The 57287-nt window shown below is 64.2% G+C and carries 49 protein-coding genes (1 of these 49 running past the window's edge); 33 read left to right on the plus strand and 16 right to left on the minus strand.

From position 1 onward, the window contains the following. A partial coding sequence (locus BXA07_RS21370; RefSeq protein ID WP_139335690.1) for a carbohydrate porin occupies positions 1-290 on the minus strand: 290 nt, incomplete at its 3' end. A 309-nt stretch (positions 291-599) separates the two neighbouring features. Here BXA07_RS21370 and BXA07_RS21375 point away from each other — a divergent pair. The 8 genes from BXA07_RS21375 to BXA07_RS21410 all read left to right on the plus strand — a co-directional run bounded on the left by BXA07_RS21375 (position 600) and on the right by BXA07_RS21410 (position 10292). Next, complete coding sequence (locus BXA07_RS21375) at positions 600-1910, plus strand: ABC transporter substrate-binding protein (protein WP_076570691.1); 1311 nt, start codon at positions 600-602, stop codon at positions 1908-1910. A 102-nt stretch (positions 1911-2012) separates the two neighbouring features. Continuing rightward, complete coding sequence (locus BXA07_RS21380; protein ID WP_076570693.1) at positions 2013-2873, plus strand: carbohydrate ABC transporter permease; 861 nt, start codon at positions 2013-2015, stop codon at positions 2871-2873. A gap of 10 nt (positions 2874-2883) precedes the next feature. Beyond that, the gene (locus BXA07_RS21385) at positions 2884-3702 is read left to right on the plus strand and encodes a carbohydrate ABC transporter permease (protein WP_070219870.1); all 819 of its coding nucleotides are present in this window, start codon (positions 2884-2886) and stop codon (positions 3700-3702) included. Between the two features lie 18 nt (positions 3703-3720). Continuing rightward, positions 3721-4770 carry an ABC transporter ATP-binding protein gene (locus BXA07_RS21390; protein WP_076570943.1) on the plus strand — a complete coding sequence of 350 codons (1050 nt, stop codon included), beginning with the start codon at positions 3721-3723 and terminating at the stop codon, positions 4768-4770. Further along, entirely contained in the window at positions 4770-6251 is a 1482-nt protein-coding gene (locus tag BXA07_RS21395) for a mannitol dehydrogenase family protein (protein WP_076570695.1), read from the plus strand. The genes BXA07_RS21390 and BXA07_RS21395 overlap by 1 nt, the downstream gene beginning before the upstream one ends. A gap of 15 nt (positions 6252-6266) precedes the next feature. Next, the gene (locus tag BXA07_RS21400) at positions 6267-7184 is read left to right on the plus strand and encodes a helix-turn-helix domain-containing protein (protein WP_076570697.1); all 918 of its coding nucleotides are present in this window, start codon (positions 6267-6269) and stop codon (positions 7182-7184) included. Between the two features lie 55 nt (positions 7185-7239). After that, entirely contained in the window at positions 7240-8166 is a 927-nt protein-coding gene (locus BXA07_RS21405; RefSeq protein ID WP_076570699.1) for a helix-turn-helix domain-containing protein, read from the plus strand. 71 nt (positions 8167-8237) lie between these two features. Beyond that, the gene (locus BXA07_RS21410; RefSeq protein WP_076570701.1) at positions 8238-10292 is read left to right on the plus strand and encodes an esterase-like activity of phytase family protein; all 2055 of its coding nucleotides are present in this window, start codon (positions 8238-8240) and stop codon (positions 10290-10292) included. Positions 10293-10374: 82 nt separating this feature from the next. On the opposite strand, the gene BXA07_RS21415 is transcribed toward BXA07_RS21410, so the two are convergent. Both BXA07_RS21415 and BXA07_RS21420 read right to left on the minus strand, forming a co-directional pair. Beyond that, on the minus strand, positions 10375-12423 hold the full coding sequence (locus BXA07_RS21415) for a S9 family peptidase (RefSeq protein WP_170909711.1): 2049 nt from the start codon (positions 12421-12423) through the stop codon (positions 10375-10377). A 160-nt stretch (positions 12424-12583) separates the two neighbouring features. Beyond that, positions 12584-13291, minus strand: coding sequence for a glutathione S-transferase family protein (locus BXA07_RS21420; protein ID WP_076570704.1), 708 nt, complete (start codon positions 13289-13291; stop codon positions 12584-12586). Between the two features lie 112 nt (positions 13292-13403). Between BXA07_RS21420 and BXA07_RS21425 the strand changes: the two genes are divergently transcribed. From BXA07_RS21425 to BXA07_RS21440, 4 genes are all read left to right on the plus strand, one after another. Then, positions 13404-13769, plus strand: coding sequence for a winged helix-turn-helix transcriptional regulator (locus BXA07_RS21425; protein ID WP_070219853.1), 366 nt, complete (start codon positions 13404-13406; stop codon positions 13767-13769). Positions 13770-13831: 62 nt separating this feature from the next. Then, positions 13832-14422, plus strand: a complete 591-nt coding sequence (locus BXA07_RS21430; RefSeq protein WP_076570707.1) for a hypothetical protein — start codon at positions 13832-13834, stop codon at positions 14420-14422. Positions 14423-14861: 439 nt separating this feature from the next. After that, a complete protein-coding gene (locus BXA07_RS21435) occupies positions 14862-16127 on the plus strand; it encodes an HD-GYP domain-containing protein (protein ID WP_076570709.1) in 1266 nt (421 codons plus the stop codon). A gap of 145 nt (positions 16128-16272) precedes the next feature. Continuing rightward, entirely contained in the window at positions 16273-17913 is a 1641-nt protein-coding gene (locus BXA07_RS21440; RefSeq protein WP_083708447.1) for a methyl-accepting chemotaxis protein, read from the plus strand. On the opposite strand, the gene BXA07_RS21445 is transcribed toward BXA07_RS21440, so the two are convergent. The 3 genes from BXA07_RS21445 to BXA07_RS21455 form a co-directional block, all read right to left on the minus strand. Continuing rightward, positions 17885-18733, minus strand: a complete 849-nt coding sequence (locus BXA07_RS21445) for a DUF2071 domain-containing protein (protein WP_076570713.1) — start codon at positions 18731-18733, stop codon at positions 17885-17887. The two genes, BXA07_RS21440 and BXA07_RS21445, sit on opposite strands and share 29 nt — an antisense overlap. Before the next feature lie 172 nt (positions 18734-18905). Next, positions 18906-19688, minus strand: a complete 783-nt coding sequence (locus BXA07_RS21450; RefSeq protein ID WP_076570715.1) for a 3-hydroxybutyrate dehydrogenase — start codon at positions 19686-19688, stop codon at positions 18906-18908. Between the two features lie 93 nt (positions 19689-19781). Beyond that, complete coding sequence (locus tag BXA07_RS21455) at positions 19782-20849, minus strand: AraC family transcriptional regulator (protein ID WP_076570717.1); 1068 nt, start codon at positions 20847-20849, stop codon at positions 19782-19784. 126 nt (positions 20850-20975) lie between these two features. Here BXA07_RS21455 and BXA07_RS21460 point away from each other — a divergent pair, with 126 nt between their 5' ends. The 5 genes from BXA07_RS21460 to BXA07_RS21480 all read left to right on the plus strand — a co-directional run bounded on the left by BXA07_RS21460 (position 20976) and on the right by BXA07_RS21480 (position 28593). Then, complete coding sequence (locus BXA07_RS21460; protein WP_076570719.1) at positions 20976-22586, plus strand: FAD-binding oxidoreductase; 1611 nt, start codon at positions 20976-20978, stop codon at positions 22584-22586. Beyond that, positions 22583-24151 carry a glycerol-3-phosphate dehydrogenase/oxidase gene (locus BXA07_RS21465; protein WP_076570721.1) on the plus strand — a complete coding sequence of 523 codons (1569 nt, stop codon included), beginning with the start codon at positions 22583-22585 and terminating at the stop codon, positions 24149-24151. The genes BXA07_RS21460 and BXA07_RS21465 overlap by 4 nt, the downstream gene beginning before the upstream one ends. Then, positions 24087-24503 (plus strand): hypothetical protein, encoded by a 417-nt coding sequence (locus BXA07_RS21470; RefSeq protein WP_076570723.1) that lies wholly within the window; start codon positions 24087-24089, stop codon positions 24501-24503. The genes BXA07_RS21465 and BXA07_RS21470 overlap by 65 nt, the downstream gene beginning before the upstream one ends. A gap of 3 nt (positions 24504-24506) precedes the next feature. Next, entirely contained in the window at positions 24507-26084 is a 1578-nt protein-coding gene (locus BXA07_RS21475; RefSeq protein WP_076570725.1) for an FGGY-family carbohydrate kinase, read from the plus strand. Positions 26085-26331: 247 nt separating this feature from the next. Beyond that, a complete protein-coding gene (locus BXA07_RS21480; protein WP_076570727.1) occupies positions 26332-28593 on the plus strand; it encodes a TonB-dependent hemoglobin/transferrin/lactoferrin family receptor in 2262 nt (753 codons plus the stop codon). 184 nt (positions 28594-28777) lie between these two features. Here BXA07_RS21480 and BXA07_RS21485 read toward each other — a convergent pair whose 3' ends face one another. The 3 genes from BXA07_RS21485 to BXA07_RS21495 form a co-directional block, all read right to left on the minus strand. Beyond that, positions 28778-30136, minus strand: coding sequence for a diguanylate cyclase (locus BXA07_RS21485; protein WP_076570729.1), 1359 nt, complete (start codon positions 30134-30136; stop codon positions 28778-28780). A gap of 400 nt (positions 30137-30536) precedes the next feature. Then, the gene (locus BXA07_RS21490) at positions 30537-31730 is read right to left on the minus strand and encodes an aminotransferase-like domain-containing protein (protein ID WP_076570731.1); all 1194 of its coding nucleotides are present in this window, start codon (positions 31728-31730) and stop codon (positions 30537-30539) included. Between the two features lie 176 nt (positions 31731-31906). Further along, a complete protein-coding gene (locus tag BXA07_RS21495) occupies positions 31907-32824 on the minus strand; it encodes a DMT family transporter (RefSeq protein ID WP_076570733.1) in 918 nt (305 codons plus the stop codon). A 127-nt stretch (positions 32825-32951) separates the two neighbouring features. Here BXA07_RS21495 and BXA07_RS21500 point away from each other — a divergent pair, with 127 nt between their 5' ends. After that, positions 32952-34391, plus strand: coding sequence for an aminotransferase-like domain-containing protein (locus BXA07_RS21500; RefSeq protein ID WP_076570736.1), 1440 nt, complete (start codon positions 32952-32954; stop codon positions 34389-34391). Positions 34392-34427: 36 nt separating this feature from the next. Here BXA07_RS21500 and BXA07_RS21505 read toward each other — a convergent pair whose 3' ends face one another. Next, entirely contained in the window at positions 34428-35264 is an 837-nt protein-coding gene (locus tag BXA07_RS21505; RefSeq protein ID WP_139335692.1) for a PEP-CTERM sorting domain-containing protein, read from the minus strand. Between the two features lie 263 nt (positions 35265-35527). Here BXA07_RS21505 and htpG point away from each other — a divergent pair, with 263 nt between their 5' ends. Together htpG and BXA07_RS30355 are read left to right on the plus strand one after the other, a co-directional pair. Then, a complete protein-coding gene (gene htpG, locus BXA07_RS21510) occupies positions 35528-37447 on the plus strand; it encodes a molecular chaperone HtpG (protein ID WP_076570740.1) in 1920 nt (639 codons plus the stop codon). Positions 37448-37519: 72 nt separating this feature from the next. After that, positions 37520-37885 carry a hypothetical protein gene (locus tag BXA07_RS30355; RefSeq protein WP_076570742.1) on the plus strand — a complete coding sequence of 122 codons (366 nt, stop codon included), beginning with the start codon at positions 37520-37522 and terminating at the stop codon, positions 37883-37885. Here BXA07_RS30355 and BXA07_RS21520 read toward each other — a convergent pair. After that, positions 37862-38593 carry an alpha/beta fold hydrolase gene (locus BXA07_RS21520; protein ID WP_076570744.1) on the minus strand — a complete coding sequence of 244 codons (732 nt, stop codon included), beginning with the start codon at positions 38591-38593 and terminating at the stop codon, positions 37862-37864. The two genes, BXA07_RS30355 and BXA07_RS21520, sit on opposite strands and share 24 nt — an antisense overlap. Before the next feature lie 135 nt (positions 38594-38728). On the opposite strand from BXA07_RS21520, the gene BXA07_RS21525 reads away from it, so the two are divergent. After that, entirely contained in the window at positions 38729-39766 is a 1038-nt protein-coding gene (locus BXA07_RS21525) for a hypothetical protein (RefSeq protein WP_076570746.1), read from the plus strand. A gap of 1 nt (position 39767) precedes the next feature. Here the strand turns inward: BXA07_RS21525 and BXA07_RS21530 are convergent, their stop codons facing one another. The 5 genes from BXA07_RS21530 to kynU form a co-directional block, all read right to left on the minus strand. Then, the gene (locus BXA07_RS21530; RefSeq protein ID WP_076570748.1) at positions 39768-40790 is read right to left on the minus strand and encodes a leucine-rich repeat domain-containing protein; all 1023 of its coding nucleotides are present in this window, start codon (positions 40788-40790) and stop codon (positions 39768-39770) included. Between the two features lie 2 nt (positions 40791-40792). Next, entirely contained in the window at positions 40793-42859 is a 2067-nt protein-coding gene (locus BXA07_RS21535) for a toxin-antitoxin system YwqK family antitoxin (RefSeq protein ID WP_076570945.1), read from the minus strand. 108 nt (positions 42860-42967) lie between these two features. Then, positions 42968-43513, minus strand: a complete 546-nt coding sequence (locus BXA07_RS21540; RefSeq protein ID WP_076570750.1) for an RBBP9/YdeN family alpha/beta hydrolase — start codon at positions 43511-43513, stop codon at positions 42968-42970. Positions 43514-43527: 14 nt separating this feature from the next. Then, positions 43528-44400: a tryptophan 2,3-dioxygenase gene (gene kynA / locus BXA07_RS21545; protein WP_244556363.1), complete on the minus strand. Its 873-nt coding sequence runs from the start codon at positions 44398-44400 to the stop codon at positions 43528-43530. Between the two features lie 26 nt (positions 44401-44426). Beyond that, on the minus strand, positions 44427-45677 hold the full coding sequence (gene kynU / locus BXA07_RS21550; RefSeq protein ID WP_076570754.1) for a kynureninase: 1251 nt from the start codon (positions 45675-45677) through the stop codon (positions 44427-44429). A 606-nt stretch (positions 45678-46283) separates the two neighbouring features. Here kynU and flhD point away from each other — a divergent pair. The 12 genes from flhD to cheD form a co-directional block, all read left to right on the plus strand. Further along, entirely contained in the window at positions 46284-46601 is a 318-nt protein-coding gene (gene flhD / locus BXA07_RS21555; protein ID WP_076570756.1) for a flagellar transcriptional regulator FlhD, read from the plus strand. Positions 46602-46708: 107 nt separating this feature from the next. After that, positions 46709-47269 carry a flagellar transcriptional regulator FlhC gene (flhC, locus tag BXA07_RS21560; protein ID WP_076570757.1) on the plus strand — a complete coding sequence of 187 codons (561 nt, stop codon included), beginning with the start codon at positions 46709-46711 and terminating at the stop codon, positions 47267-47269. Positions 47270-47337: 68 nt separating this feature from the next. Further along, positions 47338-48144 (plus strand): class I SAM-dependent methyltransferase, encoded by an 807-nt coding sequence (locus tag BXA07_RS21565; protein WP_244556352.1) that lies wholly within the window; start codon positions 47338-47340, stop codon positions 48142-48144. Between the two features lie 219 nt (positions 48145-48363). Further along, positions 48364-49224 carry a flagellar motor stator protein MotA gene (gene motA / locus BXA07_RS21570; protein ID WP_076570761.1) on the plus strand — a complete coding sequence of 287 codons (861 nt, stop codon included), beginning with the start codon at positions 48364-48366 and terminating at the stop codon, positions 49222-49224. A gap of 58 nt (positions 49225-49282) precedes the next feature. After that, entirely contained in the window at positions 49283-50260 is a 978-nt protein-coding gene (gene motB, locus BXA07_RS21575; protein WP_076570762.1) for a flagellar motor protein MotB, read from the plus strand. Between the two features lie 47 nt (positions 50261-50307). Continuing rightward, positions 50308-50856, plus strand: a complete 549-nt coding sequence (locus tag BXA07_RS21580) for a chemotaxis protein (RefSeq protein ID WP_076570764.1) — start codon at positions 50308-50310, stop codon at positions 50854-50856. Between the two features lie 83 nt (positions 50857-50939). After that, entirely contained in the window at positions 50940-51305 is a 366-nt protein-coding gene (locus BXA07_RS21585; protein WP_034758362.1) for a response regulator, read from the plus strand. Between the two features lie 43 nt (positions 51306-51348). Beyond that, positions 51349-53568: a chemotaxis protein CheA gene (gene cheA, locus BXA07_RS21590; RefSeq protein ID WP_076570765.1), complete on the plus strand. Its 2220-nt coding sequence runs from the start codon at positions 51349-51351 to the stop codon at positions 53566-53568. Between the two features lie 17 nt (positions 53569-53585). Further along, entirely contained in the window at positions 53586-54092 is a 507-nt protein-coding gene (locus BXA07_RS21595) for a chemotaxis protein CheW (RefSeq protein ID WP_076570767.1), read from the plus strand. A gap of 175 nt (positions 54093-54267) precedes the next feature. Then, complete coding sequence (locus BXA07_RS21600) at positions 54268-55983, plus strand: methyl-accepting chemotaxis protein (RefSeq protein WP_076570768.1); 1716 nt, start codon at positions 54268-54270, stop codon at positions 55981-55983. Positions 55984-56054: 71 nt separating this feature from the next. After that, positions 56055-56927, plus strand: coding sequence for a CheR family methyltransferase (locus BXA07_RS21605; protein ID WP_034778025.1), 873 nt, complete (start codon positions 56055-56057; stop codon positions 56925-56927). Between the two features lie 9 nt (positions 56928-56936). Further along, on the plus strand, positions 56937-57287 hold the 5' portion of the coding sequence (cheD, locus tag BXA07_RS21610; RefSeq protein ID WP_076570770.1) for a chemoreceptor glutamine deamidase CheD. The gene runs 258 nt beyond the window's last position; the window shows 351 of its 609 coding nt (coding positions 1-351); its start codon is at positions 56937-56939; its stop codon lies beyond the right edge, outside the window.

A 57287-nucleotide genomic window follows, 5' to 3' on the forward strand; every position in this document is an offset into this window, starting at 1 on the left:
ACCCAGATGGTGGCCAGGTAGTTCACGCCGCCGGACTGGGCGACGGACTTGGTGTAGCCGAATTCCGTGTAGGCGTCGCACTCATTGCCCAGACGATATTTCATGGTATTGCCGCCCAGGCCGAAGCAGCCTTGCGAGCCGCCGTCGCCCGAGGTATTGCTGCCGGCGCCGGCGCGCAGGTAGCCATGGAAGCCTTCGGCGTCACTTGGGTACATGGGGTCGGCAAGGGCGGCGGCGCTGGCGATGGCCAGGAGCAGGGCAGGCAAGGTTTTCAATGCGGTGCGATTCATGCGGTCTCCAGAAGAATGTAGGTGGTAGCGCTGGCGTCCCGGAAGGACGGCCACCGCACACGGTCTAATGCCGAAAACCAAGTCTAGCAGCGCTTTTTTAACCAGCCTGATACAAAATGGGCAAGTAGCGATACTTTCTTTCAAAGTGTTGTTTTTACTCAATGTCGATACTCTCGTGCATAGCGGGGCTGCAAAAGAGTATCGAATTGCGGTTTTGGAGTATCAGAAAGTATCAAAGTCCGGTGCTACATTGTGGTCGTGGTGCCAACAAGCGGCATCGCCAACGACAAAAAACACTGGAGACACACAATGAAACGTACCGCCATTGCCGCGCTGTGCGCCGGCGCCTTCTGCTTCGCCTCGTCCGCCTGGGCCGCAACCGACCTCGTCATCGCCACCGTCAACAACGGCCACATGATCGAAATGCAAAAGCTCAGCAAGTTCTTCGAGCAGGCCAATCCCGACATCAAGCTCAAGTGGGTGACCCTGGAAGAGGGCGTCTTGCGCCAGCGCATGACGACCGATATCGCCACCAAGGGCGGCCAGTTCGACGTGATGACCATCGGCCTGTATGAAACCCCCATCTGGGGCAAGAAAAACTGGTTGATCCCCATCAAGCCGGATGCCAAGTACGACATCGACGACTTGCTGCCCGCCATCCGCGAAGGCCTGTCCGGCGACGGCAAGCTGTACGCGTCACCGTTCTACGGCGAAAGCTCGATGATCATGTACCGCAGCGACCTGGTCAAAAAAGCCGGCATGACCATCGAAGACCGCCCCACGTGGAACCAGTTGCGCGACGTGGCCGCCAAGCTGCACGACCCGGCCAACGGCGTGTACGGCATCTGCCTGCGGGGCAAGCCGGGCTGGGGCGACAACATGGCCCTCATCACCACCATGGCCAATTCCTATGGCGGCCAGCTGTTCGACATGCAGTGGAAGCCGCAATTCACGAGCAAGCCGTGGAAGGACGCGGTCACCATGTACGTCGACCTGATGAAGAAATACGGCCCGCCGGGCGCGGCCGCCAACAGTTTCAATGAAAACCTGGCGCTGTTCAACCAGGGCAAGTGCGGCATCTGGATCGATGCGACGATTGCCGCCTCTTTTATTACCGATCCGAAACAGAGCAAGGTGGCCGACAAGGTGGCGTTCGCCCAGTCGCCCGTCGGCGTGACGGAGCGGGGCGCCAACTGGCTGTGGATCTGGTCGCTGGCCATCCCGTCGAGCTCGAAACACCCGAATGAGGCGCAGCGCTTCATCAACTGGGCCACGTCGCCCGATTACGTGAAACTGGTGGCCAAGGAAACGAGCTGGGCCAACGTGCCGACGGGCACGCGCAAGTCGACCTACGCGAGTCCCGAGTTCCAGAAAGTGGCGAAATTTGCCGCCGCCGAAGGCAAGGCCCTGGCCACCACGCGCGCCGTGCAAAGCACCTTGCCGCCATCGCCATATGTTGGCGTGCAATTCGCCTCGATTCCCGAATTCCAGGTGATCGGCGTGGCGGCCGGCCAGCAGATGGCGGCAGCGCTGCTGGGCAAGGTGACGGTGGAGCAGGCGCTGGAGTTGTCGCAGCAGACGGCGGAGAGGGAAATGCGTAAAGGTGGTTATTACAAATAAGACGTCTCCGGTCTTGCTGTGCCATTTGCTTTGTAAACAAGTGATGTGATTGGCCTTGCTGTTCAGCGGGGCCGTCACTCCCTCACGTCCCAAGAGTATCCTATGAAACGCTTTATCCCCCGGACTTTGCTGACGCCGGCCGTGCTTGCCGTCTCCGTCATTTCCGTGATTCCGCTGCTGATCACCCTGTATTACGCGTTCGTGCGTTATTCCATGCTCGATCCCAGCGGCCATCCTTTCCATGGCCTGGCCAATTTCCACTTTTTCTTTAGCGATGCCTCGTTCCTGCCGGCCTTGCAGAACACGTTTACCCTGCTGTTTTCCGTCATGCTGGTCACGGTGGTGCTGGGTACGGCGCTGGGCTTGCTGATCAATGAAGCGTTTCCGGGGCGCGCCATCGTGCGCGTGCTCTTGATTTCGCCGTTTCTCGTCATGCCGGCCGTCAACGCCCTGATGTGGAAGAACATGCTGCTCAACCCGATCTACGGCCTGTTTGCGCAGATCAGCCTCTTCTTTGGCGCCACGCCCGTCGACTGGCTGTCGGCCCACCCCCTGTTTTCCATCATCATGATGGTCTCCTGGCAATGGCTGCCGTTTGCCTGCCTGATCTTCATGACGGCCCTGCAATCGATGGACCGCGAACAGCTGGAAGCGGCGCGCATGGATGGCGCCACCTATCTGCAGCAGTTGCGCTACCTCTACATTCCCCACCTGGGCCGCGCCGTCTCGGTGGTGCTGATGATCGAGATGATCTTCCTGCTATCGATCTTTGCGGAAATCTTTACCACCACGGGCGGCGGTCCCGGCTTCGACACGACCACCATCACCTTCATGATCTATCAGCAGGCACTGCTGTCCTATGACGTGGGAGCGGCCTCTGCCGGCGCCCTGTTCGCCGTGCTCATCGCCAACATCGCCGCCTTCTTCCTGATGCGCGTCATCGGCAAGAACCTGTCGAAATAAGGAGACCTTGATGCATAGCAAACTCAATCTGTATGGCCGCACGGCCGCCGCCTGGCTGTGCGCGCTGCTGCTGTTCTTTCCCATCTTCTGGCTGGGCCTGATGGCCTTCAAGACGGAAGGACAAGCCATTTCCACGCCGCCCCTGCTGTTCTTTACGCCGACCCTGGACAGCTTCCGCGAAGTGCTGGCGCGCGACAATTACTTCGGCTACGCGTGGAACTCGCTGTTTACCAGCGTGGTGTCGACGGCCATCGGCCTCTTGATCGCCATCCCGGCCGCCTATTCGATGGCCTTCTTTCCCACGGGCGGCACCATCGGCCTGCTGAAATTTATGCTCAGCTCGCGCTACATGCCCGGCGTGGGCGCGCTGATGCCCATCTATATCTGCTACCAGTACTTCGGCCTGCTCGATACGCGCATCGGCCTGACCATCATGTTCATGCTGATGAATTTGCCCATCATGATTTGGCTGCTATATACGAGCATGAAGGAGCTGCCGCGCGAAATTTTAGAGGCGTCGCGCATGGATGGCGCCACCGTGTGGGACGAATTCCGCCACGTCGTGCTGCCCCTGTCCGTGGGCGGCATCGCTTCCACGGCGCTGGTCTGCATGGTCTGGTCGTGGAATGAATCGTTCTGGTCGCTGAACCTGGGCGCCTCGAACGCGGGCACGCTGGCCTGGCTCATCGCCTCGTATTCGAGCCCGGAAGGCCTGTTCTGGGCCAAATTGTCGGCCGCTTCGCTGATGGCCATTGCGCCCATCATGGCGCTGGGCTGGTTCTGCCAGAAACAATTGGTCCAGGGCATGACCTTCGGCGCTGTTAAGTAAACACTATTGGATGACATCATGGCTTACCTTCAACTGAGCAATATCGAGAAATTCTTTGGCGAGCACCGCGCCATCAAGGGCATCGACCTGGACATTCAACAGGGCGAGTTCGTCGTCTTCGTGGGGCCGTCCGGTTGCGGAAAATCAACCCTGCTGCGCCTGATCGCGGGCCTGGAGCCGATCGACGGCGGCAAGCTGTCGCTGGACGGGCGCGACATCACGAATCTGCCGTCATCGAAGCGCGACCTGGCGATGGTGTTCCAGTCGTACGCGTTGTATCCGCACATGACGGTGTTCCAGAACATGTCGTTCGCGCTGAAACTGGCGGGCGTCGATCCGGCCGTCATCCGCGAAAAGGTCGACAAGGCGGCCGCCATCCTCGACCTGGGGAAATACCTGGAACGCACGCCGAAGGAATTGTCGGGCGGCCAGCGCCAGCGGGTGGCCATCGGCCGCGCCATCGTGCGCGACCCGAAAGTGTTTTTGTTCGACGAGCCGCTGTCCAACCTCGACGCGGCCCTGCGCGTGCAGACGCGCATCGAGATCGCCAAGCTGCACCGCGAACTGGGCGCCACCACCATCTATGTCACGCATGACCAGGTCGAAGCGATGACCCTGGCCGACAGGGTGGTGGTGCTGCGCGACGGGCAGATCGAGCAGCATGGCTCGCCCCTGGAACTGTATGACCATCCCGCCAACCGCTTTGTGGCGCAATTCATCGGCACGCCCAGCATGAACGTGGTGCCTGCCGATGCGGCACCGCAGCTGCTGGCGCAGGCAGGCAGCGCGGCGCAGGCCGACGGTTTTGTCGGCATCCGCCCCGAACACGTGCACCTGGGTGCGGCGCAGCCGGGCAGCGTGCCCGTCACCGTCGAACTGGTGGAGTCGCTGGGCGTGGAAACCCTGACCTATGTGCGCCTGCCGAACAATGTGCAGGTGGTGTCGCGCGACGCGCAGCGCAGCAGCCTGCAGCCGGGCCAGCAGACGCAGCTGACGTTCGAGCCGGGCTTCGTCCATTATTTCGACCGCGCCGGCAAGACCTGTGCGGCGGCGAAAGGAGCGCTGTAATGGATGCCATCGCATTGAAGCAATCGAACCTGGCCAAGCTGCCAGGGAACGTGGCCGTGCCCGCGTACGCGCGCGAGTCGCTCGTGCCCGGCATCGTGCATATCGGCGTGGGCGGCTTCTTCCGCGCCCACCAGGCCGTGTATCTTGACGATTTGCTGGCCTTGCCGGGCCAGGAACACGCGCAGTGGGGCTATTGCGGCGTGGGCTTGCTCGCGCATGACGCGGCCATGCGCGACGCCATGCGGGCGCAGGACGGTTTATATACGGTCGTCGAGCGCAGCGCGGCCGGCGACTCGGCGCGCATCATCGGCTGCATCGGCGAATACCTGTATGCGCCCGACGAGCCGCAAGCCGTGCTGGAAAAGCTGGCCGACCCCGGCACGCGCATCGTCGCGCTGACCATCACGGAGGGCGGCTATTACGTCAACCAGGGCACGGGCGAGTTTGACGCCGGTCATGCCGACATTGCCTACGAACTGGCGCACCCGCAGGCGCCGCGCTGCTCGTTCGGCTACCTGGCCGCCGCGCTGGCCCTGCGCCGCCAGCGCGGCCTGGCGCCGTTTACCATCATGTCCTGCGATAACCTGCAAAACAATGGCGACGTGACGCGCAAGATGCTGCTGGCCTTTGTCGCCCTGCGCGACGGCGAACTGGCGCGCTGGCTGGCCACGCGGGGCAGCTTCCCCAACAGCATGGTCGACCGCATCACGCCCGCCACCACCGATGAACACCGGGTGCTCGTGCGCGAGCGCTTCGGCGTCGTCGACGCCTGGCCCGTCGTGTGCGAGCCGTTCCGCCAGTGGGTCATCGAGGATGAATTCCCGCAGGGCCGCCCGGCCTGGGAAAAAGTGGGCGCGCAGATGACGCATGACGTGCTGCCGTATGAAAAAATGAAGCTGCGCTTGCTCAATGCCAGCCACCAGGCCCTGTGCTACATTGGCATGCAGCTCGGCTACACGTTTGCGCACGAAGCGATGGGCGATGCGGGCATCCGCGCACTCGTGCGGCGCATGATGGATGACGAGGTGACGCCCCTGCTCGATAGCGTGGAAGGCATCGATCTGGCGCAATACAAGGACACCCTGATCGAACGCTTCTCGAATCCCGCCGTGCGCGACCAGCTGGCGCGCATCGGCACGGAAGGTTCGGCGCGCATCCCGAAATTCGTGCTGCCGTCCGTGCGCGAAGCGCTGGCCCGGGGCGGCGCCATTGCGCTGCTGGCGTTTACCGTGGCGTGCTGGTTCCGCTACCTGGAAGGCCACGACGAGCAGGGGCGCGAGATGCCCTTGAACGATCCGTACGCGGCGCGCCTGCGCGCGCTGGCGCTGCAGGGCGGCTCGGACGCCGCACCGCTGCTGTCGCTGCGCGAGCTGTTCGGCGAATTAAGCGACACAGAAGCGTTCACGCAGGCGGTGGGGCAGTCGCTGGCCAGCCTGTACGGACTGGGCGCGCGCGCGGCGCTGGAACAGATCGTCGCCTGACGGGGAGGGAGCGCCATGCCACGCAAGGCCGGATATCCGCAGGTGGAGCAGGAACTGGAGCAGCAGCGCGACGCCACGCCCGGCTTCGAGCCGAAAGGCAGTTTCGGCTTTATCCGCTACCTGGAGCACGGCTTTCCGAATGCGCTGGTGCGCTGGCATTATCACGACGAGTACGAGCTGCACCTGATCGTCGAGAGCAGCGGCAAGGTCTTTGTCGGCGACTACATCGGCCAGTTCACGCCCGGCCACCTGGTGCTGACGGGGCCCCGCGTGCCGCACAACTGGGTCTCGCTCGACACGCCGGCCGAAGGCGTGGCCCTGCGCGACATGGTGATCCAGTTCGGCCATGCGCCGCTGGCGTCGATGGCGGCCGCCATTCCCGAATTGAAGGGCATCTTCCCGCTGCTGCAGCGCGCCCTGCATGGCGTGGAATTCTTTGGCGTCAGCGAGCAGTCGCTGCGGCGCTTCCGGCGCATCCGCGACACGAGCGGCCTGCCGCGCTTCATCGAATTTCTCACCTTGCTGGGAGAACTGGCGCAGACCAGCGATTACCAGCTGCTGTCGACGGTGCCCATGCAGTCGAGCGACGACGACGTGGCACTGGCGCGCATCAGTTCGGCCATCAACTTCATCGTGCACAATTACAGCAGCCAGTTCTCGCTGAAACAGCTGGCCGAGCAGGTGGACATGCCCGAGCGGACGTTTTCGCGCTTCTTTCGCAGCGCCACGGGCAACAGCTTCACGGATTTCGTCAACCGCCTGCGCATCAACAAGGCGTGCCAGCTGCTGATGGAGACGGAGCGCTATGTCAGCAACATCTGCTACGAGGCGGGTTTTAACAATGTGGCCAATTTCAACCGGCGCTTCCTGGAATTGAAGGGCATGACGCCGAAGGAGTTTCGCCAGCAGGCGCTGGGCCGTTTTGGCGAGTGAGGCTTTTTGAGGTACATTCGATGGCACGGGCAGGGACAGCCTGGGAGAGACGAGCATGGAACACCTGTGGCACAAGGACAGCGAGCGCAAGGCGCCCGAGCTGGAACGCGAAAGCTACGACGGCATCATCAATTACCTGGAACATGGTTATCCCAGCTCGCGCGTGCGCTGGCACTGCCATGAAGAGTATGAGCTGCACCTGATCGTCGCCACCAGCGGGCGCTTGTTCGTGGGCGACTATATCGGCGAATTCTCGCCCGGCCACCTGGTGCTGACGGGTCCGCGCCTGCCGCACAACTGGATTTCCAACGTGATGCCGGATGGCGGCGTGGCCCTGCGCGACATGATCGTGCAGTTCGCCCATGCGCCGCTGGCGGGCGCCGCGCGCGTGATTCCCGAACTGCGCGAGCTGCTGCCCCTGCTTGAGCGCTCCAGCTATGGCGTGGAGTTTTTCGACATGGGCCACGAGGCCGAACAGCACCTGGCGCGCATCCGCGCCACGCATGGGGCCGAGCGCTTCGCCGAATTCGTGCAATTGATGAGCAAGCTGGCGCGCACGGCCAACTACCGTCTGCTGTCGAGCGCTTCCCTGCGTTCCTACGACGATGACGCCACCCTGGCCAAGGTCAATGCCGTCCTCAACTACATCACGGACAATTACCGCGAGCCGATTTCGGCGGAAATGCTGGCCGAGCAGGTGGGCATGTCGCTGAGTAAATTCTCGCGCTTCTTCCGCAAGGCGACGGGCAACAGCTTCACCGATTTCGTCAGCCGGCTGCGCATCAACAAGGCGTGCCAGCTGCTGATGGACACCGACCAATACGTGTCGAACGTCTGCTATGACGTGGGTTTCCAGAACGTGGCCAATTTCAACCGCCGCTTCCTGCAGGTGAAGGGCGTCACGCCCAAGCAATTCCGGCGCCAGGCCGATGGCCGCTTCGGCGGCATCGGCGGGCCTGTTGCGGATACGCCACTGGCGTGACGGCTGTCATGGGCTTGTCACGTTGAACAGTTACTCTCCACGGCTTCAATCCCACCTTAGCCGAGGAATGCATGAACACTGCTGTAACGTCGACCCCGAAACTGACCCTGCTGGCCATCGCCGCCGGCCTGGCCCTGGCCGCCTGTGGCGGCAGCGATAATCCACCGGCAGAGCCTTCCAAGCCCGTGGCGCAGACGGGCGTGTTCCTCGACGGCGCGGTGGAAGGACTCGATTACGTGGCCGGCAGCGCCGCCAAGGCCAGCACCAACGCCAAGGGCGAATTCATTTGCAACCCGGGCGAGACGGTAGCCTTCAGCGTGGGCGGCCTGGCCCTGGGTTCGGCCCCATGCGGCGCCGTCGTCACGCCGCTGGCGCTGGCCGCCAGCACGAATGTGGCGGACGACAAGGTCGTCAACCGCCTGCTGGCGCTGCAACTGCTCGATGACGACAGCGATCCGTCGAACGGCATCAAGCTGACGGCCGAAGTAAAGGCTGCGCTGGCGGGCAAGACACTGGACTTTGCCACCGCCCCGGCCGTCTTCAACACGGCCCTGGCCGCGCACCTGGCGTCGGTAGGCGGCAAATTCGCCGGCCGCACGGTCGATGCCGAGCGCCGCGCCCTCGTGCGCGAGCATTTCGAGGACACCCTGGCCTCCAAAGCGGGCGCACCCGTCAACGAAGCGCTGACGCAGGCCAATCCGGCGGGCGAAGTGAAAGTCACCGTGACGCGCTACCAGATCCAGGCAGCCGACAAATTCTACGTGCCGTACGAAGGCGCCAACGCGAAGATCAAGGGCGAATTCCCGAACGGCTTCCTGCCATCGTACGGTTCCGGCCTGGCCTACAAGGGCAAGAATGCGGCGGGCGACCTGGAATTCTATGGCTTGACGGACCGCGGCCCGAACGGCGACGGCCCGCTGGTGCCCGACCCGTCGGGCAAGGGCACCATCGGCAGCAAGATCTTCCCGTCGCCCAGTTTTACCCCGTCGTTTGGCGTGATCACGGTCGGCAAGAACGGCGCCGTGCTGGGTTCGTCGACGCCGATCAAGGTGTCGGCCACCGTCAACAGCTCGGGCTTGCCCGTGCCCGTGGGCGCGGTCGGCAATTCGGCCGAGATTCCTGTCATGGATGCGATGAAGTTCGACGCCGCCGGCAAGGCCGTCTTCAACGCGGGCGGCCTCGATTCGGAAGCCATCGTCGTCGATGCCAAGCGCAATGCGCTGTGGGTGTCCGACGAATACGGTCCCTTCATCGTCCGGATCGATGCGGCCACCGGTATCATCCAGGCCAAGTACGAGCCGGGCAAGGGCTTGCCGGCGCTGTTCGCCAAGCGCCGCGCGAACCGCGGCATGGAAGGCATGACCTTAGACACGAGCAACGACAAGCTGTACGCCTTCCTGCAAAGCCCTCTGTCCGATGGCACGGCACCATATTCTGTGACGAAGAAGAATGAACAGGTCGAGCGCTTCGCCCGCTTCACGCGCTGGATCGAATTCGACCCGGTGACGGGCACCAGCGGCAAGATGTATGCGTATCCGCTGAATGCGGCCGACTACCAGGATGGCCGCACGGGCAACGCCAAGCTGGGCGACATGGTGGCGCTGGGCGGCGGCAAGTTCCTCGTCATCGAGCAGGGCGCCGCGCCATCGGGCAAGGTGTTCAACAAGCTGATGCTGGTCGAACTGAAGGGCGCCACGGACATTGCGGCCGCCGCCTACAACGCGACGACCTCCGACCTGGAAAAGAGCAGCATGGGCGGCGCCCCCGTCAATGGCGCCGACTGGGCCGCCGTCACGCCCCTGAAGAAAACGCTGCTGCTGGACTTGAACGCCATCGGCTGGGCGGCGGAAAAGGCCGAAGGCCTGACCCTGATCGACGAGTCCACCATCGCGCTGGCCAACGACAATGACTTCGGCCTGAAAACCAAGGTCTTCGACGCGAACGGCGTGGAAGTGGCGGACGCCGACGTGACCAAGTGCACGGTGGACGCCAACGGCACCATCGTCACGAGCAGCGCGGCCGGCTGCAACGCCGCCAACACCATCCGCGTGGCGCGCGGCGACGACCGCGAGCGTCCTAGCCGTCTGTGGATCGTGAAGTTCGCCAAGGCGCTCGCTGCGTATTGATCGCGTATTGATATTGCGAAGTTGATGGATGAAAAAAAGCCGCACAGTGCAAACTGTGCGGCTTTTTGACTGCGGGCCAGGCTTATTTTTTGGTATAGGTGTTCAACCAGTCGAGCACCGTGTGATGCCACAGCAGCGAGTTCGCCGGCTTGAGCACCCAGTGGTTCTCGTCCGGGAAGACCAGCAGCTTGCTCGGGATGCCGCGGCGCTGCAGCGCCGTGAAGGTACCCAGGCCTTGCGCGGTGGGGATGCGGAAGTCCAGGTCGCCCTGCACCACCAGCATCGGCGTCTTCCAGTTCTTCACGAAGTTGACGGGGTTGAACTGCTCGTACTTGGCCGGCGCATCGTAGTAGGTGCCGCCGTTTTCCCACTCGGTGAACCACAGTTCTTCCGTCGCGTAAGCCATGCCGCGGTTGTCGAACACGCCGTCGTGGTTGACCAGGCACTTGAAGCCGTCCGGCCAGTTACCGGCGATCCAGTTCATCATGTAGCCGCCGTAGGAAGCGCCCAGCGCGCAACTGCGCTCGCGGTCCAGCCACGGGAATTTCCTGGTGGCCGCTTCCAGGCCCTTTTGCAGGTCGAGCAGCGGCTTGCCGCCCCAGTCGCCGCTGATCGAGTCCGTGAACTTCTGGCCATAGCCGGTGGAGCCGTGGAAGTCGATGAAGACGGTGGCGTAGCCGGCGCCCGCATACACTTGCGGATTCCAGCGGTAGCTCCAGCTGTTGCCGAAGCTGCCCTGCGGGCCGCCATGCACGAGGAAGGCCACCGGATATTTTTCGCCGGCCTTGGCATTCCATGGCTTCATGACGTGGCCGTAGACGGTTTCGCCATCCGCGCCCGCGAACGAGAACTGTTCATATTCGCCAAAGCGCACGTTGGCCAGCGCTGCCGCATTCTGCTTCGTCAGCTGGAGCATCGGCGCGTTTTCCGACTTGGCGTCGAGCTTGCGCGTGTACAGCTGCGCGCCCGAGGCCAGGTTGGCCTGCGCCAGCACGATGGTATTGCCGCGCACGTCGAATTCGCCCACGGCGCCCTTGCCCGTCAGCGCGTTGACCTTGCCGCTGGCCGCGTCGATGTGGAACAGACGGTGCTGGCCCACGTCATCGGCGGCGACGAGGAAGGCCTTGCCGTCCGGCGTCCAGCGGAAATCGGCCACGGAACGGTCCCAGTCATCGGCGACGGTGCGCTTCTTGCCCGTGGCAACGTCCATCAGCACCAAATGAAAACGGTCCGCCTCGAAGCCCGGCCTGGTCATGGCGACGTAGGCCAGGGTGCGGCCATCGGGCGAATAGGTGGCCTTCGCGTCCCAGGCGGGATTGTCGGCCGTGAGGTTGCGCGGCGCCTGGCCGCCGGCGGCCGGTATCGTGTAGACGTCGAAGTTGGTCGACCACGATTCCGTGCGGCCGGCCACGCGCACGGAGAAGGCCACCGTCTTGCCGTCCGGGCTGAAGTTGTATTCGCCGTTGTCGCCGAAGGGCTTCGATGGCGCGTCGCCATCGAGGGTGCCGCTCAGGCTGACGGGGGCGGCGCTGACCTTGCCGGTCGCGTCGATGGGCGCCGAGTACAGCGCATTGCGGCGGCCGTCGGCCCAGGTATCCCAGTGGCGCACGAACATCTGGTCGTAGACCATGCCGGTCGCCTTGTTCTTCGCTTTTTCATCGAGGCGCTTTTTTGTACAGGCGAGGTCGGCGCAATCGAGGTAGACGGCCATGCTGAAGGCCAGGCGGTCGCCCTGCGGCGACAGGCGGTAGGTGTCCACGTCCAGCGGCAGGTCGGTGACCTTGGCCGCTTCGCCGCCGTTCAGGGGCAGCTGCCACACTTGCGAGGAGCCGGAGCGGCTTGAGAGGAAGTAGATGGCGTCGCCGTTCGGCGACCATTGCGGGTCGCCGGCGCTGGCGTCGCCGCGCGTGAGCTGGCGTGGCGCGGCATTCGGCGCGCGCAGGTCGATCAGCCACAGCTGCGTGTTGCCGCGGTTCTTGTCCAGGTTGGTGCTGCGCACCGTGTAGACGACGCGCGTGGCGTCCGGCGACAGCACGGGGTGACCCACGCGTTCCATGGCCACCATGTCTTCCACGGTGAAGCCGCGCGGCGCGGCCGGCGCCGGTTCCGCAGCAGCGGCGGTGGTGGCCATGGCGGCACTGAATGCTCCCAAGAGCAGCAGACGTAAACTCATTCAAACTCCCGATTCTGATGACGACGTTGTCGATATGGTATTGACGTGGCCGGCTGTACCGCCGGCAGCCCGACATCATAGCAATAAAGACGCGCCCGCTGCGGGAGTTGACCGGCGGTTAGCCGGCCGGACTTGCCAGTTGGTCGAGTGCCACGTGGCCCCGGAAACCGCCCCGACTGGCGGCCGGCAAGCCCGCCTCGATGGCGTGGGCAAAGCGGATGCCGGGGTCCTGTTCCAGCGCCGCCAGCACTCGCGCCACCTGCGGATAGTCGCTTAGCCGCGCCAGCTGCAGCGGTTCGGCCCAGCGCGCCGTGGCGGCCAGGTAGGCGTCGGCAATCGTCGGCGCCGCATCGGAGGCGAGCCAGGCGCGGACGGCGAGCAGGCGTTCCAGGTGCGCCAGGCTTTTGTTCACCTTGTCGACGGCCATTTCGCGCCAGACGGCCGCGCGCGCATCGCCTTCTGCCGCGCGCGACGCCTGGAAGGCGGGCATGAAGGCGGCGTGGAAGGTCGTGTGCAGAAACGAGAGCGCGCTGTTCAGGCGGTCGCAGGCGGGCGTGCCCTGCGCAAAGCCCAGGCCGCTGGCCGGTGCGCGGGCGGCCAGGTGCAGCAGGATCGCCATGCTTTCCAGCAGCGGCGTGCCCTCGTGCGTGAGCAGGGCCGGCGTCTGGCCCAGGGGATTGATGGCGAGAAAGGCCGGATGCTGCTTGCTGGCCGGGTCGCGCGCTTCGACGCGGGCCAGGCGATACGGCAAGCCGCTCCATTCGAGGGCGGCGATGGCGGCAAACGAGCAGCCGAATGGCACGCTGTAGATCAGGGTGGTTTCCATGCTGGAATTCCTTTGAGCTGAGGGAAGGGCAGTCTAGCTGCTACAGTTACTATTTGGAAGAAGGCAGAATAATGTGGTATAGCTATATTTTTTATACCAGATAGGGATCGCCATGAAGGACAATGTCTCCGGCTGCGCCGTGGAAGAAGCCATGCGCTTGCTGGGTGGGCGCTGGAGAGCGGTGCTGCTCAGCTATCTGATGGCGGGGCCGAAGCGCTTCAGCGAAATCCGCCGCGCCGTGCCGAATATCTCGCAGCGCATGCTGACCCTGGATTTGCGTGCGCTGGAAGAGGCGGGCTTGCTGACGCGCACGATCTATGCGGAAGTGCCCGTCAAGGTGGAATATCAACTGACGGACGAGGGCTTGCGCTTGCGCGAGCTGGTCGAGATGCTGCGCGCCATCGGCCTGCGCCTGCGCGGACAGGCGGACGGGGGCGGTGCCTTTCTCGCGCCCGATGCCGTGGATAGTTCTCTATAGAAACAGCTGTTTTTTATGCAAAGTGCTAGACTGCCGGCCTTTGACCACTACTTTTGACACCCATGCGCCTGACTACTCTCGCCCTGACCGCCGCCGCCCTGTTCGCCGCCTTGCCAGCCCAGGCCGCTACCATGCCCACGCTCGAACACATCCAGGCCGCCGTACAGGCGGGCGTGGCCAAGTCCCAGGCGAAGATGCAATCGAGCATCCCGATTCCCGTGAAGGCCACCAGCCTGCAGGGTTGCCAGGAGTCGCAGGAAGTGCCGGGCGAGGTGGTGTGCCTGGTCGGCATGAGCGCCGCCATGCGCGACGGTTTTATGGTCTTGCCGCTACGTAACGATAACGGCACCTGGGTCGGCGTCGAGCGCAAGGACGCCCGATTCGCGGGACCGTCGCCGGCCGAGGCGCAAGCGATGATACGCGCCTGGGCCAGGGAAGAAGTGGCGCGCAATCCGGAGGCGGCCAAGGACGTGCAGATGCAGGAAGCGCAAAGCACCATGCAGGTCAAGGCCGTCAACGAGTGCGACGTCAAGCGCAAGACGGGCTACCTCGTGTGCAACACGGAATTGAGCGTGCCGAGCCGTCCTGAAGCCATCAAGACGGAACTGACCTTCATGCTGGAAAACGCCGGCTGGCGCTACGTGCCGCGCTAGGACGTCGGCGGCCAGGCCGCCTCTGTACCGGCGGCGCTCCGGCCGCCGCGTCCCGCGCATCGGCCAGCTTGATGCCTGGCAGCAGGCTGACGCCGCTCTCCCCAGGGCGCCAGCGCCACTCCTATCCCACACTGTATGCCCGTGTGCTTGCCCATGCAGCGGCCGGCGGCCGTGGCGCATCCAAAATACCACGAGCGATTGGCCAGGCGAGGGAACGCGATGCAGGCGCACGCCCGCCGCGAAGTCAACTGAGGCGAATCGTTATATTTGCCGCCCTACAGTATTGCATTAATGAAAATGATAGTATTGGTGATTATTGTTGTATATGTTGTGGTTTTGCCATATAAATTAATATATTTGGTTTAATCGTTTATTTTTGGCGTATGATGTTGTTAATTCGCAAGTAAATGCTGCGATGTTGAATGTCTGGAGATACGCCGTGCTGAAAAAAATAGCGAGTAGCGAACTGGTATTGGGAATGTATGTCGAGAGGCTGGGCCGTTCCTGGCTCGATACGCCATTCTGGAAGCGTTCCTTTTTGCTCGAGTCGCAAGCAGACCTGGAACGCATCCGTGCGGCGCGCCTCAGTGAAGTATGGATCGACGTGGCGCGCGGGCTGGCGCCGGTGGAAGCGGCGCCGCCAGCCGCACCGCAGGCGGCCGACGTGCCACCAGCCGCAGTGCCGCCCGTCGCGCCCACGCCCGCGCCGGCGGCCGATGCCGGCCCCGCGCAGAATGCGGCTGCGCCCATGTCGCGCGACGAGGAACTGGCGCATGCGCGGCGCCTGATCGAACGCTCGCGCCAGGCCGTGCAGACGATGTTCGACGAGGCGCGCATGGGCAAGGCCCTGTCCGTGGGGCAGGCCTACGAACTGGTCGACGATATCGCCGCATCGGTGTTGCGCGGCGGCAGTGTGCTGCTGGGCCTGGCGCGCCTGAAAACGGCCGACAACTACACGTATATGCATTCGGTGGCCGTGTGCGCGCTGATGACGGCGCTGGCCACGGAAGTGGGCCTGTCGCACGAGCAGGTGCGCTCGGCCGGACTGGCGGGCTTGCTGCACGACATAGGCAAGATGGCCGTGCCGTCCGCCATCCTCAACAAGCCGGGCAGCCTGAGCGAGGCGGAATTCGGCTCCGTGCGCGCCCATCCGGCTGCCGGCCACCGCATGCTGCAGGAAGTGGGCGAGCTCGATCCCGTGGCGCTCGACGTGTGCCTGCACCACCATGAAAAACTCGACGGCAGCGGCTATCCGAAAGGCTTGCGCGGCGAGGAAGTGAGCCTGTATGCGCGCATGGGGGCCATCTGCGACGTGTACGACGCGATCACTTCGAACCGGCCGTACAAGCAGGGATGGTGTCCGGCCGATTCGCTGCGCCGCATGGCCGCCTGGCGCGGTGCGCATCTGGACGCGCAGCTGTTCGCCGCCTTCGTCAAATGCCTGGGCATCTATCCGCTGGGCACCCTGGTGCGCCTGCAGTCGGAACGCCTGGCCGTGGTGGTGGGCCAGACGCCGGGCAAGCCGCTGACCCAGCCCACCGTGCGCGTGTTTTTTTCCATCCGCGCCGGCACCTGCATTGTGCCATCGGTCATCGACCTGGCCGCGCCGGGTTGCCAGGAGCGCATTGTTTCTACGGAGAGCGCGGAACGGTGGCGCTTGCAGGACGTGGACCGTTACTGGGCCGGTGAACCTGCCGTGGCTTAGCGGCCGGCAAGGCTGGAAAAAAGTTCATTTTATTAATAGCAAAATATTAAAATAGTGGTGCCAGTGCCGTGCCCGCTTTCCTGACTGGCGACCGTGCCTTGTCCGCATACCCGTTACCGTACGGGCTACCTCTGAGGATGTGACCATGCGACTTAATCTTCCCGTCAGCGATACCGAGATCACACTGAGCGATAGCGAGACCATCGTCTCGACTACCGACTTGCAAGGCAATATCACGTATGCGAATCCGTATTTCATCGCCGTCAGCGGCTACAGCGCGGAAGAATTGATCGGCGCACCGCAAAACATCCTGCGTCACCCGGACATGCCGGTGGAAGCGTTCGCCGATTTCTGGGCCACCATCCGCTCGGGACGTTCGTGGAGCGGCATGGTGAAAAACCGCTGCAAGAGCGGCGACTACTACTGGGTGCTGGCGAACGTGACGCCGGTGGTGGAAGACGGCGTGGCCGTCGGCTACATGTCCGTGCGCACCAAGCCCACGCGCCAGCAGGTGGCGCAGGCGTCGGCCCTGTACGCGCGCATCAAGGCGGGCCAGGCCGACGGCATCGCCCTGAGCCAGGGCGCCGCCGTGCGCACGGGCTGGCTGGCGCGGCTGCTCAGCGTGCGCGACATGGCCATCGGCCGGCGCATCGCCTGGAACCTGGGCGCGCTGGTCGTGCTCTTGCTGCTGCAGCTGGCCTGGGATGCGGGCCTGCTGCCGGCTGCGGCACACGGCTGGCTGACGGGCCTGTCCGTGGCGGCCCTGTGCCTGACCCTGTATTTCTGGCATGCCTTGCACAAGGTCGTGCTGCAGCCGCTGCAGCGGGCGCGCCAGGCGTGCGACGTGATGGCGGGCGGCGACCTGACGGGCGAGCTCGACACGACGCGGCGCGACGAGATGGGGCAGCTGCTGCGCTCCTTGCGCCAGTTGCGCGTGAATCTGCATTCCATCGTCGGCGACGTGCGCGGCAATTTCCTGCGCATCAGCATGGCCAGCCAGGAAATCGCCGCCGGCAACATGGACCTGTCCGGCCGCACGGAGGCGCAGGCCTCGGCCCTGGAGCAGACGGCGTCGAGCATGGAGCAGCTGGCGGCCACGGTGCAGCAAAACAGCGGCAATGCCGTGCAGGCCAGCGACATGGCCGGCAAGGTGCATGGCCTGGCCGGGCGCGGCGGCGAGATCGTCGGCCAGATGGTGACGATGATGGCGGACATTAACGCCTCATCGAAGAAGATCGGCGACATTACGGGCATTATCGAGGGTATCGCCTTCCAGACGAATATCCTGGCCCTGAATGCGGCCGTGGAAGCGGCGCGCGCCGGCGACCAGGGCCGCGGCTTTGCCGTCGTGGCAGGCGAAGTGCGCAGCCTGGCCCACCGCAGCGCGGCGGCGGCCACGGAAATCAAGCAGCTGATCACGGCCTCGCTGGCGCAGGTCCAGGAAGGCGCGAAGCTGGCGCAGCAGGCGGGCGCCAGCAGCGCCGAAATGCTGGGCGCGGTGCAGGGCGTGCACGGCATCATGGAAGAAATCGCCTCGGCCTCGCGCGAGCAAAGCCACGGCATCGGCCAGGTCAACATGGCCGTCACGCAGATGGATGAAGTGACGCAGCAGAACGCGGCCCTGGTGGAAGAGTCGGCGGCCGCTTCCGCGTCGCTGCAAGACCAGGCCCTGCAGCTGGAGCAAGCCATGGCCCTGTTCAAGCTGGAGCGGCGGCGCGGCGGTCCCGCCACGCCCTTGCGCGCGCCGGAGCGCCGCGCTACAGCAGGCGCTCTGACAGCGCCTTGAACGGTACCTTGGGCACGAGGAAGGCCAACGGAGCGGACAGGGGCGGCAACTGCGCCAGCAAGCCGCAGTCGGCGCGCACGGCTGTCAGCGCTTGCACTTGATCCAGATCAACGGGCAAGTCGATTTCACCGAAGACCAGCTTGCCATTGCGCGGCACGGATGCGATGGCCGCATCCTGGCAGGCCAGGAAGGCGACGGCGTCGCGCCAGTTGTCGAACAGTTGCTGCCATTCGGCATCGAGGCCATGCTCCGCTGTGATGTCCGCCTGCACGTCCAGCGCCGGGGCGCTGCCGGCGCCGCTGGCAATGCTGCAGCGGGCCTGCGTGGCGCCGACTTCCAGCGTCATGCCGGCCGCCAGGTGCGTCGGCAGGATGTCGCTGAACAGGCGCGTGCCCAGCGCATGCGGCAGGCTGTCCATGATATTTTTGAGGAAGTACACGCAGGGCACGTCCGGCGCGCCCGCTGGGGTGTGGTCCAGGTACAGCCGCCAGTTGCTTTGCAGCGGAGACGGCATCAGCCGGCGCAAGGGCCCCGGCAGGGCGGGGCCGAAATGGCCGTGGCGGTAGGTCAGTACGGTAAATGGCGTCTTGCCGTCGCGCTGCCACAGGGCTACGCCCGGCGGCAATAATGTCTGCGCCGCAGCGGCATCGACCAGCCAGCTCACGTAGACGACATCGCGCACGTCGCTGTGCAGGGTCAGGAAGGGCAGGCGCGACATGACGGCCTGGCGCAGCTTGGCGAAATGCGCGCAATTGGCGAGCGCGGCAAACAGGCGCCCCGGCCCGCCCGCGCGCGGGTGGCGGTAAGTATTGTCTTGCAATCGGGAACTTTCTGGAAAGGCGCAGGAAGATTAATACGCTGACGCTGCAACGCCCGTCCACATCATCGCGAGCGGCAGCGATGTGTGGCCGAGACGCGCAGCTGTGCTGGAGCACAGCGAGCATCGCAGGCCGCACAGGGCGCCGCGCAGCCGATGTGGGCGGGCGTCACTATTATTGCATGTGCCAGCCGTGGCTGACGACGATGGATTGTCCGCTCAGGGCGTTCGACGGGAACGCTGCCAGGAAGATGGCCGTTTGCGCCACGTCCTGCGTGGTGGTGAATTCGCCGTCGATGGTGTCTTTCAGCATGACTTTCTTGATCACGTCCTCTTCGCTGATGTGCAGCTGGGCCGCCTGTTCGGGGATTTGCTTGTCGACCAGCGGCGTGCGCACGAAGCCGGGGCAGATGACGTTGGCGCGGATGCCATCCTTTGCGCCTTCCTTGGCCACCACCTTGGCCAGGCCCAGCAAACCATGCTTGGCGGCAACGTAGGCGCTCTTGAACGGCGAGCCTTCATGCGAGTGCACGGAGCCCATGTAGATGATGGCGCCGCCGCGGCCCGCCTTGATCATTTCGCGCATGCAGGCGCGCGTGGTGAGGAAGGCGCCGTCCATGTGAATGGCCAGCATCTTTTTCCACTGCTCGAAGGGGTAGTCGACGACGGGGCTGATGATCTGGATGCCCGCGTTGCTGATCAGAATGTCGATGCCGCCAAAGTGGGCCGCGGCGTCCGCCACGCCCTTGTCGACCTGCTCTTCGCTGGAGACATCCATGGCGACGGCAAACGCCTGGCCGCCTGCCTGCTTGATTTCCTCGGCCGTCTTGCTGGCCGCTTCCAGGGCCAGGTCGGCGATGACGACCTTGGCGCCCTGTTTGGCGTATTCGATGGCCATTTCCTTGCCGATACCACTGGCGGCGCCGGTAATCAGTGCGACTTTGTCTTGGAGTTGCATATTAATCCTTTGCATTGCGGGTTGGAGTGATGGTGGGAGCCTGACATGCCAGTATAGCCAGAAAACGGGCAGGGCATGGCGCGCGCACGCCAGTCAGGTGGCCTGTCCGGCCTGCAGTTCCTGCAGGCGCCAGGCGCCGGGATTGGTGCCGGACCAGGTGCGGAACGCATGGTTGAATGCGCTTTGTTCCTGGTAGCCGAGCAGGAAGGCGATGTCGACCAGCGACAGGCCAGGCTGGCGCAGGTAGTCGCGCGCCATGCCGTACCTGGCCTGGTCCAGCAGGGCCTGGTAGCTCGTGCCCGCGTCGGCCAGCTTGCGCTGCAGGGTGCGCGGCGTGACGGCCAGCGCGGCGGCCACGTCGGCCAGCCTGGCCGGACCGTGGCGCAAGCCCGCCACGATGGTCGCCTGCACCTGCGCGCCGATGCCGCTGCCCGCTTCGGCCTGGCGCTGCGCCAGCAATTGTTCCGCGTGCTGGCACAGCACGGGATGCAGGCTGACGTCGGCGTTCGGCACGGGCCAGTCCAGCAATTGCGCGTCGAAGGTGGCCGTGTTGGCGGGGGCATTGAAGGCGGGCAGGCTGCCCAGCACGCGCACGTACTCGTCGCGGTGCGCCGCGTGGCGCAGCAGCTGGCCGCCGCCGTCGTGGACGAAGGCCAGCCGGGCCGGCGGCAGCGGCATGCCGGCCAGCCAGTCGCCGCACACCCGAATGCCGGCAAAGACGCTGTCGACCAGGTGCCGGCTGGCGTCCGGGTAGTTGCTGGCCCAGCGGAAATGCGCGACGGCGCCATCGCGCTGCAGGGTCGAGCGGCCCAGGTCGTGCGCCAGCCGTTCGTAGCGTGCCGTCTGTTCCAGCGCCTGGCCCACGTTGCTGCAACTGAGCAAGATCAAGCCATACGCGCTGTACGTGCCCATGCGCACGCGCTGGCCCACGTGCAGGCCGAAATGCGCGTCGCCCGCCAGGCTCGCCCCTGCATCGAGCAGGCGCACGTAGTCGCGCGCCGCCAGGCTGGCCGATGGGGCGTCGAGGCCGTGCGGCGGTACGCCGGCCGCCCGCGCCAGGGTGGCGGCAGCGATGCCATGCGCGGCGGCCGCTTCCAGCAGCGGCTGCAGATAGGCGCCGGCGACCCGGCCTTCCGCGTGATGGCTGTCAGTGCCTGGCATGATGGAACAATGCGATTGTCATGAAAAACCAATACCCTTCGTTTCTGGCGGCATATGCTGTTGAACAGGCAAGAACAGTATAGCAAGCCGCCGTGGCGCGCAACTGGCCCAACACAGGGGATATCGATGCAACGCTGGAATGGCTGGGGTGACGAAAGCATCGTGTATGCGCTGGGCGTGGAGGCGCTCGCCTTCCTGGGCGAACGGCTGGGGCCGGGCACCGCCATCGCTGACGCCAGCTTCGAGGAGGCCTGCGCACAGGTGCCTGCCTCGCGCCTGGCGCCGCATCCGCTCATCGATACTACGCCGGCTGCGCGCGTGCGCCATGCGCTCGGTCAAAGCCTGCCCGACTGGTTCAAGCTGCGTCATGGCCGCATCGGTGCCGTGCCTGACGGCGTGGCCTTTCCCGACAGCACCCTGCAGGTGCGCCAGTTGCTCGATTACGCGCGCCAGGCCTGCGTGGCCGTCATCGCGCATGGCGGCGGCACGAGCGTGGCCGGACACCTGACGGTGGCGCCGGGGCCGCGCCCCGTGCTGTCGATCAACCTCACGCATCTGTGCGCGCTGGGCCACCTGGACCGCGAGGCGCAACTGGCCACGTTCGGCGCGGGGGTGTACGGTCCCGACCTGGAAGCGCAGCTGCGCGCGCAGGGCTATACGCTGGGCCACTATCCGCAGTCGTTCGAATATTCCACCTTGGGAGGCTGGATCGCCACGCGCTCGTCGGGCCAGCAATCCTTGCGCTATGGCCGCATCGAGCAGCTGTTCGCCGGTGGCGTGCTGGAAACGCCGGCCGGCACCCTGACGATTCCCACCTTTCCCGCCTCGGCGGCCGGCATCGACCTGCGCGAAATGGTGCTCGGTTCGGAAGGGCGTATCGGCATCGTGACGCAGGCCACCGTGCGCATTTCTCCGCTGCCGCCGTTCGAAGCGTTCCACGCCGTGTTTTTTGCCGGCTGGGGCGAGGCGCAGGCCGCCGTGCGCGCGCTGGCGCAGGCAAAACTGCCGCTGTCGCTGCTGCGCCTGTCGAACGGGGCGGAAACGCAAACCATGCTGACCCTGGCCGGACACAAGAAACTGGTGGGACTATTGGAACGCTATCTGTCCCTGCGCGGCTGCGGGGAAGGCAAGTGCATGCTGATGGTGGGCGTCAGCGGTGACGAGAAACCGGCGCGCGCGGCCCTGCGCGGCGCCCTGGCGCTGGCGCGGCGGCACAAGGGCGTGCACGTGGGGCGCCCCATGGGCGACAAATGGAAGCAGGGACGCTTTCGCAATGTCTACCTGCGCAACGGCGCCTGGGAACACGGCTATGTCATCGACACGGTGGAAACGGCCGTCGACTGGCCCCGCGTGGCGCCCATGATGGCGGCGCTGGAGCAGGCTGGCCGCACCGCGCTGGCCGCGCACGGCGAACAGGTGCACGCCTACACGCATTTGTCGCACCTGTACCCGCAGGGCGCCAGCGTCTACACCACCTATGTGTACCGGCTGGCACCCACGTTCGAGGACAACATGGCGCGCTGGCGCAGTCTGAAAGACGCGGCCGGCGCCGCCATCGTCGCCAACGGCGGCACCATCAGCCACCAGCATGGCGTCGGCACGGACCACGCGCCGTGGCTGATGGCCGAAAAGGGAGAACTGGGCATCGACGCCATGCGTGCGCTGCTGCGCCAGTTCGATCCGCAGGGCATGATGAACCCCGGCAAACTGCTGCCCGACGCCGGCGGCCCGTCATGAACAGGGCAGAGCTGCCTGGCCTCCTGGCGCGCGAGTGGGACGTGCTGATCGTCGGCGGCGGCATCACGGGCGCCGGCATCCTGCTCGAAGCATCGCGGCGCGGCTTGCGGGCGCTGCTGGTGGAGCAGCGCGATTTCGCCTGGGGCACGTCGAGCCGTTCGTCGAAGCTGGTGCACGGCGGCTTGCGCTACCTCAAGCAGGGACAGTTTGCGCTGACGCGCGAGTCGGTGCATGAACGGCAAGCCTTGCTGAGGGATGCGGCGGGGCTGGTCGAGCCGCAGGGCTTTGCCTTTGGCGACTACGCGGGCAGGAAGCCGGGGCGGCGCCAGTTCATGCTGGGCCTGGCCATCTACGACGTGATGGCGGGCCGGCGCGCGCGCCGCTATCTGGCAGCGGACGATTTTGCCATGCTGGCGCCGCACGTCCGGCGCGACGGCCTGCAGGGCGGCATGCTGTACCAGGACGCCAAGACGGACGACGCGCGCCTGGTGCTGCGCGTGCTGCAGGAGGCGCGCCGCCATGGCGGCGTGGCCGTCAACTACCTGGGCGTGGCATCGCTGCTGCGTGAAAATGACCAGGTCGCCGGCGCCACCTTGAACGATGCGGTCGATGGCGCGGCATTCACCGTGCGCGCGCGCCTGGTGATCAGCGCCACGGGCGCCTGGGCCGACGGCTTGCGCGGCCAGGTGGGAGAACGGCCGAAACTGCGGCCCCTGCGCGGCAGCCATCTGCTGCTGCCCGCCTGGCGCTTGCCGCTGGCGCAAGCCGTCAGCCTGATGCACCCGCGCGATGGCCGCCCCGTGTTTGCGTATCCCTGGGAAGGCGTGACCCTGGTCGGCACCACCGATGTCGACCACGGCGCCAGCCTGGACCTGGAACCGGCGATCACGCGCGGCGAGCTCGATTACCTGCTGGCCGCGCTGCACTGGCAGTTCCCGCAGCTGGCGCTGGGCGAAGACGACGTGCTGGCCACGTTTGCCGGCGTGCGTCCCGTCATCGACAGCGGCCAGCTTGACCCGTCGAAGGAAGCGCGCGAACATGCGCTGTGGCTGGAAAACGGCTTGCTGACGGTGGCAGGCGGCAAGCTGACGACCTTTCGCGTGATCGCCCTCGATGCCTTGCGCCGCGCCGCGCCGCTGCTGCCGGGCTGGCAGGCGGATTTGCGCCCCTTGCCTATCTTTGACGCAACGCCGGCCCTGTCGGGCAAGGCCTTGCTGCTCGACGGCGAACAGCGCGCGCGCCTGGTGGGCCAGCATGGCGCGGCCGCGCAGGCGCTGTGCGAGGCGGCGCACGAGGGCGAACTGGCGCCGGTGCCCGGCACGCAGACCCTGTGGGCGCAGCTGCGCTGGGGCGCGCGCGTGGAAGCCGTGCAGCACCTGGACGACCTGCTGCTGCGGCGCACGCGCCTCGGTTTGCAGCTGGCCGGCGGCGCGCTTGCTATCATGCCGCGCCTGCGCGCCATCTGCCAGCATGAACTGGGGTGGAGCGATGCGCGCTGGGATGCGGAGCAGCAGCGCTACCTGGCCCTGTGGCGCCGCCATTACAGCGTGCCGCAGGGCGATTGAAAAAAGTATAAAAAATAAACAAGAGGAGAGCATCATCGACACGACCCTGTTTGGCCTGCCCCTGGCGCTGGGCGGCGCCCGCATCACCTACGACAGCCTGTCGCCGCTGGACCTGCGCCAGCCGCTGGCCACCCTCGTCGACGAGCTGGGCGAAGACCTGCTGCAAATCACGTGCGCGAACGGCGCTATCGTCGACGTGGGCTGGTATCCGGCATGGAGCGAGGAGGGGAGATTGCGCGTGGTGGCCGTGCGGGATCAGGACTGGGAAGCGCCCGTCTTCAGCGCCCAGCCGGAACTGACGCCGCCAGCGCTGCTGCAGGCGCTGCGCGCCGCGCTGGCCAGCGTGGCATAAGCCATGGCCTGCGCAGCGGGCAATGGCCCGTATATCCTCGCCATCGACAATGGCACGCAAAGCGTGCGCGCGCTGCTGTTCGACCGCGAGGGAACGCTGGCGGCCAAGGCGCAAGTGTTCCTGGAAGCGTATTACTCCGACCACCCCGGCTGGGCCGAGCACGATGCGGAAGGCTACTGGCAAGCCGTATGCGCAGCGTGCCAGCAGCTGTGGCGCGGCACGGACATTGCCAAATCCGCCGTGGCCGGCGTGGCCGTGACCACGCAGCGCGGCACGGTGGTCAACGTGGATGAACATGGCGCCCCCTTGCGCCCCGCCATCACCTGGCTGGACCAGCGCAGCACGCGCGACATTCCGCAACTGGCGCCGTGGTGGCGCGCCCTGTTCCGCGCCACGCGCCTCGACGGGACGATCGCGTACTTCCGCCGCGAGGCCGAGATCAACTGGATCGCCGCGCAGCAGCCCGACATCTGGCGCCGCACGCACAAATTCCTGCTGCTGTCGGGCTTTCTCAATCACCGCCTCTGCGGAAAATACATCGATTCGACGGGCTCGCAAGTGGCCTACATCCCGTTCGACTACAAGCGCCATGCCTGGGCGGGGCGATTCGACTGGAAATGGCAGGCGCTGGCAATACAGCGCTCGATGCTGCCGGAACTGGTGACGCCGGGCACGCGCATGGGCGCCGTCACGGCATCGGCCGCCGCGGCGACGGGCATCCCGGAAGGCACGCCCTTGCTGGCGGCGGCTGCCGACAAGGCGTGCGAAGTGCTGGGCGCCGGCTGCGTCGAGCCGCACGTGGCGTGCCTGAGCTACGGCACCACGGCCACCATCAACACGACCAGCCGCAAATACGTGGAAGTGACGCGTTTTATCCCGCCGTATCCGGCCGCCATGCCCGGCGCCTACAGCACGGAAGTGCAGATTTTCCGCGGCTACTGGATGGTCAACTGGTTCAAGGAACAGTTCGGCGACCGCGAACGGGCGGCGGCCGCCGAGGATGGCACGGGCTTGTCCGCCGAGGCGCTGTTCGACCGCCTGGTCGACGCCGTGCCGCCCGGTTCGATGGGACTGATGCTGCAGCCGTACTGGAGTCCCGGCATCAAGGTGCCGGGACCGGAAGCGAAGGGCGCCATGATCGGTTTTGGCGACGTGCACACGCGCGCGCACATCTACCGCGCCATCCTCGAGGGCCTCGCGTATGCGCTGCGCGAAGGCAAGGAGCGCATCGAGCGGCGCAGCGGCGTCGCCATCACGGAGCTGCGCATCGCCGGCGGCGGCTCGCAAAGCGACTCTGCCATGCAGCTGACGGCCGATATCTTCGGCTTGCCGGCCGCGCGCGCCCACGTGTATGAAAGTTCGGGCCTGGGCGCGGCCATCGCCGCTAGCGTGGGCCTGGGCTGGCATGCGGACTTTCCCGCCGCCGTGCGGGCGATGACGCGCAAGGGCAAGGTATTTCAGCCCCACCCCGAGCACCGCAAGACCTACGAGCAGCTGTACCGGCGCGTGTACCGCAAGATGTATGCGCGGCTGCAGCCGCTGTACCGCGAGATCGCCGACATCACCGGCTATCCGGAATAGCTGCTCCATCAATGCTATTGCGAATCATTCTCATCCAGTATATGATGTGTTCCGCATTTCACCAAGGCAACTTATCCCGGTGACTGCAGTGCGCCGCCGGCCATGCGCCGGCGGCGTGTCCGCGCGGGCAGGGTTCCGCCGCAACGCTTCCGTCAACGCCGCCGCTTGATCGTGCGCCGCCCGTTTCCTCTGCCCTGCGCTTTTTCATTCCACAAGCATGAAGCAGCAAACCCAGGCAAGGATAGCGATGAAGAGCAGCAAACTAGAATGGACCCCACTGGCCGCCGCGCTGGCGCTGGCATTGGGCGGCGCGCACGGCCAAGCGTGGGCGGCAGCGAAGGGGGACAAGGCCGACGCGGTGCAGATGCCCGCCATCAGCGTGTTCGGCGACGCCATCAGCGCCGGCACGGCCGGCCGCTCGTATATCAACAGCGCCGATATCGAACGCCAGCAGGCCGACAACGTCGCCTCCTTGCTCGATACCTTGCCCGGCGTCGACCTGGCCGGCACGGCCCGTCCCAGCGGCCAGAGCCTCAATATCTGGGGCTTCAACAAGGTGCAGGACGTGAAGGTCATCCTCGACGGCGTGCCCAAGGGCTTTGAAAAATACCGCCAGGGCTCCATCTTCATCGAGCCGGAGCTGATCAAGCAGATCGAAGTGAACAAGGGCGCGCATACGAGCTTGTACGGCAATGGCGGCTTCGGCGGCGTCATCACGGTCGAGACCAAGGATGCGCAGGACTTGCTCGAAGGCGGCGAGAACGTGGGCGCCATGCTCAAGTACTCGCGCCACTCGAACAATGGCGAAAACGACGCCACCGTGGCAGTCTACGGCCGCACGCAAGACGGCCGCTTCGACGCCATGGCCTTCACCACGCAGCGCAAGTCCGATGATTTGCGCAAGCCCGATGGCAAGCCATTCCGCTTTTCCGCCATCGATGCGCCATCGAGCCTGGCCAAGCTGAATATCCGGCTGACGCCGGAGCAGCTTCTGACCCTGACGGCGATGAAGGGTGGCAGTTCGGGCTGGGGCCCGTTCGCCGCCATGGGCGAGGACGTACCCACGCCGACCGAGGCGGAAATCAAAAAGTATGGACTGGAAGAGGCTTGGCAGCGCAAGGCCGTGTACCGCGACCAGGACGACGACACGTATTCGGTGAAGTGGCAGTATGCGCCGCAGGACAATCCGTGGATCAAGGTGACGGCCAGCGCCGGCTATTCGCACACGGACCAGCATGACAAGCGTTTGCCGTCCGCTTCGCAGGGATCCTACCTGGGCTCCCTGGGCAACGAAAGCTGGGCCTCGTACGTGGACCGCATTGCCGAGGTGCGCAACGAAAGCGTGTTCGCGACGGGCGCCGTGTCGCACGTGCTGCAATCGGGCCTGCAATGGCACAAGAACGTGCGCGACACCCTGATGTACTACCCGTCGTCGACGGCGCTGAAGGACCCCAGCTACAACTACGGCTACTTCCAGCCGTATTACATGCCGGCCGGGCGCCAGGAAACCACGGGCCTGTATCTGCAGGATGCCATGAGCTATGGCAGCGTGACGCTGACGGCGGCGCTGCGCCACGACCGCGTCGTCTCCGAGGGCGTGCCGAACAAGGCGTCGCGCTACAACAGCCCGCTGCCGGCGGCCGGCCACGATTTCAGCGAAAAAGTGCACGCGGACTGGTCGCCGCGCCTGGGGCTGTTCTGGAAGGCGTCGGACAGCATGGCCCTGTTCGGCGACTTGAGCCGCACCTGGCGCGCGCCGACCATCGACGAAATGTATTCGAATGAATACTATGTGTCGCCGCGCCTCGGTTCATCGACGCCGGCCACCAGCCGCAACCTGGCCGTCGAGCGCGTGACGGCCGTGCGCGCCGGCGCCATGCTGCACCGCCAGAACGTGGTCATGGAACGCGACGACGCGCAGCTGCGCCTGACGGTCTACCGCAACCGCGTCAGCGACAATATCGGCCCGCGCCTGGGCGTGCTGGTCGAAGGCTACGAGCCGGGATCGGGCAAGGTGCCGCCGGCCCTGTCCGACTACCGCAACCTGGCCGGTTTCCAAACGCAGGGCGTGGAAGTGGAGTCCTATTACAACTCGCCGCGCCTGTTTGCCAGCGCCTCGCTGTCGAAGCAGCGCGGCACGCGCACGGGGTCGCAGCGCGACCCGTGGGGCGCGGATGAACCCGTGTCGACCATTGCGCCGGACAAGCTGATGGCGGGACTGGGCTGGCGCTTCCCCGATCTGGGCGCCAGCGTGGGCTGGCAGGGCCGCTTCGTGGCGAAGCAGGAGCGCGTGCTGCCGGTGGGGAGCGTGTACCGCTTGCCGCCGTCGAAAGGGTATGCGCTGCACACGCTGTTCGCGTCATGGAATGGCAGACAGGGCGTGTGGCGCGGCACGGAGGTGCGCCTGACGGTCGATAATGTCTTCAACCGCAACTACATGCCCTACCTGAGCGAGGCGGTCACCGGCGTGGGGCGCAATGCGAAGTTGAGCGTGTCGCGGAAGTTCTGATTCACTTTAAGAACGGCGGGCCGGAGACGCGGGCCTGAGAAAATGCCGATGGCAGCGTTGCAGCTTCCTTGCCGTACTTGCGTACTGTCTGCGTCGCTGCGCCTTGCCCTCGCCATTTTTCAGGCCCGCTTGGCCCGGAGTGCCTTTTTTTGTGACTTGGGCCTACTCCCGGTTCGCCGTATCCTTAACGTAACACCAACGCCTTGACCGTTTCCCAGGCCGTGCTGCCCGAGTGCGTGGCACGGACTTGATTACGGCCCGCTTCCTTGGCCACGTACAGGGCGCGGTCGGCGGCGACGAACAGTGCTTCGCGGTCGTCCAGCTGGTGCGGGCGGATGGTCGCCACGCCGATGCTGACGGTAATCCACGGCGACGTGCTTGACCGCGGATGCGGCAGTCGCAGCGCTTCGATGCTGGCGCGGATGGCTTCGGCCAGGTGCAGGGCGCTGTCGGCGTCCGTGTCGGCAAACAGCAGGACGAATTCCTCGCCGCCGTAGCGGGCCGCCAGGTCGCCGGAGCGGCTGGCGTGCGCATCGATGGCTTGCGCCACCCGCTGCAGGCAGCTGTCGCCGGCCGGGTGTCCCAGGCTGTCGTTGTACAGCTTGAAGTGGTCGACGTCGAGCACTACCAGCGACAGCGCGCCGCCGCCGCGCACGGCGCGTTGCCATTCTTTTTCCAGGAAACTGTCGAAATGCCGGCGGTTGGCGATTTTCGTCAGCGGGTCGAGGTAGGCAGCGCGCTGCAATGCGTCTTCCGACTGCTTGTGGTGGGTGATGTCGTGCAGCAGGCCGATATACAGGGGCTGGCGCAGATACATGGGCGTGAGGGTCAGATCCATGCTCAGCGCCGCGCCGTTGCGGTGGCGGATCGCCACTTCGCGCGTGCCGTGGTTGTGCGCCGTCTCGGGATTGGCCGCGTGCATGGCGAAATAATCGAGGTATTCCTGCGTCACCAGGGGACTGAGCAGCTCGCCGATGGAGCGCCCGGCCAGTTCGTTTTCGCGGTAGCCCAGGTACTGGTCGCAGGCGGGATTGGTGTACTGGATGCGGCCGTCGGCCTCGATGATCAGCAAGCCCTCGGCCATGTTGTTGACGATGGTGCGCAGGCGTTCGGCCTGCTCCTGCTGGGTTTCATTGTTGCTGCGGATTTGCAGCTGGGCGCGCACGCGCGCGCACACTTCGGCCATGCGCAGCGGCTTGCTGATGTAGTCGACGGCGCCGCAGTCGAAGCCGGCCACCACGTCTTCCGTTTCCGTCTTGGCGCTCATGAAGATGACGGGGATGCGCTGCGTCAGCGGGTGCTGCTTGAGGCGGCGGCACGTCTCGATGCCGTCCATGTCGGGCATCAGCACATCGAGCAGGATCAGGTCGGGATGGGCGCGCTGGGCGATCGCCAGCGCCCGTTCGCCGGACGTGGCGACATAGGTCTGATACCCCTGTTCGCTCATCAGCTTGCGCAGCAGCTCAAGGTTGGCCGGCGCATCATCGACAATCAAAATGGCGGCCTCGTGCCGCTGGGAATATCCCATACTGCCTGGACTCATTGCTACCGGCCTTCTCGGATGTGCTGCCCAAGGCCAGCGTTTGCTGCACTGTCGGTGGCGCCGAAGCCCGCCAAGCCGCTGCCGCCGCGCCTGGTGGGCGGGCAGGGCCGTGCCGGGAGTGTTGTCCTGGCCGCCAACTGCGGACCCTGGGCGCGACACGTGTAGTCAAAGGCTGACCGGAGTCAAAACTGACGCTGTCGGCGAATCATACCGCCTTGTTAATTTATTGGGTAAAAAAATGATGGTCGGCGAATACGTAAAATATTATTTTTATGATACTTTTAAAAATAAATACACGAAGTTGCTGCCGTAATGGCTGTTTTTAGGGGGGAAGACGCGTGCCGGGCAGTGGTGCGGGCAGCGGAAACGCCCCGCGCATGGCGGGGCGCGCAGAGCGGATTTATACTTTGGCGGCGATCAGCTTGCCCAGGATGGCGATGCCCTCGCGGATGCGTTCCGGCGGCACCGTCACGAAGGACAGGCGCAGGGTATGCGTTTCCGGCGTGTTGGCATAGAACGGCGCGCCCGGCACGAAGGCCACCTTGTTGGCGATGGCTTCATCGAGCAGTTTCATCGCATCGATGTGTTTCGGCAGGGTGACCCAGATGAACATGCCGCCTTCCGGCTTCGTCCAGGTGACGCCGGCCGGGAAGTGCTCTTCCAGCGCCGACAGCATGGCCTGGCACTGGTTGCCGTACAGGCTGCGGATGCTGGGGATATGCCGCTCCAGGAAGCCATCCTTGATCACTTCATGCACGACCATCTGCGTCAGCTGCGAGGTGTGCAGGTCGGCTGCCTGCTTGGCCAGTTCCAGGCGGCGCACCAGCGGCATCGGCGCTACCACGTAGCCGAGGCGGATGCCGGGCGTGAGCACTTTCGAGAACGAACCCATGTAGATGACGCCGTCCGGATTCATGTTGATCATCTTCGGATACGGCTCGCCGCTGTAGCTCAGGGCGCCGTACGGGTCATCCTCGATCAGCGGCAGGCCGTGGCGGGCGCAGGTTTCCACCAGTTCCACGCGGCGTGCCACGGACAGGCTGCGGCCCGTCGGGTTCTGGAAGTTCGGCAGCGCGTACAAGAGGCGCGCGCCATCGGCGACGGGGTTGATCGACGACGGCACCAGGCCTTCGTCATCGGTGTCGACGGACACGAATTGGGGACGGTAGACGGAAAATGCCTGCAGCGCGCCCAGGTAGCTGGGGGTTTCCACCAAAACCTTGCTGCCTTCATCGATGAGGACCTTGCCCAGCAAGTCCAGCGCCTGCTGCGAGCCGGACGTCATCAGCACCTGTTCCGGCAGGATGGTGCTGCCATTGCCGGAGAGCGAGTCGGCGATCCACTGGCGCAGCGGCAGGTAGCCGTCGGTGGGGCCGTATTGCAGGGCCACCTTGCCATTGTTCGACAGGACCTTGTCGAAGGCGGTCTTCATTTCTTCCACGGGGAAGGTGGCGGGCGAGGGCAGGCCGCCGGCAAACGAGATGATCTCGGGACGCTGCGTGATCTTCAGGATTTCGCGGATGAACGAGCTTTGCAGCTGTTCCGCGCGTTCGGCAAAGCGCCATTGGATCGGATTCGGATTTTCAATTTTCATACGAGTCTCACAGAAGATGCCGAGCTGCGCCGGCTGGATTTGTTGGCCCGCTTGTGGCGGTGCATGCGCAAGCGGCGCCGGATAGGCGTCGCCATGGTGCTGCGGTATTGTACGGCTTGCACGCCGCTCTGCCCATCCGCACGCACAACGGCGTTGCAAATGGGCGTCAGGATGCCTTACTTCAGCTTGCGTCCGATGGCTACCACGGCAATCACGGCGCCGGCAAACAGCAGGCTTTCGCCCGTCAGTGGCTCGTGCAGCAGCACGGCCGCGCCCAGCAAGGTGAGGAAGGGTTGCAGCAACTGCGTCTGTCCCACGCGGGCCACGCCGCCCAGGGCCATGCCCCGGTACCAGAAAAAGAAGCCGATGAACATGGAGAACACGGAAATATAGGCAAAGCCCAGCCAGGCGGCGGCGCTGGCCTGCGCCATCAGCGCGCGCTGCGGCCAGGCGCTCCACAGCACCACGGGCAAGACAAAAGGCAGGGCCAGCAGCAGGGCCCAGGAAATGACGTGCTGGCCCGGCATCGCCTGCGCCAGGCGTCCCCCTTCCGCGTAACCGAGGGCGCCGAGCAGCACGGCGGCGAACATCAGTACGTCGGCCAGGTGAAAGCTGCCGCCGCCCTGGCGCAGCGCGAACACCACCACGAGCGCCGTGCCGAGCAGGGCCATCAGCCAGAAGCCGGGGGAAGGGTGCTCCTTGCCGCGCAGCACGGCAAACACGGCGGTCGCCAACGGCAGGATGCCGACCAGCACGGCGCCGTGCGAGGCGGGCAGGCTGCGCATGGCGATCGACGTCAGCCAGGGAAAGCCCAGCACGCAGCCCAGCGATACGAGGGCCAGCGGCAGCCATTGTTCACGGCGCGGCAACGGCGCCCGCGCATGCCATAGCCACAGGCCGGCCAGGCCGGCGGCCACCAGCGCGCGGCCCAGGGCGACAAAGGTGGGATCGAGTTCGGCTACGGCCAGGCGCGTGAAGGGCAGGGTCAGGCTGAACAGGGCGACGGCGATCAGGCCCAGCAGCAAGCCCTTGCGGTCGTCGCGAAGGCGGGGCGGGTGGGCGGTAGGGGCGGCGGTGCTCGTGTGTGAAGACATGGGGTTCCTGGTGCGTGCGGTAAGGGAAAGGCATGGATTTGTATGCTCCATGCTGCTATCCTAGGCGGGAATAGCAGTACAGTACAAATACACTTCAACGCATAATTTCACATACTGTAATGGTCATATGAGCAATACACCGGCCACACCACCGCTGCCCTTGCTGTCGCGCGCCTCGGGCGAAACCCTGATCGACCAGATCGTCCGCTCGGTGGCGGCGCGCATCGACGACAAGCTGCTGCGCGGCGGCGCGCGCATGCCCTCGATCCGCCAGTGCGCGGCCAGCCTGAACGTGTCGTGCGCCACGGTGGTGGCCAGCTACGACAAGCTGGTGGCGCGCGACTATCTGGAATCGCGGCGCGGCGCCGGCTTTTTCGTGCGCGAGCGCTCGCCGCTGAACACGGCCATGCCGCAAGCGCATGGTGCGGGGCCAGAAGAGGGCGCGCAAAAGTTCGATGTCGTCTGGCTGATCCGCAATATGTTCCGCCAGACGCCGCCCCATCCGGCGCCTGGCTCCGGCATGCTGCCGCCCGAATGGCTCGATGGCGAACTGGTGGCGCGCGCCTTGCGCGATGTCAGCCGCCAGCCAAGCGCACACATGCTCAGCTACGGTGCGCCCCAGGGATTCTTGCCGTTGCGGCAACAGTTGCAGCTGAAACTAGCGAGTCTCGAAATCGCTTGCCCGCCCGAGCAGATCGTCACCACGGTGGGCGTGATGCAGGCGCTGGATCTGGTGGCGCGCGAATTCACGCGTCCCGGCGACACCATCCTGGTCGACGATCCGGCCTACTGGCTGATGTTCGGCGCCTTCGCCGCCATGGGCATGAAGGTGGTCGGCGTGCCGCGCCTGGGCGACGGTCCCGACATCGCCGTGCTGGCCGAGATGGCGGCGCTGCACCGGCCCAAGCTGTACGTGATCAACTCGGTGCTGCACAATCCCGGCTCCGGCTCGCTGTCGGCGGCCAAGGCTTTCCAGGTGCTGCGCCTGGCCGAGCAGCACGATTTCCTCGTCGTCGAGGACGATATCTATTGCGACATGCATCCGGGCGGAAGCGTGCAGGCGGCCACGCGCCTGGCTGCGCTGGACCAGCTGCGCCGCGTGATTTACCTGGGCGGCTTTTCCAAGAGCCTGTCGGCCAACCTGCGCGTGGGCTTCATCGCCACCTCGCCCGAGTGGGCGCAGCGGCTGGCCGACCGCAAGATGCTGGCCACGCTTACCACCAGTGACATCGGCGAGCGCGTGGTGTATAAAATCCTCTCGCAGGGCCTGTACCGCAAGCACACCGAGCGTCTGCGCGCGCGGCTCGACAAGGTGCGCGAGGGCACGTACCGCCGCGCCGAGCAGGCGGGCCTGCGCTTCGATCCCGCGCCGGCTGGCATGTTCATCTGGGCCGATGCGGGCTGCGACACGAATGTGCTGGCCGAAAAAGCGCTGGCCGAAGGCCTGGTGCTGGGTCCCGGCAGCCTGTTTTCGCCGCGCCAGCTGCCGTCGACCTGCATGCGCCTGAACCTGGCCACCGTGCAGGACGAGCAGGTCTGGACATTTTTCGAGCGCGTGCTGAAATAGGCGGATCATCCTGCCTTTCCGGCATGCACAAGCGGGTCAGGCGCGGCTTCGCTGCCGGCGGGCCATGACTGCCAGCAGCGCCACGCCGGCGAGCAGCATGCCGACTTGTGCGGGTTCCGGCACCTCGCGTACTCGCCAAAGGGCGTAGGTGCCGGTTCCGACAAAGTTGGTGGTGGCGACATAGGCGCCATGGTCGTCCGGATAGCGCGGGGCCGTATAGGTCAGATTGAATTGGGAACTGTAGCCCCCGGGGTCGACAAAATCCTTGAATTCGATGCGCTGCTCAAACTCCAGGCTGTCAAAGTAAGGTGTCGAGCCGCCGGCATACACTTCGATCATGGACCAGACCTCATGCCGCCCGTCGCCGTATCCGCCGTAACTATGCATTAATGCACTATTTGTCGGTTTCAGATACATGCTTGCGTAGCCGTCTAGGGCGGGTGACCAGCGGTAGCTACGGCTGCCCATCGTGATTTCGCCGGAAAAATACAGGGCGCCGCCATTGTTCGCATTGCTGGCGCCATGGATGGTCCCGGAGTTGGTTTCGGCAAGCGTTGCCGTATCGAGCAGGAATTTCATCGTATATGGCTTGCCGACTATCGATTCGTCGTAGCTGGAGAATAGATGCAACTCGTCCACCCCCTGGGCGATGATGCCGCTCACGCTGAATTCGATGACGGTTGCCTGGGCCATGGCGGGCAATGCCAGCAGTCCAGCCAGGATAGCGTTGCGCAAGGCCAGCATGCTGGCTTTGCGCGGACGCGTGTCGGGAAAATCTCCGGGAGTGGCAGGCGCCTTTGTCGGGGTGCAGCGGGAACCCGCCATGGACAGCGGCATGCAGGCGCGGACTGGCATCTTCGATAGGTGTGTCACGATGGTCTCCTCCTGTTTGATGGTAGAAAATCAATATTAATGCCGACGCTGTCTGCAAGGCGCTCAATTGATGAGTTCGTTTTGTTATCGATTTTGCTATGGCAGCCGGAACGCAGCACCACGTGCCTGGGTGCGCGATTTTGCGCAGCGCGGACGCCGGTGCAGCCATCGTGCAGGGATATTGAAGAAAAGGCGCCTTGAAATCGCTTATATAATCCCCAACTCCGTAAGATCCGTCCCATCCACAAGACTATGAGGTAAAAATGGCTGTCTCCGAAAAGCAAACCCTGGGTTTTCAGACCGAAGTGAAGCAAATGCTGCACCTGATGATCCATTCCCTGTACTCGAACAAGGAAATCTTCCTGCGCGAATTGATCTCGAACGCGTCCGACGCGGCCGACAAATTGCGCTTCGAAGCGATCGATAACGACGCCCTGTACGGCAACGATCACGAATTGAAGATCAAGGTCAGCTTCGACAAGGATGCGCGCACCATCACCATTTCCGACAACGGCATTGGCATGACCCGCGACGAGGCGATCTCGCACCTGGGCACCATCGCCAAGTCGGGCACCAAGGAATTCTTCGGCAAGCTGTCGGGCGACCAGCAGCAGGACGCGGCCCTGATCGGCCAGTTCGGCGTGGGCTTCTATTCCGGCTTCATCGTCGCCGACAAGATCACCGTCGAAACGCGCCGCGCCGGCGTGGACGCCTCGGAAGGCGTGCGCTGGGAGTCGGCCGGCGAAGGCGATTACAGCATCGAATCGATCGACAAGCCGTCGCGCGGCACGGACATCATCCTGCACCTGCGCGAAGGCGAGGACGAATTGCTGTCGAGCTGGAAGATCAAGTCCATCATCCGCAAGTATTCGGACCATATCTCTCTGCCGATCGTGATGCAGAAGGAAGAGTGGGACGACGAGAAGAAAGAAACCGTCCTGAAGGACGAATTCGAAACCGTCAACCAGGCCAGCGCCCTGTGGGCCCGCAACAAGGCCGACATCACGCCGGAACAGTACGACGAATTCTACAAGCACGTGTCGCACGACTTCCAGTCGCCGCTGACGCACACGCATAACCGCGTGGAAGGCCGCAGCGAATACACGCAGCTGCTGTACATCCCGGCCAAGGCGCCGTTCGACATGTGGGACCGCAACAAGCGCGGCGGCATCAAGCTGTACGTCAAGCGCGTCTTCATCATGGACGATGCCGAGCAGCTGATGCCGACCTATTTGCGCTTCGTGCGCGGGGTGATCGATTCGGCCGATTTGCCGCTGAACGTATCGCGTGAAATCCTGCAGGAATCGCGCGACGTCAAGGTCATCCGCGAAGGCTCGACCAAGCGCGTGCTGGGCATGCTGGAAGAACTGGCGAACGCGGACGAGCAGGATAAAAAAGACAAGTACGCCGTCTTCTGGAAGGAATTCGGCCAGGTGCTGAAGGAAGGCATCGGCGAGGACGCGGCCAACAAGGAGCGCCTGGCCAAGCTGCTGCGCTTTGCCTCGACGGCCAACGACAGCGACGAACAAATCACCTCGTTCGCCGACTACGTGGCGCGCATGAAGGAAGGCCAGGACAAGATCTATTACGTCACTGCCGACAACTACGCCGCCGCCAAGAACAGCCCGCACCTGGAAATCTTCCGCAAGAAGGGCGTCGAAGTGCTGCTGCTGACGGACCGCGTCGATGAATGGATGCTGTCCTTCCTGCAGGATTTCGAAGGCAAGGAACTGGTCTCCGTCGCCAAGGGCGGCCTGGACCTGGGCGCGCTGGAAGACGAAGCGGAAAAGAAAGAGCACGAAGAAACGGAAACCTCGTACGCCGACCTGGTGGGCAAGATGAAGACCGTGCTGGCCGACAAGGCCAAGGACGTGCGCGTCACGTTCCGCCTGACCGATTCGCCAGCCTGCCTGGTGGCCGATGAAAACGAATTGTCGGGCAACCTGCTGCGCATGCTCAAGGCGGCGGGCCAGAGCGCGCCGGAATCGAAGCCGATTCTGGAAATCAACCCGAACCACCCGCTGGTGACGCGTTTGAAGTATGAAGACGCGGAAGGCGGCAAGTTCGGCGACTGGGCCAACATCCTGTTCGACCAGGCCATGCTGGCCGAAGGCGGTTCGCTGGCCGATCCGGCCAGTTTCGTCAAGCGCCTGAACGAACTGCTGCTCAATTCGGCCAAGTAGTTTTTCTGTCGTAGATATCGCCAAGCCGGCTCTTTCATCTGAAAGGGCCGGTTTTTTCTTTTTGGGGGCAGGATGAAGCACCGTTTGATGGCCGGCCTGGGCGCGCACGCGCTGGGCTGCTTGCTGTTTATTGTTTTGAGTTGGCTGGGTTTTTTCCTGTACACGCAGCTGTTCGGCAGCCTGGGCTCGCGCGGCGTGGCCGGCGGCCTGGCCCTGCTGCTGGTGTTTTACGTGTATGCGGGCACGAATCTGCTGCTGGCGCTGCTGCCGCCCGGCAGGGGGAAGCCGCTGCTGTGCGGTGTGCTGGGCGTGGCGGTGCTCGCATACCTGCTGCCCCAGCACCCGCTGCGGGCCATCTACTTCAGCGTGCTGGCGGGCGGCTTGAGCTGGCTGGCCGTGCTGGCCAGCGCGCGTTTAGTTGAGCGCCTGCGCGGCTGACAGGCTTGTAATAAATGCGGCGACGGCGTCGGCGGCCGCTGCCGGTACCGCCTGCAGCAGCATGTGTGGCGCGGCGATGTCGACCAGTTGCGCGCCTGCTGCCTGCCGCAGTATCTGCACGGCGTTTTCTGGCGGTACCAGGCGGTCGTGGCGCGCGCGCAGATACAGCACGGGCAAGGTGCCGCGCGCGAAGCTGGGCGAGGCGTCCGTTTCCAGCACGGCGCGCAGGCGCTGGCGCAGCACGCCGGGCGGCACTTGCGCCAGTGCCGCGGCCAGTTCCGCCTGCAGCGCTGGCGTCGCATATGGTGCCAGCAGCGCCTGGCGCAGGGCGAAGCCGGGCAGGGCGCCAAAGGGGACCAGGTCCAGCAGGTGGCGTAGCGGCGCCAGCAGCGGGCGCGGATTGCGCACGAACGAACAGCACAGGACCAGGGCACGCATGCCGGGCGGCGGATCGGCGCGCAGGGCGGCGCCCAGCGGTCCCGAAAACGATTCGGCCAGCACGACGAAAGGGCGGTCCTGCGGCAAGCGCTCGCGCACGAACGCTTCCAGCGCCGCATAGTCCAGCGGTGCCGCCGGATAGGCGATGGCCTGGGTGGCGATGGTTGAGCGTGCGCGCAGGGCGGCGTCAAAATGCTGGAACAGCCGGGCCGTGCCATCCATGCCGGGCAGGAGGACAAGCAGCGCAGGGGCGGGGGAAGAGATCGTCATTGTGGTCATCATAGCAGCCCCGCCGGCGCACGCGCCGTGCGCCTGCCGCACGGCATGGGCGGCTGGCGCCATGCTAGAATCCCCGACGCGCCATGCGTGGCAGCGATAGCAGCCAAATCCCCGACAGACAGAATCATGCATATCACCTTTTCGAACTACCGCGCCCTGGGCGGCGCCTTGCTGGCAGCGGCCTGCGTTCTTTCCCAGCCCGCCCGCGCCACGGCGGCGCCATCGGCGCCTGCCGGAACAAGCTTGTCTTCGCTGCTGGCTGGCGGCCCCTTGCCTCGCCTGAGCGACGACGTGCAGGTGCGCGCCGCCCTGTTCGATTTCTTCGGCTACGCGCGCGGCAGCTACACGGAAGACGATGAACTGCTGCTGGCGCAGGCGCTTGAAGCGATCAGCGAAAAGCGCGACGCCACGCGTACGCCGCTGCCGGACGGGCGCCAGCTGCTGGCGTCGATGAATGACCGCAAGCAGGGCCGCGAGCGGGGCGCCATGCTGCTCGACAAGCGCGGCACCATCATCGCCTTTGGTCTCGTCAACGGTCATTGCCATCTGGAGGGGCGGCCGCTCGTCAAGGTGTGCAATCCCGATCCGAACGCCGTACTGACGGTGTTTCACCGCAAGGGCATGCTGGTCGGCGAAGCGGCTCCCCTGCTGGCCTGGGCCAGGCAGCTGCCGCCCATGCTGGCGCTGATCGCCGCCGACAAGGAGGCGGGCGCTGGCGGGCAAAAGATCGCCAGCGTCGAATATGTGCTGGCGCAGCCGGCGCTGCCGGGCTGGAACCGCACCCAGCTGCCGCCAGCGTATCCGCCGGCGCTGCTGCCGCTGCTGCTCGACAAATCCACGGTGCTCACGTCGGCCGGCGCCGGCGTGTTTGCCTATCCGCTCACGCTCAAGGGCAAGAAGCAGACCAATGTGCTGGACCAGGCCGAGGGCCGTCCTCCGCGCGACCTGGAGGTGGCGCTGCGCAGCTATGCCAGTTTCGATACGGTGGTGGAGCGCTACCGCCGGCTGGCCAAGGGCGCGCGGCTGCAGCGCAACGAGCGCACGGCCTACCTCGATGGCGACATGGGGCAGGGCAGCTACCGCGTCTACATCCGCAACACGGGCGCCGACGGCGTGATGATCGACGTGGCGCTGTGGCAGCGCAGGCTGGCGTCCAGCCGCTAGTTCAGTAGAAGCGCGCCTCGGCGTAGCCCAGTTGCGCCAGCCGGGCGCGAATCATGTCGTCGCGTTTCTTTTGTCCCGTTGAAAAGCTCAGCTGTTTCAATGCGGGCGGCATGCCTGCGGCCAGCAGCGCGTCGATGTCGAGCTGTGTCAGGTACACGGCCAGCTTGCCTAGCTGCGGCAGGGCAGCGATGCCCGCCAGGCGTTCCAGCGTCTTGCAGTTGCGCAGGATCAAGCATTCGAGTGCCGGATTGGACAGCCGCAGTTCCTTCACTTTGATCTGGTCTTCCACCGACAGGCACCGCAGCCGGGGAAAGCGGCCCAGGTCGCCCAGGTCTTCCAGCCCCCGCACGCGCACCACTTCGAGTTCTTCCAGCAGCGGTGCCGTGACGTGGGCGATCGACGCGCGTCCGCCCAGGATGAAGCGCAGCTGCGTCAGCGCCGGCATGGCGCTGACGAAGTCCACCTCATCCCTGCTCTTGATCTGCGACAGCGAAAGTTGCTTCAGCACGGGCAGGGCCGTGATGGCGTCGATGTTCTTCACGTGGCCCGTGGTATGCAGCCGCGTTAGCTGCGGCCAGTGCCGCAGCGGCGCCAGGTCGATGTTGGCCTTGCGCGTCTCGCCCAGGCTCAGATACTCCAGCGTGCGCAGGTTCTCCAGCGCCAGGATGCCGTGCTCCTCCAGTTCATACACGCCCAGCTGCAATCGCCGCAGGTGCCGCAGCTCGCCCAGGGTTTCCAGGTTGACGGCACTGGTATGGCAGTCCAGCGAGAGATTGGCCGCATGCGGCAGGGCGCGCAGGATGGCGGCGTCGAACGCGGTGAAGTGGTAGCCGTAGAAGCGGATTTCCAGCGCCGCGCCGCAGGTGGCCGCCAGCGCGTCGAGGTCCGCCAGCAGCGGTTCCGGCGCAAAGTGTTCGCCAAACTGCACGATCACCTTGCCGTCGGCGGCGATGGCGGCACGCAGGGCTGCCGCGTCGATGCTGGCCGGATTGTGGATGCGCTGCGGCTGTCTTGTTTGCGTCATCGTCACAGTCCTATCGGGTAGTCGACTTTCCTGGGGGGCGGGCAGCCCTCCGGGCCGGGAAACGTCTGCTTGCCCGTGTCATCGTAGCGCTTGCCGCATTCGACGAGCACGCGCTTGCGGAAGGTGTAGATGCTGGCCACCTTGCCGTTCGGGTGGTAGCAGATATTGTCGCCATCGCGGTCGGCCGAGGCGTAGCTGATCATGGTCTGGCCGTTGACCGTGCGCGTGCTGTGGCCGCTGCGCGGCTCCGTGCATTTGAGCTGGCCGCTTTCGTAGTACGCGTTGACGACGGAAGTGTCGGCGGCGCGGTCGACCAGCAGTTCATCCTTGCGCTTGCCGTTCGGGTAGTTCGAATAGCCTTCCTGGCGCTGGCCGTACTGGAAGGCGTAGTAGTACTGCGGCTTGCCGTCCGGGAAGTACATGTGGTGGTATTCGCACACGTCGTCGCGCGTGCTGCCATACTCCTTGAAGGTGCAGCGGTGGATGTCATTGAACAGCTGGCCGTCTTCATAGTATTCGCGCAGGTGCGTGAGCAGCCTGCCCTGGTCGACGACGGCCAGGCGTTCCGGCTTGCCGTTCGGGTAGTAGCGCGCATCGAGGCCCTGTTTCTTGCCGTTGTCCCACAAGGTGTCGAGGCGCAGGACCTTGCCGCTGTCGTCGAACGCCTGCTCCCGCCCGTCCAGCTGGCCGTTGCGGTAGGTAGCCGTGTAGACCACGTATTCCTTGCCGGGCGCACCCAGGTAGCGCGTGCGCGCGCCATCGAGCACGCCGTTTTGATAGTGGTCGCGCAGGCGCAGCGCACCGCTGGCGTCCATGTCCAGGGCCTCGCCCTGTTTCTTGCCCTTGACGAAAGTGACGCTTTGCGTGACTCCGTCCTTGAGCCTGAGCTTCCACGGGCCGTCGCGCAAGCCGTCGATAAAGCTGCCGTCGCCGTCTTCCGTGATCCACGCGCCATGGCGCGAACCGTTGACGTAGTTGCCGCGCGTGCGCAGCTTGCCGCCCATGCGGCGTTCGTGCGGGCCGTTCAGCTGGCCGTCCGCGTAGGTGTCGAAACCCGTCACTTCCTCTTCATCGGCATAGTTGACGACCGTCCAGCGGCCTTCGCGCTTGCCGGCCCGGTACATGCCGCTCTCGCTTTGTTTGGGATAAGTGAAGTACCACATGCCTTCTTGCAGGCCGTTGACGAAATGGCCTTTTTCGCTGCCTTCATGCATGCCCTCGCGCACCCACAGCCCCTGGCGCTTGCCTTTCACGTACTGGCCCCGCTCGACCACGGAGCCATCATCCCAGGCCAGGCTGTAGAGGACGGAAGGGCCGTCTTCGCTGCCCGTGAACTGCTGCGGCGCCGTTTCCCACGTCACTTGCCACAGGCGGTAATTGGGCAGGATGCCGGCGCCCGCATCGCTGTACAGGGTGTAGCTGGCGGTGAGAAAACGCTCGCCTTTCTTCTGGAAGGTCTTCTTGTAGCTGATGGCATCCTTGCCGCCGGGCGCCGTGGGCGTGCCGTCAGTGCTGTAGTAGCCGACAACGGTGCCTTGCGTGTGGTCGATGGCGTCGACCTCCGCATTGCCGCTCTTGCCCCGGGCGACGCTGTAGTCCATCGGCGCCAGCTTGGCCAGCGCCGCCTTGACCTGGCCCGCGTTGGGCGAGCCAGCTTGCGCCACGATGCGGTTCAGGGCCGGCTGCAAGCCGTCGAGGCGCCGGTATTTTCCGGAGCTGCGATGGTAGCGGTAGGCGCGCAGGCCGTTCCTGTCACCCTGGCGGAACAGCACCAGCATGGTTTGCACGCTGGTGTCCGATTCCTTGTCCAGCGAGGCGTAGAAGACGGAGCGGATGACGGCGTTGCCGAACTGGTCGAGCAGGAAGGTTTTCGTGCCGCTGTTCTTGCACTCGCAGTAATAGCCGTTGACGCCATCCTTTTCCTTGATGAACGCGATGTCGGCGCCGCTGTCCTGCGAGGCGTCAATGGCGGGATGGGCGAGGCTCTTGCCTTCGTAGAAGGGCGCGCCGTGAGCCAGCGCGGAACAGAGGAGCAAGGGCAGGAGAGCCGGCAAGAACGGACGTTTCATCGTAAGGCTGGCGCCGGGGCGCCGCAATGGAAAGGCCACGATTCTGCCTGCGTTCTTACTTGTGGGCAAATGCGGGCGCGTCTATCGTGCGCGCGTGCGCGCCCCGGTTCAGGGCTGGTGCGCGGCGCAGAAGTCCAGCAGCAGCTGTTCGCCGTCCGGCCACGGGCCGTAGCCGGCGTCGCCGTTGATATGGCCGGCGTCGCCGATCATGGTGAAATCGCTGCCCCAGGCGGCTGCAAACGCGCGCGCCCGCGCGAAGCTGACGTAGGGATCATCGCCGCTGGCCACCACCAGGCTGGGAAACGGCAGGGCTTGTAGCGGCATGGGAGAGAAACCCGTCGTGCCGGCGGGGTAGGAGGGCGCCTCCACATCGCTGGGGGCGACGAGGAAGGCGCCGGCGATCCTGTGCGGCGAGCCGCTGGCCGCCCAATGGGCCACCAGCGTGCAGGCCAGGCTGTGCGCGGCCAGCACGGGCGGGCGTTCGCAGGCGGCGATGGCGCGGTCGAGCTCTGCCACCCATTCGTCCTTGTCCGGCGTCTGCCATTCCCGGTGCGGCACGCGCGACCATTGCGGGTGGCGCGCTTCCCAATGGGTTTGCCAATGCTGCGGCCCGGAATTCCACAGGCCGGCCAGGGTCAGGACGAGAGGCGACATCGAGGCTCCTTAAGTTATAACTCAGTGCGCAGGGCGAACAGCTCAGGGAACAATACCACGTCGAGCATCTTGCGCAAATAGCTCACGCCCGCCGTGCCGCCCGTGCCCGTCTTGAAGCCGATGATGCGCTCGACCGTCGTCACGTGGCGGAAGCGCCAGAAGCGGAAGGCCGTTTCCAGGTCGACCAGCTTTTCGGCCAGCTCGTACAGGGCCCAGTGTTTCGACGGGTCGCGGTAGACTTCCAGCCACGCCGCCTTGACGGACGCGTCGGAGGCGGTCGGCAGGGTCCAGTCGGCGTCCAGGCGCTCGGGAGCGATATGCAAGCCGTTGCGCGCCAGCAGCTTGATGGCTTCGTCGTAGACGGACGGCGTGCGCAGGGCCGCATCGAGCGTCTTGTAGGTATCGGGGGCCGTCGTATGCACGTTCAGCAGGGCGGCGTTCTTGTTCCCCAGGATGAATTCGATCTCGCGGTACTGGTAGGACTGGAAGCCGGACGAGGCGCCCAGGTAGGGGCGGATGGCCGTGTATTCGGGCGGCGTCATGGTGGCCAGCACGTCCCAGGCATGCACCAATTGATCCATGATGCGCGCCACGCGGGCCAGCATTTTAAACGCGGGCGCCAGGTCGCCGCTTTGCAGGTTGGCGCGCACGGCGTGCATTTCGTGCAGCATCAGCTTCATCCACAATTCGCTCGTCTGGTGCTGCACGATGAACAGCATTTCGTTGTGGTTGGGGGAGAGCGGGTGCTGGGCTGTCAATATGCGGTCCAGCGCCAGGTAGTTACCGTAGCTCATCGATTCGCTGAAATCCATCTGCGCGCCATGCCATTCGGCGCCTTGCTGGCCGCCGGCATGCATGGGGCAGCCGCTGGTGTTTTCCTTGTTCATATTCTTGTCGTCGCTCATGGGATGGTTCAGGTGACGGCATCGCGCTTGGCGGCGATGTCGTAGGCTAGTGTGTCGAGAATGTCGCGCAGGATTTCCACGGCATCCCATACGTCGGCAAAGCCCGTGTACAGGGGCGTGAAGCCGAAGCGCATGATGGCCGGCTCGCGGTAGTCGCCGATCACGCCGCGCGCGATCAGCGCCTGCATCACGGCATAGCCGTGCGGGTGCGTGAAGCTGACCTGGCTGCCGCGGCGCGCATGCTCGCGCGGCGTGACGAGGCCCAGCGGATGGCTGGCGCAGCGCTGTTCCACCAGCGCGATGAACAAATCCGTCAGGGCCAGGGACTTGCGGCGGATGGCTTCCATGCTCGTTTGCGCAAAGATATCGAGGCCGCATTCGACCAGGGCCAGCGAAAGGATGGGCTGTGTGCCGCACAGGGCGCGGGCGATGCCGTCGGCCGGCGTGTAGCCCGGGTCCATGGCGAACGGCGCCGCATGGCCCCACCAGCCGGACAAGGGCTGGCGGAAGCGCGCCTGGTGTTTTGCCGGCACCCAGATGAAGGCGGGCGAGCCGGGGCCGCCGTTCAGGTATTTATAGGTGCAGCCGACGGCCAGGTCGGCGCCAGCGCCGTTCAGGTCCAGCGGCACGGCGCCGGCCGAATGGGCCAGGTCCCACAGCGCCAGTGCGCCCTGCGCGTGGCAGTGGCTGCTGATGGCGGCCATGTCGTGCTGGTAGCCGGTGCGGTAGTTCACGTGCGTGAGCATGGCGACGGCGCAATCGGCATCAATGGCTTGCGCCAGTTCGTCGGGGCTGTCGACCAGGCGCAGCTGGTAGCCCCGGTCCAGCCAGGCGGCCAGGCCTTGCGCCATGTACAGATCGGTGGGGAAATTGCTGCGTTCGCTGACGATGGTGCGCCGCGCGGCGCGCGCCGGATCGGTCGCCTGCATCTGCAGGGCGGCGGCCAGGGCCTTGAACAGATTGACGGAGGTGGTGTCGGTGATCACCACTTCGCCCGTGCCGGCGCCCAGCAGCGGCGCCAGGCGGTCGCCCAGGCGCTTGGGCAGGTCGAACCAGCCGGCCGTGTTCCAGCTGCGGATCAGGTCCGTGCCCCATTCTGCCGTGATGACGTGCTGGGCGCGGGCCAGGGCTGCTTTCGGCCGCGCACCCAGCGAATTGCCGTCGAGGTAAATCACGCCGGCGGGCAGGTCGAACTGCAGGCGCAGCGGCGCCAGGGGATCGTCGAGGTCGCGCGCACGGCAGTCATGTTGAGAAATCATGGTGGTGGCTTTCATGTTGAGACTTATCAGGATGGCATGATATTGCTTGAGGCTTAAAGTATCGTGCGGAAGTGGCAGTGTAGCAAATCCCCGCTTCAAGGCGCGTCTCGCGGCATGAAAAGGTATCGAAACAATCGCGCTTGCGGGGCGTCAACGAAAAAAATCACGATTTTCAAAATATTTTTCAAATAGCCCTAAAGTTCTGCGTACTGACGCCGTCAACGATTACATGAAGGGCGGAACTCGGTCGGGCCAGCACCCTCGCTTTTTAAATATTTTTAAAAAAGAGCCTAAAGTTCCCGTCGGAGCTGCCGTTACCTCAGTTAGATGGCTTGATTAAGGTCAAGTTGTTGTAAAAAAGTGATTTCATTGCAAGCGAAAAGTCAGGCAAATCTGGCGCCTTGCACATCTCTACAATCCGCGCCCTTACTGGCGTGCGACCATGGTCGAACGGTGTTTGTCAGACAAACACCTACGGCCCTATCCGCAATTGCCCGACTAAAAATACAGTCCTCCGCCTCTGTTGCGTTTGATGTTGCTCCTGCAGAATGTATCTCACTGGCAACACACAACGCCAGCTGAATTCAACGGATTGAGGAGATGGAAATGACTGCTAACGATATGATGGCTGAGATTCGCGACGCTAACCTGAGCTACCTGATGCTGGCTCAGCAAATGATTCGTGCGGACAAGGTAACGGCCATCTTCCGTTTGGGTATTTCCGCAGAAATCGCCGAATTGATCGAAGGCATGAGCAATGCGCAAATCCTGAAGTTGGCTGGTGGCAATATGATGCTGGCCCGTTTCCGCTTCGACGATAGCGCCATCCTCGGCATGTTGACGAACTATAATAAAGACCGTTCGCTGGCGCAGTCGCATGCCGCCATCCTGATGGCCGGTCAGGGCGTCGAAGAAATCGCTTGAGGTTCGCCCAAATCGTCCTTGGCGGCGTTGCCTCGCCCTGAACGTATGGCTGGCAAGCTTCAGTCAGTATCAGTTAGTTGGTATCAGTCAGTAGCGGAGTACACAGCATGGCCAAGAAAAGTGTCGTATCGGAAGCGCAGGAAATCCAGCTGGCCATCGAATTGATACAGCTTGGCGCCCGCCTGCAACTGCTGGAGACGGAAGTGTCGCTGTCGCGCGAGCGTCTGTTGAATTTGTACAAGGAACTGAAGGGTGTCTCCCCACCCAAGGGCATGCTGCCGTTTTCCACCGACTGGTTCCTCACCTGGCAACCGAATATCCATTCCTCGCTGTTCATCAATATCCATAAATTCCTCGTCGACCACGCCGGCGCCACGGGCATCGAAGCGGTGATGAAGGCATACAAGCTGTACCTGGAGCAAATGCCGCCGGAGGCGGGCGAAGAGCCGTTGCTGTCGCTGACCCGCGCCTGGACACTGGTACGTTTCTTCAGCAGCAAGATGCTGGACATGGCACCCTGCGGCAAATGCGGCGGCAAGTTTGTCGTCAACTGCCTCGACCTGAACGCCGATTATGTCTGCGGCCTGTGCCACATGCCTTCGCGTGCCGGCAAGACCAAGAAGGCGCGCGATGTGGCGGCGGCAATGCCTTCCGGCCTGGCTGCCTGATTCGTCCGCGCCTATCATCTTCATAGTGAAAGCCGGAGCCGGTCGCCAGACCGGACTCCGGTTTTTTCATGGCACTTTCGCTTACACTGGCGTTTTCCTCCCTCTATCTGTCCATGCTGCAACAAATCCTGCGCGCGCCCGCGCTCAAGGCCCTGCTGATCCAGGTGCTGGCCTTTCCCCTGATGTTGTTGCTCGTCTATGGCATGGCGCGCGCCGGCGCGACCATGTCGCTGCCGGTGGTGGCGTTGCTGCAGGGCGTGCTGGCGGCGCTGATGACCTGGCGCGCCGGACTGGCGCGCTGGTGGTGCGTGATCGGTTTGCTGTTTGCGCCGGCCCTGCTGGGCGCCAGCCTGCTGGCCTTGCCGCCGCTCTTTTTTCTGCTGGTGTTTGTCTTCTTGCTGAGCCTGTATTGGTCCACGTTTCGCACGCAAGTGCCGTTTTATCCATCGGGACCTGCCGTGTGGCAGGCCGTGGCAGAACTGATCGCGGAGCGCCCCGGCGTGCGCTGCGTCGATATCGGCAGCGGCCTGGGCGGCCTGGTGCTGGAGCTGGCGCGGCGGCGACCCGACGGGCAATTCTGCGGCATCGAACTGGCGCCCTTGCCATGGCTGCTGAGCCGGCTGCGCGCACTGGCGGGCGGCAGCCGCGCGCGCTTCCTGCGCGGCGATTACGATGCGCTCGACTTCGGCCACTACGATGTGGTGTTTGCCTACCTGTCGCCAGCGGCGATGGCGGCCCTGTGGATCAAGGCCGAACGGGAAATGTTGCCTGGAGGCATGCTTCTTAGTTACGAATTCAAGATTGCGGCGCGCGAGCCCGATAAGACCATTGCCGCCACAGAGGGTGGTCCCTTGCTCTACTTATGGTGCTTTTAAGCAATTGTCTGCGTTATTTGCTTGCCCGGAGGACAATCTCACGTTATTGTAGTTCCACACGGCATTTTGTTGAAATTGTGTTGAAATGCAGGCCATTTCAATTAACTTTTGGTTACTTTTTTGTCGCTGTTCCCCGCCGGTGGCACAGCCGCCGGCTGCCGGGAACTGGTTTGAGCATGCCGGGCGCGCGAGCCCGGTCCTAATTGGGAGTCAGGGCACTTGTTAGTCATAATCGGATACATCATCGTCTGCGCCTCGGTCTTTGGCGGCTTTGCGCTGGCGGGCGGCCATCTGGCGGCGCTGTTCCAGCCGCTGGAACTGCTGATGATCGGCGGCGCGGCTCTGGGCGCCTTCCTTGTCGGTAACAATAACAAGGCGATCAAGGCGACGATCGCCGCCTTGCCCAGCCTGTTCAAGGGTTCGCGCTATACCAAGGAACTGTACATGGAGCTGATGTCGCTGCTGTTCGAAGTGCTCAGCAAGGTGCGCAAGGAAGGTTTGATGTCGATCGAAGGCGATATCGACAAGCCGGAGGAGAGCCCGCTGTTTTCCAAGTATCCGGCCGTGCTGGCCGACCACCATATCGTCGAATTCATGACCGATTACCTGCGCCTGATGGTGTCGGGCAATATGGACGCGTTCCAGATCGAGAACCTGATGGATAACGAGATCGAGACGCACCATCACGAAGGCGCCGTGCCGGCCCACGTGATCGCCAAGGTGGGCGACGGCTTGCCCGCTTTCGGTATCGTCGCCGCCGTCATGGGGGTGGTGCACACGATGGAATCGGTGGGCATACCGCCGGCCGAGCTGGGCATGCTGATCGCCCACGCGCTGGTCGGCACCTTCCTCGGCATCTTGCTGGCCTATGGCTTCGTCGGCCCCCTGGCCAGCCTGCTGGAGCAGAAGCTGGAAGAGTCGAGCAAGATGTTCCAGTGCGTGAAAGTGACCCTGCTGGCCAGCCTGAACGGCTATGCGCCGGCGCTGGCCGTGGAGTTTGGCCGCAAGGTGCTGTTTTCGACCGAGCGCCCGACGTTCAACGAGCTGGAAGAGCACATCAAGAAATCGAAAACGAAGTAAGCAGTGAAGGCACGCCTGGATATCATGAGTCAATTGCAGCACAGGGAAGGGGAACGCCATGGCCGATGAAGGCATGCGCCCGATTATCGTCAAGCGCATCAAGAAGACGGCTGGCGGGCACCATGGCGGGGCGTGGAAAATCGCCTATGCCGACTTCGTCACGGCCATGATGGCGTTCTTCCTGCTGATGTGGTTGCTGGGCTCGACCTCGAAGGGCGACCTGAACGGCATCTCGGAATTCTTCAAGACGCCGCTGAAGGTGGCCATGGCCGGTGGCTCCGGCAGCGGCGAGAGCAATTCCGTGATCCAGGGCGGCGGGCAGGATCTGTCGCGCCAGGATGGCCAGGTGCGCAAGGCGCAGGAAGAGCAGCAGCGCAAGTCCTTCGACCTCAACTCGGCCAAGGCCGCGCTCGAGCGCGAGGAAGGCCGGCGCCTGCAGGCGCTGAAAGCGCGCATCGAAGCGACCATCGACGCCAATCCCCTGCTGAAAAAATACAAGAACCAGCTGTTGCTCGATATCACCAGCGAAGGCTTGCGCATCCAGATCGTTGACGAGCAGAACCGCCCCATGTTCGCGCTCGCCAACGCCAATCTGCAACCGTACACCAAGGAAATCCTGCACGCCATCGGCTTCGTGCTCAACGAGGTGCCGAACCGCATCGGCCTGTCCGGCCATACGGATTCGACGCCCTACATGAGCGATGCCGGCTACAGTAACTGGGAACTGTCGGCCGACCGCGCGAATGCGTCGCGGCGCGAACTGATTATCGGCGGCATGAATGAAGACAAAGTGTTGCGCGTCGTGGGACTCGGCTCGGCGGCCCATCTGGACAAGCTGGACCCGTTCAATCCGATCAACCGGCGCATCAGCATCATCGTCATGAACAAGCGCACGGAAGAAAACGTCTTGCGCGATGGTTCGGCAATCGAGTTGCCGGTGACCGACGCGGCCAGCGCCGCCGTTGCCTCGGGGCTGGCGGCCGGCGCGCCGCCCCCCGCAGCGGCGCCTAGCGCTCCGGCCGCGGCGAAAAAATAGCGCGCATGGCTGGTCAGCGCGTGGTGTATTGAAACAATGAGACCTTTATGACAAGAAAGAAAATACTTGGCTCGCATGTAAAGCGCCTGTTGTCTGGCGTGTCGGACCATGGCCGCAAGCACTTGACGGAGGTGGAAACCGACCTGGTGCAGACTGGCATCTTGCTGGAAGAGGCGATCGAGAAGCTGTCCTTTAATTTCATGGCCATCCACGCGGCCGTCGCGGCGCAGCAGGACACCATTGCCCTGCTGCTGGAAGGCGGCGTGCCGGCTGCGGAGCAGCGGGAAAAACTGCTGGCTCTGCAGGATGAGGTGGGGGGCTACGTGAATGCCGCCATCACCAGCATGCAGTTTCAGGACATGACGAGCCAGCTGATCGAGCGCACCCTGAAACGGGTGACGGGCTTGCGCGAGTTTCTCGGTACCCTGGGGTCGCACGGCGCCGAAATGCTGCCGGAAAGCGACAATGAAGAGATTGTCGCCTTGCTGGGGCGGGTCAGCATGGCGCTGGCGATTCAAAGCCTGGAGTTGCGCAGCGTGCTGCGCAAGGCTGTCAGTCAACAGCATTTGGAAAGCGGCGACATCGAGCTGTTCTAGCATGAGGATGCGGAACGCTTGCGGTTGCATGGATTGATTAATCAAATACTCGGGCAGGATGCCCGGAATAAGTGGGAGCAAAGATGGCCAAAACGATACTTGCAGTGGACGATTCCAGCTCATTGCGCCAGATGGTGGCGTTCAGTCTGAAGGCCGCCGGTTACCAGGTAGTGGAGGCCGTCGACGGCCAGGACGGGCTGGAAAAAGCCAAGCTGCAAACCGTGGATCTGGTGCTGACCGACCAGAACATGCCGCGCATGGACGGCCTGGAGCTGATCAAGCTGCTGCGCGAGCTGCCGACCTACCAGAAGGTACCCATCCTGATGCTGACGACGGAGTCGTCGGACGAAATGAAGTCGAAGGGACGTGCTGCCGGTGCCAATGGCTGGCTGGTCAAGCCGTTCGATCCGCAACGCCTGATCGAAGTGGTCAAGAAGGTGATCGGCTGATGCCAGCCGCGCAGCGCAACGATGCAAATGACGGAGTCACCCTATGACCATCGATATTAGCCAGTTTTTTCAGGTCTTTTTCGATGAGGCCGAAGAACTGCTGGCTGAAAAGGAACGGCTGTTGCTGGCCGTCGATATTGCGGCGCCTGACGCCGAAGACCTGAATGCGATTTTCCGCACCGCCCATTCGATCAAGGGCGGCGCGTCGACGTTCGGCCTCTCCGACATGAGCGAGGTAACGCACATCCTCGAGTCGCTGCTCGACCGCATCCGTCAGGGCCAGATGGCCCTGACGGCGGAACACGTCGACGCCTTTTTGGCCGCCAAGGATATCCTCAAGATGCAGCTCGACGGCCATCGCCTGGGCAGTGCCGTCGACCAGGATGCCGTGGCCAATGTGCGCATGATGCTGCAGTCGTTCTCGCAGGACGTGCCGGTAGCCGCACTCACGCCCGTCGCGCCGGCCTTCCACACGGCCGAAAAGGAAACCGTCAGCCATGCCGGCGGCCAGCGCTTCCGCCTGGAGCTGCCAGCCATGGAGCAGCGCGAAGTCGATGCGCTGGCGGCGGAACTGGGCTTGCTGGGCGACGTGGCGGTGTCGACCCTGCCCGACGCGCGCAAAGTGCTGGAAGTGACGACGCATGAAAGCCTGGACGATATCCTGGCCATCTGCTCGTTCGTGCTCAATCCGGACGACATGGTCATCACGCAGGCGCCTCCCCTGGCGCCAGGCGAAGCCGAGGCCGCTCGCGCAGCGCAGGAAAAGGCACAGGGCTACGGTTTCTTCGATCCGCTGCCAGGCGCGCCTGCAGCGCAGGGCGCGGCGGACCCCGGTTATGGCTTCTTCCAGCCGATCGAGGAAATCCGCGCCGCCGCCGGCGTGCAGAGCGAAGCCGAACAGGGCTATGGTTTCTTCCAGCCGTTGGAACAGATCCGCGCCGACGCCGCCAAGGCTGGCGCCACCACCGGCGCGGCTGCCGTACAAGCCGTGGTGAACGCGGTGGCGGAAGTGGAGCAGGAAAAGAAGCCGGCCAAGAAAGAGGGCGACAAGGCCGGCGCCGAGTCGTCGTCGATCCGCGTTTCGATCGAAAAAGTCGACCAGCTGATCAACCTGGTGGGCGAACTGGTGATCACGCAGGCGATGATCGAGCAGCGTGCCAGCGCGCTTGACCCGATGCTGCACGAAAAACTGCTCGACAGCGTCAGCCATCTGACGCGCAATACGCGCGACCTGCAGGAAGCGGTGATGTCGATCCGCATGATGCCGATGGATTTCGTCTTCTCGCGCTTCCCGCGCATGGTGCGGGACCTGGCCACCAAGTTGGGCAAGAAGGTCGATTTCATCACGAATGGCGCCGCCACGGAGCTGGACAAGGGCCTTATCGAGCGCATCGTCGATCCGCTGACGCATCTGGTGCGCAACAGCATCGACCATGGCGTGGAAATGCCGGCCGCCCGCGTGGCCGCCGGCAAGACGGAAGCGGGCCGGCTGTTCCTGTCAGCCAGCCACCAGGGCGGCAATATCATCATCGAAGTATCCGATGACGGCGCTGGCCTGAACCGCGAGCGCATCCTGGCCAAGGCCATGCAGCAGGGCCTGGACGTGTCCGAAACGATGAGCGACGCCGACGTGTGGCAGCTGATCTTCGCGCCCGGCTTTTCCACCGCCGAAGCGGTGACCGACGTGTCGGGACGCGGCGTGGGCATGGATGTCGTCAAGCGCAATATCAGCGCCATGGGCGGCGTCGTCGACATCCGCTCGGCGAAAGGCTTCGGCACGACGATTTCCATCTCGCTGCCCCTGACCCTGGCCATCCTCGATGGCATGTCGATCCGCGTCGGCGACGAAGTGTATATTTTACCGCTGGGCTTTGTCATCGAATCGCTGCAGCCAGCCGTTGAGGATGTGAAGGACATCAGTGGCAAGGGCCAGGTGGTGAAGGTGCGCGGCGAATACCTGCCATTGATCCCGCTGTACCAGATGTTCGACATTGCGCCGCGCTTCACCAGCCCCTCGGAAGGCATCTGCGTGATCCTTGAGACGGAAGGGCGCAAGGCGGCCCTGTTCGTCGACGATCTGGTGGGGCAGCAGCAGGTCGTGGTGAAAAACCTCGAATCAAATTACCGCAAGGTGGTGGGCATTTCCGGCGCCACGATACTCGGCGATGGCGGCGTGTCGCTGATTCTCGACGTCGCCGCCCTGATCCGTTCTTCTCGTCAGCTGGCTGACGAGTCCCTTTTCGCAACACAGATAGATAAATAACAGATAGGAAATTCATCATGTCAGATAATCAACAAGCATCCGGCAGCAAACCTGGCGACGGCAAGGATATCGCCGGCCGTGAATTCCTGGCCTTTACCCTGGGCTCCGAAGAGTACGGCATCGATATCCTGAAAGTCCAGGAAATCCGCGGCTATGAAGCGGTGACCCGCATCGCCAACGCGCCTGAGTTCATCAAGGGCGTGATCAACCTGCGCGGCATCATCATTCCCGTAGTCGATATGCGCATCAAGTTCAAGCTGGGTACGCCCGTGTATGACCAGTTCACGGTGGTGATCATCCTGAATATTGGCGGGCGCATCGTCGGCATGGTGGTCGACAGCGTGTCCGACGTGACCACCTTGACACCGGAGCAGGTGAAGCCGGCGCCGGAAATGGGCACCGCGTTCTCGACCGATTACATGATCGGCCTGGGCACCATCGATGAGCGTATGCTGATCCTGGTCGACATCGACAAGCTGATGTCGAGCAGCGAGATGGGCCTGATCGACAAGCTGGCGGCGTAAGGCCGGCTGGCGGCGCCAGGGGCGCCGCAGTTTTACCGCAAGTATCACTACAGATATGCATGTACCGGCGCGACCAGAGGCGCGCCGGCAGGCTGCAAGGTCCGTCAGAGACCCGGCCACAACACGGCGCCGTTTGGTTGAGCGCGCGCCGTTCACATAAATATTGGAGACTGTAATGAGTTTGCGCGATTTTAAGATAGGTACGCGGCTGGGATTTGGTTTTGGCAGCATCCTGGTCATTCTGGTGGTCGTCGTCGTTGCCGCCAATGGCCTGAATTATCGTAACAAGGCGGAGCTGCTGGATGGCCTGGCGCTGGCAGGCGAGAAAAACACGCAGGCGTCGCTGATGAAGAGCGCGATGCTGGAAACCGGCATTGCCATGCGCAATATCGGCTTGCAGGGCGACGTGGCCCTGATGCAGGCCGAAGAGGGCAAGGTGCGCCAGCACCGCAAATTGTATGATGGCGCGCGCGAGAAGCTGGCTACCCTGGGTTTGTCCGATAGCGAAAAAGCGCTGGTGGCCGATATCGCCAGGGTCGACGGCGAAGTCGATGCCGCCTTCAAGGAAGCGATGGGTCAGGTGCTGGCGTTTAACAGCGAGGGTGCGGCCAAGGTGATTGCCACGCGCATCGATCCGCTGAACCGCAAGACCCTGGCTGACATCAACAAGCTGCTCGACTTGCAGCACGTGGCACAGCAAAGCTTCATGGACGGCTCACTGGCGGCCGATGCGCGCCTGATGACGGTGCTGCTGGTCCTGGGCGGCGTGGCGGTGGCGCTTGGCGCCTGGTGCGCCATTTTCATCACGCGTTCGATCACGGTGCCGCTGTCGGGCGCCCTGGCCGTGGCGCAAAAAGTGGCGGCGGGCGAGCTGACGTCGCATGTGGTAGTCGAAGGCAAGGATGAAACGAGCGCGCTGCAGCAGGCGCTCAAGGATATGAATGACAGCCTGGTGAAGACCGTCAGCGATGTGCGCAATGGCACGGAAACCATCACCGTGGCGTCGCGCGAGATCGCCAGCGGCAATGCCGACCTGTCGGCGCGCACGGAAACGCAGGCCAGTTCGCTCGAAGAGACGGCATCGTCGATGGAAGAGCTGACCTCGACCGTGAAGCAGAACGCGGACAATGCGCGCCAGGCCAACCAGTTGGCCGTGTCCGCGTCGTCGGTGGCGGAGCAGGGCGGCAAGGTGGTGGCGCAGGTGGTCGATACCATGGGTTCGATCAAGGACAGTTCGCGCAAAATCGTCGATATTATCGGAGTCATCGACGGCATTGCTTTCCAGACGAATATCCTGGCGTTGAATGCGGCCGTCGAGGCGGCGCGCGCGGGCGAGCAGGGACGGGGCTTTGCGGTGGTGGCGTCAGAGGTGCGTAATCTGGCCCAACGATCAGCCGGCGCCGCAAAAGAGATCAAGGGCCTGATCGGCGACTCGGTCGACAAGGTCGACGCGGGCAGCCGCCTGGTGGACGAGGCGGGCCAGACCATGGGCCTGGTGGTCACGTCGATCCGGCAAGTGGCCGATATCATGGGCGAGATCACGGCGGCAACGCAGGAACAGAGCCATGGCATCGAGGAAGTGAACCAGGCCATTGCGCAAATGGACCAGATGACGCAGCAAAATGCGGCGTTGGTGGAAGAAGCGGCAGCGGCTGCCGAGAGCATGCAGGAGCAGGCGCAAAAGCTGGCCGGTGCGGTCAGCATCTTCAAGCTGGGCGGCGAACAGATGGCGCCTGCCGTCAGCGCGCCGGTCATGCCTGTGCGGACCGCGGTGGCAGCGGCGAAGGCGCCAGTGGCGCGCGTGGCCGTGGCGAAGCCGGAAGGCAGGACGGCGCCACCGCCCGCGAAAAAGCTGGCGGCAGCCAGCGGCGACGATTGGGAAGAGTTCTGACGCCTACCCGGTCCCGCTAGTTATACTTGCAAAGGCATTGGTCAGAGTAGTCATAGAGAGGTAAAAACAAAATGCCGCAAACTAAAACGGATTCGGTCAAGGAGTTTGACTTCACTGGCAAGGACTTCGAGCGGGTCCGCGCCATGATTTACAAGCGGGCCGGCATTGCGCTGGCCGACAGCAAGCAGGAGATGGTGTACAGCCGCCTGGCGCGGCGCCTGCGCGCGACCGGTATTTCCTCGTTCGTCCGCTACCTGGACGACCTGGAAGCGGGCCGCATGGGCGATGAGTGGGAAGCGTTTACGAATGCGCTGACGACCAACCTGACGTCGTTTTTTCGTGAGGCGCATCATTTCCCGCTGCTCGCCGAGCACGTGAAAAAACTGAGCGGGCCGATCACCATCTGGTGTTCGGCCAGTTCCACCGGCGAGGAGCCGTACTCGATCGCCATGACGGTGTGCGAGGCGTTCAATACGCTCACGCCGCCGGTGACCATCATCGCCACCGATATCGACACCAATGTGCTGGCCACGGCCGCCAATGGGGTCTATAACCTTGACCGGCTCGACAAGATGCCGGCCGACCGTGCACGGCGCTTTTTCTTGCGTGGCAAGGGCGATCGCGAGGGGCAGGTGCGGGTGCGCCCTGAACTGCGCCAGATGATCACCTTCAAGCCGCTCAACCTGCTGGCCGACAGCTGGCCCCTGACGGGCCAGTTCGACGTCATCTTCTGCCGTAACGTGATGATTTACTTTGACAAGGCGACGCAGCGCAAGATCCTGTCCCGCTTTGTGCCGTTGATGAAGCCGGATGCCCTGCTGTTTGCGGGCCATTCGGAGAATTTTCTGTACGTGTCGGATTCATTGAAGCTGCGCGGTAAAACAGTCTATGAGCTCGATCAGCCGCGGGGCGCCGCGCCCAAGGCATCGTCGCATCGTACATGAGAGTGAAATATGAGCCTGGAATCCAAAGAGCAATTTGCCACTAACGTCTATTACGACCGGACGTTCAATTGTGACGCCGCCAAGATCCTGCCTGGAGAGTATTATTTCACCAACAAGGACATGCTGATCGTCACCGTGCTGGGCTCCTGTGTATCGGCCTGCATCCGCGACCGTGTCACGGGCCTGGGCGGCATGAACCACTTCATGCTGCCCGACGGCGGCAGTGACACCAACAGCCCGATCTCCGCATCGATGCGCTATGGTACTTACGCCATGGAGATATTGATCAATGATCTGCTGAAGGCGGGAGCGCGGCGCGAGAACATGGAAGCGAAGGTCTTCGGCGGCGGCGCCGTGCTG

Origin of the sequence: Janthinobacterium sp. TND4EL3 (assembly GCF_900156175.1) — a bacterium.
Taxonomy (GTDB): domain Bacteria; phylum Pseudomonadota; class Gammaproteobacteria; order Burkholderiales; family Burkholderiaceae_D; genus Janthinobacterium.

What these genes read in the sequence shown, in the direction of transcription:
- BXA07_RS21400 (WP_076570697.1), top strand. Translation starts at nt 6,267, where the DNA reads ATGCCACGCAAGGCCGGATATCCGCAGGTGGAGCAGGAACTGGAGCAG.
- cheA (WP_076570765.1), top strand. Translation starts at nt 51,349, where the DNA reads ATGACCATCGATATTAGCCAGTTTTTTCAGGTCTTTTTCGATGAGGCC.
- kynA (WP_244556363.1), bottom strand. Translation starts at nt 44,400, where the DNA reads ATGAACAAGGAAAACACCAGCGGCTGCCCCATGCATGCCGGCGGCCAG.
- BXA07_RS21585 (WP_034758362.1), top strand. Translation starts at nt 50,940, where the DNA reads ATGGCCAAAACGATACTTGCAGTGGACGATTCCAGCTCATTGCGCCAG.
- BXA07_RS21380 (WP_076570693.1), top strand. Translation starts at nt 2,013, where the DNA reads ATGAAACGCTTTATCCCCCGGACTTTGCTGACGCCGGCCGTGCTTGCC.
- BXA07_RS21580 (WP_076570764.1), top strand. Translation starts at nt 50,308, where the DNA reads ATGACAAGAAAGAAAATACTTGGCTCGCATGTAAAGCGCCTGTTGTCT.
- BXA07_RS21465 (WP_076570721.1), top strand. Translation starts at nt 22,583, where the DNA reads ATGAACAGGGCAGAGCTGCCTGGCCTCCTGGCGCGCGAGTGGGACGTG.
- BXA07_RS21500 (WP_076570736.1), top strand. Translation starts at nt 32,952, where the DNA reads ATGAGCAATACACCGGCCACACCACCGCTGCCCTTGCTGTCGCGCGCC.
- BXA07_RS21385 (WP_070219870.1), top strand. Translation starts at nt 2,884, where the DNA reads ATGCATAGCAAACTCAATCTGTATGGCCGCACGGCCGCCGCCTGGCTG.
- BXA07_RS21475 (WP_076570725.1), top strand. Translation starts at nt 24,507, where the DNA reads ATGGCCTGCGCAGCGGGCAATGGCCCGTATATCCTCGCCATCGACAAT.
- BXA07_RS21530 (WP_076570748.1), bottom strand. Translation starts at nt 40,790, where the DNA reads ATGACGCAAACAAGACAGCCGCAGCGCATCCACAATCCGGCCAGCATC.
- BXA07_RS21440 (WP_083708447.1), top strand. Translation starts at nt 16,273, where the DNA reads ATGCGACTTAATCTTCCCGTCAGCGATACCGAGATCACACTGAGCGAT.
- BXA07_RS21450 (WP_076570715.1), bottom strand. Translation starts at nt 19,688, where the DNA reads ATGCAACTCCAAGACAAAGTCGCACTGATTACCGGCGCCGCCAGTGGT.
- BXA07_RS21390 (WP_076570943.1), top strand. Translation starts at nt 3,721, where the DNA reads ATGGCTTACCTTCAACTGAGCAATATCGAGAAATTCTTTGGCGAGCAC.
- BXA07_RS21485 (WP_076570729.1), bottom strand. Translation starts at nt 30,136, where the DNA reads ATGAGTCCAGGCAGTATGGGATATTCCCAGCGGCACGAGGCCGCCATT.
- BXA07_RS21415 (WP_170909711.1), bottom strand. Translation starts at nt 12,423, where the DNA reads ATGGCCACCACCGCCGCTGCTGCGGAACCGGCGCCGGCCGCGCCGCGC.
- BXA07_RS21395 (WP_076570695.1), top strand. Translation starts at nt 4,770, where the DNA reads ATGGATGCCATCGCATTGAAGCAATCGAACCTGGCCAAGCTGCCAGGG.
- BXA07_RS21410 (WP_076570701.1), top strand. Translation starts at nt 8,238, where the DNA reads ATGAACACTGCTGTAACGTCGACCCCGAAACTGACCCTGCTGGCCATC.
- BXA07_RS21480 (WP_076570727.1), top strand. Translation starts at nt 26,332, where the DNA reads ATGAAGAGCAGCAAACTAGAATGGACCCCACTGGCCGCCGCGCTGGCG.
- BXA07_RS21565 (WP_244556352.1), top strand. Translation starts at nt 47,338, where the DNA reads ATGGCACTTTCGCTTACACTGGCGTTTTCCTCCCTCTATCTGTCCATG.
- BXA07_RS21535 (WP_076570945.1), bottom strand. Translation starts at nt 42,859, where the DNA reads ATGAAACGTCCGTTCTTGCCGGCTCTCCTGCCCTTGCTCCTCTGTTCC.
- BXA07_RS21595 (WP_076570767.1), top strand. Translation starts at nt 53,586, where the DNA reads ATGTCAGATAATCAACAAGCATCCGGCAGCAAACCTGGCGACGGCAAG.
- BXA07_RS21605 (WP_034778025.1), top strand. Translation starts at nt 56,055, where the DNA reads ATGCCGCAAACTAAAACGGATTCGGTCAAGGAGTTTGACTTCACTGGC.
- BXA07_RS30355 (WP_076570742.1), top strand. Translation starts at nt 37,520, where the DNA reads ATGAAGCACCGTTTGATGGCCGGCCTGGGCGCGCACGCGCTGGGCTGC.
- BXA07_RS21600 (WP_076570768.1), top strand. Translation starts at nt 54,268, where the DNA reads ATGAGTTTGCGCGATTTTAAGATAGGTACGCGGCTGGGATTTGGTTTT.
- motB (WP_076570762.1), top strand. Translation starts at nt 49,283, where the DNA reads ATGGCCGATGAAGGCATGCGCCCGATTATCGTCAAGCGCATCAAGAAG.
- flhC (WP_076570757.1), top strand. Translation starts at nt 46,709, where the DNA reads ATGGCCAAGAAAAGTGTCGTATCGGAAGCGCAGGAAATCCAGCTGGCC.
- BXA07_RS21490 (WP_076570731.1), bottom strand. Translation starts at nt 31,730, where the DNA reads ATGAAAATTGAAAATCCGAATCCGATCCAATGGCGCTTTGCCGAACGC.
- BXA07_RS21540 (WP_076570750.1), bottom strand. Translation starts at nt 43,513, where the DNA reads ATGTCGCCTCTCGTCCTGACCCTGGCCGGCCTGTGGAATTCCGGGCCG.
- BXA07_RS21495 (WP_076570733.1), bottom strand. Translation starts at nt 32,824, where the DNA reads ATGTCTTCACACACGAGCACCGCCGCCCCTACCGCCCACCCGCCCCGC.
- BXA07_RS21455 (WP_076570717.1), bottom strand. Translation starts at nt 20,849, where the DNA reads ATGCCAGGCACTGACAGCCATCACGCGGAAGGCCGGGTCGCCGGCGCC.
- BXA07_RS21375 (WP_076570691.1), top strand. Translation starts at nt 600, where the DNA reads ATGAAACGTACCGCCATTGCCGCGCTGTGCGCCGGCGCCTTCTGCTTC.
- flhD (WP_076570756.1), top strand. Translation starts at nt 46,284, where the DNA reads ATGACTGCTAACGATATGATGGCTGAGATTCGCGACGCTAACCTGAGC.
- BXA07_RS21430 (WP_076570707.1), top strand. Translation starts at nt 13,832, where the DNA reads ATGCGCCTGACTACTCTCGCCCTGACCGCCGCCGCCCTGTTCGCCGCC.
- BXA07_RS21460 (WP_076570719.1), top strand. Translation starts at nt 20,976, where the DNA reads ATGCAACGCTGGAATGGCTGGGGTGACGAAAGCATCGTGTATGCGCTG.
- BXA07_RS21520 (WP_076570744.1), bottom strand. Translation starts at nt 38,593, where the DNA reads ATGACGATCTCTTCCCCCGCCCCTGCGCTGCTTGTCCTCCTGCCCGGC.
- BXA07_RS21420 (WP_076570704.1), bottom strand. Translation starts at nt 13,291, where the DNA reads ATGGAAACCACCCTGATCTACAGCGTGCCATTCGGCTGCTCGTTTGCC.
- BXA07_RS21405 (WP_076570699.1), top strand. Translation starts at nt 7,240, where the DNA reads ATGGAACACCTGTGGCACAAGGACAGCGAGCGCAAGGCGCCCGAGCTG.
- BXA07_RS21525 (WP_076570746.1), top strand. Translation starts at nt 38,729, where the DNA reads ATGCATATCACCTTTTCGAACTACCGCGCCCTGGGCGGCGCCTTGCTG.
- kynU (WP_076570754.1), bottom strand. Translation starts at nt 45,677, where the DNA reads ATGATTTCTCAACATGACTGCCGTGCGCGCGACCTCGACGATCCCCTG.
- BXA07_RS21425 (WP_070219853.1), top strand. Translation starts at nt 13,404, where the DNA reads ATGAAGGACAATGTCTCCGGCTGCGCCGTGGAAGAAGCCATGCGCTTG.
- htpG (WP_076570740.1), top strand. Translation starts at nt 35,528, where the DNA reads ATGGCTGTCTCCGAAAAGCAAACCCTGGGTTTTCAGACCGAAGTGAAG.
- BXA07_RS21470 (WP_076570723.1), top strand. Translation starts at nt 24,087, where the DNA reads ATGCGGAGCAGCAGCGCTACCTGGCCCTGTGGCGCCGCCATTACAGCG.